Source organism: Atopobacter phocae ATCC BAA-285, from assembly GCF_000526675.1.
In the GTDB taxonomy this organism is placed as follows: Bacteria; Bacillota; Bacilli; order Lactobacillales; family Aerococcaceae; genus Atopobacter; species Atopobacter phocae.
This window is the reverse complement of the sequence record NZ_JAGN01000001.1, coordinates 1-57671: the sequence shown is the minus strand read 5'-3', so window position 1 is coordinate 57671 and position 57671 is coordinate 1. Positions and strand designations below refer to the sequence as shown.

At 33.0% G+C, this 57671-nt stretch carries 56 protein-coding genes and 1 other RNA gene; 10 read left to right on the top strand and 47 right to left on the bottom strand.

All coding sequences use genetic code 11. The features are described from left to right. The first annotated feature begins 147 nt into the window (after positions 1-147). A complete protein-coding gene (gene rpsT / locus L866_RS0100280) occupies positions 148-408 on the top strand; it encodes a 30S ribosomal protein S20 (RefSeq protein ID WP_025728007.1) in 261 nt (86 codons plus the stop codon). A gap of 46 nt (positions 409-454) precedes the next feature. Here the strand turns inward: rpsT and L866_RS0100275 are convergent, their stop codons facing one another. From L866_RS0100275 to L866_RS0100170, 22 genes are all read right to left on the bottom strand, one after another. After that, on the bottom strand, positions 455-1354 hold the full coding sequence (locus L866_RS0100275; RefSeq protein ID WP_169729057.1) for a CPBP family intramembrane glutamic endopeptidase: 900 nt from the start codon (positions 1352-1354) through the stop codon (positions 455-457). A gap of 149 nt (positions 1355-1503) precedes the next feature. Then, positions 1504-2538 carry a DNA polymerase III subunit delta gene (holA, locus tag L866_RS0100270; RefSeq protein WP_025728003.1) on the bottom strand — a complete coding sequence of 345 codons (1035 nt, stop codon included), beginning with the start codon at positions 2536-2538 and terminating at the stop codon, positions 1504-1506. A 71-nt stretch (positions 2539-2609) separates the two neighbouring features. Next, a complete protein-coding gene (locus tag L866_RS0100265) occupies positions 2610-4934 on the bottom strand; it encodes a DNA internalization-related competence protein ComEC/Rec2 (protein ID WP_025728001.1) in 2325 nt (774 codons plus the stop codon). Further along, positions 4927-5661, bottom strand: coding sequence for a helix-hairpin-helix domain-containing protein (locus L866_RS0100260; protein WP_025727999.1), 735 nt, complete (start codon positions 5659-5661; stop codon positions 4927-4929). Before L866_RS0100260 ends, L866_RS0100265 begins: the two co-directional genes overlap by 8 nt. Before the next feature lie 286 nt (positions 5662-5947). Beyond that, complete coding sequence (locus L866_RS0100255) at positions 5948-6403, bottom strand: hypothetical protein (protein ID WP_025727997.1); 456 nt, start codon at positions 6401-6403, stop codon at positions 5948-5950. A gap of 168 nt (positions 6404-6571) precedes the next feature. After that, a complete protein-coding gene (locus L866_RS0100250) occupies positions 6572-7273 on the bottom strand; it encodes an SDR family oxidoreductase (protein ID WP_051452825.1) in 702 nt (233 codons plus the stop codon). A 222-nt stretch (positions 7274-7495) separates the two neighbouring features. Beyond that, positions 7496-7978: a pantetheine-phosphate adenylyltransferase gene (gene coaD / locus L866_RS0100245; protein WP_025727993.1), complete on the bottom strand. Its 483-nt coding sequence runs from the start codon at positions 7976-7978 to the stop codon at positions 7496-7498. Continuing rightward, positions 7975-8532: a 16S rRNA (guanine(966)-N(2))-methyltransferase RsmD gene (rsmD, locus tag L866_RS0100240; protein ID WP_025727991.1), complete on the bottom strand. Its 558-nt coding sequence runs from the start codon at positions 8530-8532 to the stop codon at positions 7975-7977. The genes coaD and rsmD overlap by 4 nt, the downstream gene beginning before the upstream one ends. Continuing rightward, positions 8523-8843 (bottom strand): DUF2129 domain-containing protein, encoded by a 321-nt coding sequence (locus tag L866_RS08925; protein WP_025727989.1) that lies wholly within the window; start codon positions 8841-8843, stop codon positions 8523-8525. Before L866_RS08925 ends, rsmD begins: the two co-directional genes overlap by 10 nt. After that, a complete protein-coding gene (locus L866_RS0100230; RefSeq protein ID WP_025727987.1) occupies positions 8833-9906 on the bottom strand; it encodes a CAP-associated domain-containing protein in 1074 nt (357 codons plus the stop codon). The genes L866_RS08925 and L866_RS0100230 overlap by 11 nt, the downstream gene beginning before the upstream one ends. Further along, on the bottom strand, positions 9903-11210 hold the full coding sequence (locus L866_RS0100225) for an FtsW/RodA/SpoVE family cell cycle protein (RefSeq protein ID WP_035445757.1): 1308 nt from the start codon (positions 11208-11210) through the stop codon (positions 9903-9905). The genes L866_RS0100230 and L866_RS0100225 overlap by 4 nt, the downstream gene beginning before the upstream one ends. After that, complete coding sequence (locus L866_RS08260; protein WP_035445756.1) at positions 11182-11436, bottom strand: DUF1507 family protein; 255 nt, start codon at positions 11434-11436, stop codon at positions 11182-11184. Before L866_RS08260 ends, L866_RS0100225 begins: the two co-directional genes overlap by 29 nt. 242 nt (positions 11437-11678) lie before the next feature. Then, positions 11679-13520 carry a translational GTPase TypA gene (gene typA, locus L866_RS0100215; RefSeq protein ID WP_025727982.1) on the bottom strand — a complete coding sequence of 614 codons (1842 nt, stop codon included), beginning with the start codon at positions 13518-13520 and terminating at the stop codon, positions 11679-11681. 195 nt (positions 13521-13715) lie between these two features. Continuing rightward, positions 13716-14510, bottom strand: a complete 795-nt coding sequence (locus tag L866_RS0100210; RefSeq protein WP_025727980.1) for an inositol monophosphatase family protein — start codon at positions 14508-14510, stop codon at positions 13716-13718. Between the two features lie 12 nt (positions 14511-14522). After that, a complete protein-coding gene (locus tag L866_RS0100205; protein ID WP_025727979.1) occupies positions 14523-14837 on the bottom strand; it encodes a UPF0223 family protein in 315 nt (104 codons plus the stop codon). A 134-nt stretch (positions 14838-14971) separates the two neighbouring features. Then, positions 14972-16078, bottom strand: a complete 1107-nt coding sequence (msrB, locus tag L866_RS0100200) for a peptide-methionine (R)-S-oxide reductase MsrB (protein WP_025727977.1) — start codon at positions 16076-16078, stop codon at positions 14972-14974. Positions 16079-16114: 36 nt separating this feature from the next. Next, positions 16115-16696, bottom strand: coding sequence for a redoxin domain-containing protein (locus tag L866_RS0100195; RefSeq protein WP_035445754.1), 582 nt, complete (start codon positions 16694-16696; stop codon positions 16115-16117). A 47-nt stretch (positions 16697-16743) separates the two neighbouring features. After that, on the bottom strand, positions 16744-17448 hold the full coding sequence (locus tag L866_RS0100190; RefSeq protein ID WP_025727973.1) for a cytochrome c biogenesis CcdA family protein: 705 nt from the start codon (positions 17446-17448) through the stop codon (positions 16744-16746). Next, positions 17438-18508, bottom strand: a complete 1071-nt coding sequence (locus L866_RS0100185) for a sensor histidine kinase (RefSeq protein WP_025727971.1) — start codon at positions 18506-18508, stop codon at positions 17438-17440. The genes L866_RS0100190 and L866_RS0100185 overlap by 11 nt, the downstream gene beginning before the upstream one ends. Beyond that, positions 18499-19200, bottom strand: coding sequence for a response regulator transcription factor (locus tag L866_RS0100180; protein ID WP_025727969.1), 702 nt, complete (start codon positions 19198-19200; stop codon positions 18499-18501). Before L866_RS0100180 ends, L866_RS0100185 begins: the two co-directional genes overlap by 10 nt. Positions 19201-19472: 272 nt before the next feature. Continuing rightward, on the bottom strand, positions 19473-21230 hold the full coding sequence (locus L866_RS0100175) for an ABC transporter ATP-binding protein (protein WP_025727967.1): 1758 nt from the start codon (positions 21228-21230) through the stop codon (positions 19473-19475). A 2-nt stretch (positions 21231-21232) separates the two neighbouring features. Further along, positions 21233-22966 carry an ABC transporter ATP-binding protein gene (locus tag L866_RS0100170; protein ID WP_025727965.1) on the bottom strand — a complete coding sequence of 578 codons (1734 nt, stop codon included), beginning with the start codon at positions 22964-22966 and terminating at the stop codon, positions 21233-21235. Positions 22967-23568: 602 nt separating this feature from the next. Here L866_RS0100170 and L866_RS0100165 point away from each other — a divergent pair. Next, entirely contained in the window at positions 23569-23757 is a 189-nt protein-coding gene (locus L866_RS0100165) for a hypothetical protein (protein WP_025727963.1), read from the top strand. Between the two features lie 75 nt (positions 23758-23832). Here L866_RS0100165 and lpdA read toward each other — a convergent pair whose 3' ends face one another. From lpdA to pdhA, 4 genes are read right to left on the bottom strand one after another with little or no spacing between them, the layout of a single operon-like run. Further along, positions 23833-25239 (bottom strand): dihydrolipoyl dehydrogenase, encoded by a 1407-nt coding sequence (gene lpdA / locus L866_RS0100160; protein ID WP_025727961.1) that lies wholly within the window; start codon positions 25237-25239, stop codon positions 23833-23835. A 12-nt stretch (positions 25240-25251) separates the two neighbouring features. Beyond that, a complete protein-coding gene (locus L866_RS0100155) occupies positions 25252-26625 on the bottom strand; it encodes a 2-oxo acid dehydrogenase subunit E2 (protein WP_025727959.1) in 1374 nt (457 codons plus the stop codon). Between the two features lie 16 nt (positions 26626-26641). Continuing rightward, positions 26642-27619, bottom strand: coding sequence for an alpha-ketoacid dehydrogenase subunit beta (locus tag L866_RS0100150; protein ID WP_025727957.1), 978 nt, complete (start codon positions 27617-27619; stop codon positions 26642-26644). A 2-nt stretch (positions 27620-27621) separates the two neighbouring features. Continuing rightward, on the bottom strand, positions 27622-28728 hold the full coding sequence (pdhA, locus tag L866_RS0100145; RefSeq protein WP_025727955.1) for a pyruvate dehydrogenase (acetyl-transferring) E1 component subunit alpha: 1107 nt from the start codon (positions 28726-28728) through the stop codon (positions 27622-27624). 404 nt (positions 28729-29132) lie between these two features. Here pdhA and def point away from each other — a divergent pair, with 404 nt between their 5' ends. The 4 genes from def to rnjA all read left to right on the top strand — a co-directional run bounded on the left by def (position 29133) and on the right by rnjA (position 32505). Further along, positions 29133-29723: a peptide deformylase gene (gene def / locus L866_RS0100140; RefSeq protein WP_025727952.1), complete on the top strand. Its 591-nt coding sequence runs from the start codon at positions 29133-29135 to the stop codon at positions 29721-29723. A gap of 37 nt (positions 29724-29760) precedes the next feature. Continuing rightward, entirely contained in the window at positions 29761-30459 is a 699-nt protein-coding gene (locus L866_RS0100135) for an HAD family hydrolase (protein WP_025727950.1), read from the top strand. A gap of 137 nt (positions 30460-30596) precedes the next feature. Next, a complete protein-coding gene (locus L866_RS0100130) occupies positions 30597-30821 on the top strand; it encodes a DNA-directed RNA polymerase subunit epsilon (protein WP_025727948.1) in 225 nt (74 codons plus the stop codon). Continuing rightward, on the top strand, positions 30811-32505 hold the full coding sequence (gene rnjA / locus L866_RS0100125) for a ribonuclease J1 (RefSeq protein ID WP_025727946.1): 1695 nt from the start codon (positions 30811-30813) through the stop codon (positions 32503-32505). The genes L866_RS0100130 and rnjA overlap by 11 nt, the downstream gene beginning before the upstream one ends. A 259-nt stretch (positions 32506-32764) precedes the next feature. Here the strand turns inward: rnjA and L866_RS0100120 are convergent, their stop codons facing one another. The 19 genes from L866_RS0100120 to L866_RS0100030 all read right to left on the bottom strand — a co-directional run bounded on the left by L866_RS0100120 (position 32765) and on the right by L866_RS0100030 (position 52338). Beyond that, on the bottom strand, positions 32765-33397 hold the full coding sequence (locus L866_RS0100120) for a response regulator transcription factor (RefSeq protein WP_025727944.1): 633 nt from the start codon (positions 33395-33397) through the stop codon (positions 32765-32767). A 33-nt stretch (positions 33398-33430) separates the two neighbouring features. Then, positions 33431-34471: a sensor histidine kinase gene (locus tag L866_RS0100115; protein ID WP_035445752.1), complete on the bottom strand. Its 1041-nt coding sequence runs from the start codon at positions 34469-34471 to the stop codon at positions 33431-33433. Continuing rightward, on the bottom strand, positions 34468-35193 hold the full coding sequence (gene liaF / locus L866_RS0100110) for a cell wall-active antibiotics response protein LiaF (protein ID WP_025727940.1): 726 nt from the start codon (positions 35191-35193) through the stop codon (positions 34468-34470). Before liaF ends, L866_RS0100115 begins: the two co-directional genes overlap by 4 nt. Before the next feature lie 102 nt (positions 35194-35295). Next, positions 35296-35775 carry a transcription elongation factor GreA gene (gene greA, locus L866_RS0100105; RefSeq protein WP_025727938.1) on the bottom strand — a complete coding sequence of 160 codons (480 nt, stop codon included), beginning with the start codon at positions 35773-35775 and terminating at the stop codon, positions 35296-35298. Between the two features lie 125 nt (positions 35776-35900). Next, on the bottom strand, positions 35901-36527 hold the full coding sequence (gene udk, locus L866_RS0100100) for a uridine kinase (protein WP_025727936.1): 627 nt from the start codon (positions 36525-36527) through the stop codon (positions 35901-35903). A gap of 31 nt (positions 36528-36558) precedes the next feature. Next, positions 36559-37689 carry an endolytic transglycosylase MltG gene (gene mltG, locus L866_RS0100095; protein ID WP_025727934.1) on the bottom strand — a complete coding sequence of 377 codons (1131 nt, stop codon included), beginning with the start codon at positions 37687-37689 and terminating at the stop codon, positions 36559-36561. Positions 37690-37771: 82 nt separating this feature from the next. After that, the gene (locus L866_RS0100090) at positions 37772-38074 is read right to left on the bottom strand and encodes a DUF1292 domain-containing protein (RefSeq protein WP_025727932.1); all 303 of its coding nucleotides are present in this window, start codon (positions 38072-38074) and stop codon (positions 37772-37774) included. A gap of 40 nt (positions 38075-38114) precedes the next feature. Next, positions 38115-38531, bottom strand: coding sequence for a Holliday junction resolvase RuvX (ruvX, locus tag L866_RS0100085; RefSeq protein WP_025727930.1), 417 nt, complete (start codon positions 38529-38531; stop codon positions 38115-38117). Next, positions 38531-38797, bottom strand: coding sequence for an IreB family regulatory phosphoprotein (locus L866_RS0100080; RefSeq protein ID WP_025727929.1), 267 nt, complete (start codon positions 38795-38797; stop codon positions 38531-38533). Before L866_RS0100080 ends, ruvX begins: the two co-directional genes overlap by 1 nt. A gap of 123 nt (positions 38798-38920) precedes the next feature. Next, the gene (gene alaS, locus L866_RS0100075; protein WP_156919486.1) at positions 38921-41566 is read right to left on the bottom strand and encodes an alanine--tRNA ligase; all 2646 of its coding nucleotides are present in this window, start codon (positions 41564-41566) and stop codon (positions 38921-38923) included. A 106-nt stretch (positions 41567-41672) separates the two neighbouring features. Further along, positions 41673-42716: a hypothetical protein gene (locus L866_RS0100070; RefSeq protein ID WP_025727927.1), complete on the bottom strand. Its 1044-nt coding sequence runs from the start codon at positions 42714-42716 to the stop codon at positions 41673-41675. Continuing rightward, entirely contained in the window at positions 42697-45234 is a 2538-nt protein-coding gene (gene recD2 / locus L866_RS0100065; protein WP_025727926.1) for an SF1B family DNA helicase RecD2, read from the bottom strand. The genes L866_RS0100070 and recD2 overlap by 20 nt, the downstream gene beginning before the upstream one ends. A gap of 39 nt (positions 45235-45273) precedes the next feature. Then, positions 45274-46440: a tRNA 2-thiouridine(34) synthase MnmA gene (mnmA, locus tag L866_RS0100060; RefSeq protein WP_025727925.1), complete on the bottom strand. Its 1167-nt coding sequence runs from the start codon at positions 46438-46440 to the stop codon at positions 45274-45276. A gap of 166 nt (positions 46441-46606) precedes the next feature. Then, positions 46607-47830 carry an MFS transporter gene (locus L866_RS0100055; protein WP_035445750.1) on the bottom strand — a complete coding sequence of 408 codons (1224 nt, stop codon included), beginning with the start codon at positions 47828-47830 and terminating at the stop codon, positions 46607-46609. 59 nt (positions 47831-47889) lie between these two features. Next, positions 47890-48501, bottom strand: a complete 612-nt coding sequence (pyrE, locus tag L866_RS0100050; protein ID WP_025727921.1) for an orotate phosphoribosyltransferase — start codon at positions 48499-48501, stop codon at positions 47890-47892. Positions 48502-48503: 2 nt separating this feature from the next. Beyond that, on the bottom strand, positions 48504-49196 hold the full coding sequence (pyrF, locus tag L866_RS0100045) for an orotidine-5'-phosphate decarboxylase (protein ID WP_025727919.1): 693 nt from the start codon (positions 49194-49196) through the stop codon (positions 48504-48506). Between the two features lie 226 nt (positions 49197-49422). Continuing rightward, entirely contained in the window at positions 49423-50769 is a 1347-nt protein-coding gene (locus L866_RS0100040) for an MATE family efflux transporter (RefSeq protein WP_025727917.1), read from the bottom strand. Between the two features lie 30 nt (positions 50770-50799). Next, positions 50800-51144: a hypothetical protein gene (locus L866_RS0100035; RefSeq protein WP_025727915.1), complete on the bottom strand. Its 345-nt coding sequence runs from the start codon at positions 51142-51144 to the stop codon at positions 50800-50802. 30 nt (positions 51145-51174) lie between these two features. Beyond that, on the bottom strand, positions 51175-52338 hold the full coding sequence (locus L866_RS0100030; RefSeq protein WP_025727913.1) for a cysteine desulfurase family protein: 1164 nt from the start codon (positions 52336-52338) through the stop codon (positions 51175-51177). Between the two features lie 110 nt (positions 52339-52448). On the opposite strand from L866_RS0100030, the gene L866_RS0100025 reads away from it, so the two are divergent. Continuing rightward, positions 52449-53711: a replication-associated recombination protein A gene (locus L866_RS0100025; protein WP_025727912.1), complete on the top strand. Its 1263-nt coding sequence runs from the start codon at positions 52449-52451 to the stop codon at positions 53709-53711. Positions 53712-53757: 46 nt separating this feature from the next. Here L866_RS0100025 and L866_RS0100020 read toward each other — a convergent pair whose 3' ends face one another. Next, positions 53758-55173, bottom strand: a complete 1416-nt coding sequence (locus L866_RS0100020; RefSeq protein ID WP_025727910.1) for an alanine/glycine:cation symporter family protein — start codon at positions 55171-55173, stop codon at positions 53758-53760. Positions 55174-55311: 138 nt separating this feature from the next. Here L866_RS0100020 and ssrS point away from each other — a divergent pair. The 3 genes from ssrS (at position 55312) to L866_RS08255 (ending at position 56789) form a co-directional block, all read left to right on the top strand. Then, positions 55312-55501, top strand: a non-coding RNA gene (gene ssrS / locus L866_RS09180) — 6S RNA. A gap of 111 nt (positions 55502-55612) precedes the next feature. Next, the gene (locus L866_RS0100015) at positions 55613-56221 is read left to right on the top strand and encodes an SGNH/GDSL hydrolase family protein (protein ID WP_025727908.1); all 609 of its coding nucleotides are present in this window, start codon (positions 55613-55615) and stop codon (positions 56219-56221) included. Positions 56222-56336: 115 nt separating this feature from the next. Continuing rightward, the gene (locus L866_RS08255; RefSeq protein WP_035445744.1) at positions 56337-56789 is read left to right on the top strand and encodes a universal stress protein; all 453 of its coding nucleotides are present in this window, start codon (positions 56337-56339) and stop codon (positions 56787-56789) included. Positions 56790-57100: 311 nt separating this feature from the next. On the opposite strand, the gene L866_RS0100005 is transcribed toward L866_RS08255, so the two are convergent. Then, positions 57101-57592, bottom strand: a complete 492-nt coding sequence (locus L866_RS0100005; RefSeq protein ID WP_169729056.1) for a hypothetical protein — start codon at positions 57590-57592, stop codon at positions 57101-57103. Between the last annotated feature and the right edge of the window lie 79 nt (positions 57593-57671).

The following is a 57671-nucleotide window of genomic DNA, read 5'->3' as shown; positions in this document are numbered from 1 at the left end:
ACACAACACGCTAACTATAAAAACTTCTCAGTAATTTCTAGATTGTATTTGCAATTTGCTATAATATTCGCTATAATTTTAATGTTCGAATTTTAATCGAAATGTATATTCATTAAGAATAATTTTATGGAAAGAGAGGTGTAACACATGCCAAATATTGAATCAGCAATCAAGCGTGTTAAAACTTCTGAAAAAGCTAAATTAGCAAACAGCGCTAAAAAATCAACATTGCGTTCAGCAATTAAGAAATTTGAAGCAGCTATTGAAGCTGGCGATAGCAATGCAGCTGAATTATTAAAAGAAGCTCAAAAAAATATCGACATTGCCGCATCAAAAGGAATTATCCATACGAACAAAGCTCGTCGTGATAAAAGCCGTTTAGCTTCAAAATTAAAAGTTGCTAAATAATGAATTCAAAAAACACCATTCCAACGAATGGTGTTTTTTATTCGGTCTATTCTAGTAGGTTTAAACTGAATAACATATCAAGCCAGTACAAACTAAATATGATATAAGTAGATATTAAAGTAAAATAAATATAAAAATAATGAAGCAATTTATATTCTTTATTATTATTTTTACTCCATTGACTTTTAATTAATTTTTCCCAAGTCAGATGATAATCTCGTTTCATGTAAAAAATCATTCGATCAATAGCTATGCAAGCAATCAATAACAGTAGCGTATAGAAAAATAACTCTTCAAATACACTCCATAATCCTCCTAAACTAAAACGAAACATATCAATGGGCCAATAATCCATCAATGTTACCCATAAATTATTAGCCATATGAAGACAAATTGGTAACAATAAATTTCCCGTTACATAATACACTAAACCTAAAACTAATCCGATTAAGAAAGTAGAACTCATTTGACTTAAATTTGCATGCATCCCACTAAATAATAATGCGGATAATATAATTCCAAATGCCGGCGAAATCTTAATTGATTGACGTGCAATGACTCCACGATAGATTATTTCCTCAATGACTGGAGCCCCAACCACTGTATAAAGAATAGAAAACATTTGAATGATCCAATTCATCTGAGTGAAATCTGTCTCATTGGTTTCCATCGTATATCCCACTTCATTAATAATTCCTTCAAAACCAGACACAAAAATATAAGTCAAATAATTTAACGATAAGATTCCTATAAAACTAACAATGAATAATTTTAAATCAAAAGTTTGTTTCACTTCAATTCGCTCAAATTTCACTTTTTCAACATATTGAAATAAAAGGACTCCTAAAAATTGACAACCAATTATAATGAGCATGAAGAAATCTCCGTATTGTTCACTAAATACTTCTATACTTAATGGATTTGATGAAAATAATGAATATAACATATAAACAAATGGCAGAACAATTGGATAAGTGATAAAAATAATCAAAAACATTAAAATTGCAAATATATTAATTTTAAAAAGATGCGAACGTATTTTTTTATTATTTCCCATAAATCACCTTGAATAAAGTTTCTTTTTTAATAAATGTTTTATGAACGTGATATTTTTTGACAAAATTGGATGAAGAAAAGCTCTAACATGAGTAAAGCATTGCCTTGTCCACTTTTTAGTTGATATTCTAATTCAATCAATGCAATTAGTAAATTTTCCAAATAAGATTGCTCATATAAACGGGCTTGTTGGCCTGCTAATTTAATTCGATATGGATGAACTTTTAATCGTTGATTCATATCTGGTTCATTCAATCCATACCCTTGAAAATACTTTACTTGTAGAATTAAACGGAACTGTGTAATAAGCAGACCTAATATCGCTAATGGCTGTTCTTTTTGTTCAATCAAACGTTCTAAAATATCTAATACTTCTGGTAGAGAACGTTTAAGTAACGATTCCATTAAATCGAAAACATGCTGTTCTTGTGACCTTGGGACTAATTGTTCAATGAGTTCCTGAGATAATATTTGACCACTTTTAACAGCTAATTCTAATTTTTCTAACTCATTCATTACGACTAATAAATTTAGACCTGTTCGTCGTATAACTTGTTGAATAAGAGTAATATTAAAAGATAATCCTCTTTTCTTCCCTTCATTAGCGATGAGTTGTTGAAATTGTTGCTCAGAAAGCGTCGAACAGTCAACACTTCCTGGCTGCTGCAACAATTGTTTAGTGATCTTTTTTCGTTTATCTAATTTATTATAAGGTGCTGTCAAAATGAAAATTGTTTCAATTGCCGGATGACTTAAATATTTAATCAACGCATCTGTTTGATGTTCTAATTTTAATTTACTTTTTTGCCCTGTTAAGAAATACGCATTTTTGGCAATAACTACTTTTCGATCACCAAAAAAAGGAAGAGTTTCAGCTTCTTGAATTGCCTGCTGAATAGTATTTTGTTCTAAATCATAAACCATAATATTCATTATCGCTTCTTCTTCCGACATTGTTTGAGTTTGAAAAGATTGTAATAATTTTTCAATTAAAAAAAGTTCTTCTCCCCAGATGAAGTAAATAGATTCTAATTGATTCGATTCAATTTGTTTTAATGTTGTTTGATAATTCATTTTGCCTCTCACCTCTAAAATGAATTGTAACAAAATATATGTCAAACGTCACCACAATAAATTAATGAGAACTATCGAGAAGTTTGCCACTTTGGTTTGAAGTAAAGTAAAAATGATTCATCGTAGCGAATGGCTCCATGAATTCTAGTGTCATATATTTGAATATCTTTATCATTTAAACGATCGACGACTTCTTGGTGAGGATGCTTATAACGATTATTTCTGCCAGCAGATATAATTGCTTGTTTTGGTTGTAAAAAGTCCAAAAATTCTTCACTGGTAGAAGTCAAACTACCATGATGTCCAACTTTCAGTACATTAATTGATTTAAATTCATCGACCGTTTCATATGCTTTAATAATTGCTTCTTCGACATGTACACTGGCATCACCCGTTAACATAAATTCATTACTTTTAGTCGACATCCACCATACAAGAGAATCATCATTCTTATCATCTGTTGCATAAGGCGCGAGAGGGCCTAACAATCTCAGATTAAGTGAGTTCTTGTTAATTTGATAATTTGGCTTAATTCCTTCTATTGGGAGCTGATGATTTTTTTGACGCCAATCATTAATGACTTGATAACTCGAATGATTTATACTTTGTTCCGAGACTAATACGTGTTTTACAGGTATTTTTTTTAATAACTCTAAAGCATTTCCCATATGATCAAAATCGGGATGCGATAACATTAAGTAGTCTAATTGAGAGACTCCTTCTCTTTTTAAAGCAGGTAATACAACACGTTCAACATGCTCTATGTCTTTTTTTATTTTTCCTTTTTCATATGTTATTCTCCCACCGGTATCAATCAAAGCTGTAAACTTTTTAAATGGAGTATAAACTAACATTGCATCTCCTTGCCCTACGTTAATAAAAATGACACTCTGTTTTGAAGAAAATTTTGGTGACAAAATTAAAAGAAAAAGAATTCCTAATATTCCAATAAATTTTTTATTCCAAACAAAGGGACTATTAATTTTTTGAATTAAATAAATTAATAGTAAAATACTTATTATGACCATGAATGGAGAAAGCTGGCCCACAATTACTGACAATTTATTGTGATTCGAAAAATAAATAAAATATTGATTAAAATGATTTAAGAACGAATCCACCATCTCGTACCATTTATCAAATACAGTTAAATATGGGTATGCTAAAAATGTAAGTAAAACAGGCAATAGCAACCATTCTAAGAAGATACCCATTAGTGCATTCCATAAAATTAATCCCAGATTAATTTCAAAAAAATAGTATGATGTACCAATAAAAGCAGCCATTAAATAGCATATATGTGCTGCTATTCGATGCTGCCATTTAACTTGATTAATCAGCTGAAGTTTCTTTAAACTTTCATTAACTAATAAAATCACTAAGGTCATACCAAAACTTAATTGGTAACTAATCGAATAAATATAAAATGGTCGCACGATTAGTAATATTATCCCTATTAAACTCAAATAATCTAATTTTGTATAGTTTTTACTCCCCCACTCACTACAAAAAAACAAAGCAATCGCTCGAATCAAACTAATTGGCCAATCAGTTATCAAACCATAACTGATCAAAACTACTGATATTATTTTTCGGTTCGTTTCTATCGTCATGCTTGTGCGATATAATAGTCCTTTTAAATATTTAACAATTAATTGAATGTGAAACCCAGATAACGCTAAAAAAGGCATTAATCCGAGTTTCTTAAAAGAATTTTTAATGTTTGTATCCAGATTATTTGTTTCATTAAACAAAAAAGCTTGCAAATAATTTCTAGCATGTATATAAGGCATTTGGTTTAAATAGCCATACCATTGATTACGCCAACGATTATAAAAGATTGATTTCCCTTTTTTTAAACGTTCAATTTTTTTAAAAGAAACTTTCTTTGTAATTTGTTGAGATAGATAATAATTTTTAGCATGAAACGCCCCGAAATTATCTGGTCCTAAAAATGTTTCGATGTTGGCTTCTCCATTAATTTCAATTTGCTCGTTTTCAAGTAATACATATTCAAGGGCTTCATCCATTGGTAAATGGACTAAAACTTTCTGAGGACTAGCTTGCTTAGTGTAGCCTATTCCAGTATACCCCCAATCCTTTTTCTTTAATTGATAAGGTTCAATTGTGACAATATAATGTTGGATTGATTGATCATTAGTCTTTTGTGCTAATAAATATTGATTAAAATAATACGTACTTGCTGTTAATCCAAAACTTATAATGACATAAAACATTAAATATTTGATGCGTGAACTATAAATACGTAAACATAATAATAGTAAGCACCCCCAAATTATCCATCGATTAGGTTGAATACAGCCCAAAATAAAAATTATTTGAGCAATCCAAATAATAAAAAATTGTCCTTTCATTGCTTTCGATTTTTTAATCAAGTTGAACGCCTTCCTTTAATCGCTCAAATGTTTTGGGGCCAATTCCAGAAATATTTTTTAAATCATCAATTGATTTAAATAATCCATTCGCTTCTCGATAATTGATAATTTCTTCAGCTCTTTTAGGTCCTATACCAGGTAAGGTTTGTAATTCTGCTACCGTTGCTTGATTTAATCGAACTTTAGAACTTGTATTTGAATTTTCTTGTGAATTCATACTATACATTGAATTATTGCGTTCACTTTTTTCTTCATTTTCTTCGAGATGAACAGTCACCACATGAGGAACGTATAGAACTGATTGATCAGCTAACATTTGCGCTAAATTAATTTGATCTTGATCAGCAGTTGGTAAAAATCCGCCCGCTAATACAATCGCATCAGAAACACGTTGACCACTTTCTAATTCATACACTCCAGGCCGTTTGATCGCACCTTTCACATCAACCATTATTCGCTTATCATCATTTATAAGCGATTGATTCTCTAAGTCAGACTCCTTCTCTGCTTCCCTTGATACAATTGACTCTGGTGCATTTACAATCACCTCTGAATGATCTCTGGATGGATTAAATATTTGATACGTTCCCCATCCACTAAAAACACATAAAACAAAGACACAGACTAATAAGATCATCACTTTATACTTAACCGATTGATTGTTCCACCAATCGGTTATCATATTTTTTAATTTATTTACTTCATTAACTAATCGTTCTTTTAACATCTTTATCACCTCAAATACTTAGACGCTAAATTTTAAGGTATATTTTTAATTAATTTAAATTTATTAAACTTTTGGAATTAGTCGCATAAATAATTGTCATTCTATTTTTATGTACAACATATAAATTATTCAAAAATGAATATCCCATTCTTCATCCCCTATACTATAAATGCATATTTATAGTATGTTTATTTCTCATACTGTTCGTTCATTCCAATTTCAAATAACAATTATTTGATAACAAAAAAAGAGAGAAGCTTTTGCTTCCCTCCCTCAAACGATATGACTATTTTAAAATTTCATATCTTACATTATTTTCATCTTTTGCTATTCGATCACTTTCTTTTTTGAAAGTCCATGTCTTATCAGATGCAGTAATTGTAATTTCTTTATCTGTTTCTGTTACCTTTACCTTTTCAAATGTTGATTCCATTGGGGTTTCTACCATGTCTTTTTCTGACTCAAAACCATTCTTTTCCATATCTTGCTTAACTAGTTCTTTTTCTTCATCATTAAAATCCGAAATATCTTCAGGCGAACTTGACGATTTTATTAATTTACCGTATTGTTTTTTTATCGTCAATTGACCATCCTTAACTACAAATGTTCCACTATTTTGTGGGATTTGACCATTATCCGTTTGTTGTAAAATAATACTACTTACTGTTTTTCCTGAACATCCAGAAATGACTAAGGTTAAAAATAATAAGACGCTCAACGCTACATAATTTAATTTTTTCATAATCTTTTCCTTTCTAAAAACGTGACGTATTTATAACATGATTATAAAACAACGGAAAATAACAGTCAATACTAATTAAATTTTAATAATTTAAATTTTGATTTTTTATTGCACCTGTCATTAATCCATCAATGAAAATAAGCGCTAAGAAAATAGTCTAAGTATTTTTTAAGATGAATGATTTTTAATGATAACTTCTGGTACATTGATATTTCTTCTCAACTGAGTATTTGCAAGAATAATATCGGCTACATCGTCCGGATGCATCAAACCTGTTTCCTCTTCATTTTGAAGTTCATCACCCCAAAAATGGGTATTCATACCTCCCATATATATGCCGTGAACGTGAAGATTCGTATCTTTTAATTCTTTCCAGATACTTTCTGTGAATCCTCTTACTCCAAATTTACTTGCACAATAAACGGATTCTTCAACTTTCCCTTCAACACCCGCTGTTGAAACAATATTAATAATCGATCCCAAATTTCTTTCTTTCATTGCTGTTAAAACTTGTTGTGTACAAAATATTGTACCTTTTAAATTAATATCAATCATTTGTTGAACTTGATTAACAGATATATTTTCAGCTTGATCAAAGTAACCTACTCCAGCATTATTCACTAAAATATCAATAGGCATCGATTGATCAGTAATCTTTTTAAATACTTCCTCAACATCATCTGGTTGTGAAACATCAAGTGTAAATATGTCATAATTTGATGTAGGAAATCTTTTCGCTACTTTCTCTAGTTTTTCTTTTGTACGACCTATCAATGTTACAAAATAGCCTAATTCATTATACTTATATGCTAAAGACGCTCCCAATCCACTTCCTGCTCCAATAATTACTACATGCTTCAATTGATTCATGTGTATACACTCCTTTTTTATTTTAATTTTAAAGTCCTAACTTTTATCTGTTGAAAGGACGTGAACAGTCTAATATTGAACTGACTATTAAACTGACTTTATATTCATCATAACATATAGTCGCCACGTTTACTTAATTCTTAAATGTAATCTATTTTTATGCATCATATTACTTAGCAAAAAACTCTCAAACATTAAATGTAAGAGAGTTTTTAAATAATTTCATTGATTACGCATTTGTTTGACCAATTGCACAATATTTTTAGGTAATAATAATGATAAATCGCCATCATATTTATCAATTTCACGCGCCATAGAAGAACTGACATGTTGATAAACTGGGTCTGTAATTAAGTAAACTGTTTCTAATTCTGGTGCTAATGCTCTATTCATTTGTCCAATTTGCTGTTCATAAGTAAAATCAGAACTAGTTCGTAAGCCTCTAATCAAGACGTCTACTCCGTGTTTTTTCGCAAAATGCACTGTCAATTCATTGTCAAACCGAACAACTTTTATACGTTCTTCATGTTGATACAATTGTTCTAGTAATGACATGCGTTGGTCAATTGACAACCATCCTTTTTTTTCTGAGTTCACACTCACTGCAATCAATAATTTATCTACACATTTTAAACTGCGTTCAATAATATTTGCATGCCCTAAAGTTACTGGATCAAAACTACCAACAAATAACCCTATTGTCATAATGATTCTCCTTTTGATAAATCAAAACGATAAAAAACAAGCTGGGTTCGTTTGTATTTTTTAGTAGTTAACCACTCAAACTGTGGGACTTCAGTTGGAAATTCTGTGTGCAAATCTGTTTCACAACAAATTAAAGCATCTTCCTTTAAAAGCTTATGATAACTCAGCAACATTAAATCTTTTTTGATATCAACTAAGTCATATGGTGGATCAATAAATACAAAATTAAATGTTCCATCTACTTTATTCAGTTGATAGCGTGCATCACCTTTAATAAGTGAGACATTAGCTTTTAATAATTCTTGATTATTTGAAATAATCTGTTGCGCTTTTCTATTTTTTTCAATAATTACAACTTCGTCCATCCCACGAGATAATGCTTCAAATGCTACAGCACCACTTCCACCAAACATATCCAACATACGTCCACCTTCAAAAAATGGGCCAATCATTTGAAATAAAGACTCTTTCACTTTCGCACTAGTTGGACGTGTTTGTTGCCCCTCTAATGTTTGGATTTTTCTGTTTTTATACATTCCCGCAATTATTTGCATGAGCTATTCTCCTCTATATTATAGGGATTGTCTTTTAAACTTAATGTTTCAGCTTGTACGACTTCCTCTAATACATTAGAATAATCCTTTGTAATAATTTCAGGAATTTCCTCTTCAATCGAGCGAACAAAATGCAATTTATTCAACTTTTGTCGAGTTTGTTGTGCATAATGATCATCTACGTAAAGCACTACATATTTCATACGTTGTGAAACGTAATGTACAAAACCAAACCGTTTCAATTGATTAATTTTTTTCAATGTATACAAATGAATAACTAATTTTTTTCTGAGATTTTTTTTAAAGGTCATCAACTTCCTCCTTTATTAATTCATCACTAAGATGATTACTAAATATCCACAATGCATGTGGTCCACACTGAACAAGTGCACTTTGATTATATAAACCTTTTTCAAAAAAAGTTTGTTGACGATTTTGGTCTTTTAAAACAAAATGCAGCCAAGAACCAAAACTTTCAAATTGATTGGTTAACATCAAATGATAAGATGATGAATTAATATTCTGATTGAACACTTTACGTATTTCTGTTTCTGTTAATAATTTGTCACTATGCTCTTTAATATGACCATTTAATGTTTCTAAACCATGTTGAGCTAACCATTGATTATCTATTAATAGATTTTGCTGTACATTATCCTCTGGCTTCATTTCAAACGTCCTTGATACATTAACAATTTGATTCCACAACAATGTCCAGTCTCTACTATCTTTCGTTTTGAAATATTCTTTATGAACATACGTTGGAGCACCTTCATATAAATTTGAGTGGTACAATTGCTCTTTATTTAAGTAATATACACCGATTAATTGTTTCGATTGATTAAACCAAGTAATTGCAAATGTCTCATTATCAAATTCAAATAATGGTGCATATTTACTTTCATGTTTTCTTAGCTTAAAGACTCGAGAATCAGATTCATTTAAATCAAATACTTTAAAAGATGACTGAACTTTTAATTCATCTTTTAAATGATCGGTAGTCATATGACCAGTAAAATAACCCGAGTTAATTTGATGTCCCAAATCAATAATACTACTTACATTATTTTGGTCAATTTGTACAATCAATTGATCTGATTCCTCTATTTGATAATACCAAATTTTCCGTTTATCGTTTACCTCAATTTTTAAATTTGGCTCTCCAAACTTTCCCAAAAAACTATCCGATGATTGATTTATCCACTGCGAAAAACCTAGCGCTGGAGGCAACGCAGTAATTTCTTCATGCTTTTGTTCAATTGAACTATCTTTAATTTCTGTATCGCTGCTATTATGCAAAGATAATGGCATCCAATAAACAACGAGAAGACCTACTATGACAATGATGAAATAGGTACTAATATATCGTTTCACAGTTCTTCCTTTCTACTCAGCCTTGAACGAGTTAGCTGCTTTGTCTTCATTTGTCGGCCGATACGCAATTGTTCTTTTTCATACTCTATACTTCCCAAAGCTAATCCTAAAGCTAAACTGGACGATAATGAACTTGAACCACCATAACTAATAAACGGTAAAGTCACGCCTGTTAATGGTATTAATCCAATCATCCCACCTAAATTAATAAAACTTTGTAAGAAGAATAAAGCACCTACTCCAAATAAGATATATTTATTTAAAATAGTATTGGCTGTTAAAGCTTGATAAAACAAATAATTAATTAGAAATACTAGAATACTTAAAACAACAGTAACTCCTATTAAACCATATTCTTCAGCGACAATCGCCATAATAAAATCCGTCGATGCTTCTGGAAGATAACCTGTTTTAAATAGACTAGCTCCTGGCCCAACACCTATTAATCCACCACGTGACACTGCCATGATACCTCGAATCACTTGAAAACTAGGTCCATTCGTATGAAGAAAAGGCTCTCTAAAAGCTAAAAACCGCGAAAAGATATGGGGTGGCATAAATTTTAAAATAGATAGAGGCACAAACCAAATAACACCAATTCCAAGTAATAGAAATCCAATGGTAAAATGTAAGTCATATTTGAAGCGATTGGAAATAAAGAATAATAACCAACATAATGTCACGATGATGGCAAATGTTCCTATGTCGGGTTGACCGATTATAAAGATTAGAAACATGAGCGGTACACTATAAACAAACCATCGTTGGTGCGATTCTTTTTTGGGTAACTTTTCAAAGAAAAATGAAAGACCATCACTCATAGCAAATTTATTTTTTTTCAAATCTACAAAAGAAACGGATAGCCACCAAATAAGAAAAGGTTTTACAAATTCTGACGGTTGAAGTTGAAAACCTCCTATCATTAGCCAACTTTTAGCTCCATTTACTTTTTGACCAACTATTAATACTAATAATAATAAGGCCATTAAAATGACAAAGCCAATCCACATTAGCGCATGATTCTTTATGAAGTACGGTACAAATAATTGTACCGAAAATGTTACTACTAATGAAATTGCTATAATAACAAGTTGCTTAATCATTACAGCAGAATACCATGTTTGGACTATATCTGTTGGTTGACCTTTTGCACTCATTATAGCCAAAAATCCAATCACCAAAAGAGCTATATATGATAACCAAATCGGTCGATTTAAATTTTCAATGCGCTCTTTTAACGATAGATTTAAACGCAGGGGATGCCGTTTCATTACTCTACTTGTAAGTCTCTTGATAAATTTCATCCAATAACCCCTCAAGTTGATTAATCATTTGTTGACTTTCTTTTTGTGATAACTCGCCAATTGCAACAGCAAACTCAAGCTGTTTTGATAATCCAAATAATTGAGTATCCACTACTTCTTCAAACGCAGGGCATTCAGACAAACACAAATGATTTTTTTGACTCATAATTAATTGATAAATTGCATCCGCATTTTCTTTCAAAACTGTTCTAGCCTTATCGTTCATCCTATACCTCCTCAGATATTTTCTACACCATTATAACATGTTTTAATTTGAAGAAAAATTTATCTCACTAAATTGGTGAATTAAAATCATTATAAAGAATTCAAAGATGATCAAACAATCTATTAAAAAACTATCTATTGTCAAATTGATATAAAAAAAGAAGACAAAGAATACCTAAAAGGAAACTTCATCTTCTTTAACCTACAAATTAAGTTATGCTTAATATTCTATAGTTTAATTAATTAAATTTGATTTTTCTTTGCGCGTTTTGCATTCTTTTCACGTTCGTTTTTGTTTAAGATTTGTTTACGCAAACGAATACTTTCAGGTGTTACTTCACAGTACTCATCATCTGCTAGAAATTCTAACGACTCTTCTAAAGATAAAGTACGTGGCGTTTTAATCACATTAGTTTGGTCTTTCGTAGCACTACGAACATTAGTTTGTTGTTTAGCTTTTGTAATATTGACTGATAAGTCATTTTCACGAGAATGCTCTCCAACAATCATTCCTTCGTATATATCGACACCTGGAGCGATGAAAATCACACCACGGTCTTCAACCCCCATAATTCCATACGTAGTAGTTTTTCCTGTTTCAGTTGCAACAAGAGCCCCATTGCGACGACCACCAAGGTTTTCGTTTAGCATTGGCATATAGGCCTCAAACGTGTGGTTAATAATACCATATCCATGAGTCATAGATAAGAATTCTGTAGTATATCCAATCAAACCACGAGCTGGCACAAGGAATACTAAGCGAACTTGTCCATTATCTGAATGGACCATGTCTTGCATTTCACCCTTACGCTGTCCCATTGTTTCAATAATACTTCCAGCATATTCTTCTGGCGTATCAATTTGTACTCGTTCATATGGCTCACAAATTACACCATCAATTTCTTTTTTAATTACTTTTGGACGAGACACTTGTAATTCATAACCTTCTCGACGCATTGTTTCAACTAATATCGCTAAATGCAACTCGCCACGACCTGATACAACCCATGCATCTGGTGAATCTGTATTTTCAATCTTTAAAGAAACATCTGTATGTAATTCACGCATTAAACGTTCTTCAAGTTTACGAGACGTTACAAATTTACCTTCTCGACCTGCAAATGGTGAATTATTAGTTAAGAAAGTCATTTGTAAAGTTGGTTCGTCTATACGTAGTACAGGTAAAGCTTCTTGAACATCCACTGGTGTAATCGTTTCACCAACGAAAATATCTTCCATACCTGACACCGCGATTAAATCTCCAGCAAATGCCTCTTCAATTTCTACACGATCTAATCCTAAATAACCAAACAATTTGGTTACACGGAAGTTCTTAGATGAACCATCTAATTTCATAACAGAAACTTGATCTCCAACTTTAATTGAACCACGGAATACACGACCTACTCCGATACGGCCAACATAATCATTATAATCCAATAAAGCCACTTGGAACTGTAAAGGCTCTTCACGATTATCTACTGGTGCTGGAATATATTCTAATATTGTTTCAAAAATCGGATCCATCGTTTCTAATTGCTCACTTGGATCATCAGAACGGCTACTTGTTCCGTTTAAAGCCGAAGCAAATAAAACAGGGAATTCTAATTGATCTTCATCTGCACCTAATTCAATAAATAAATCAAGAACTTCATCAATAACTTCCATTGGTCGAGCTGATGGTTTATCTATTTTGTTCACAACAACAATTGGCACTAACCCTTGATCTAAAGCTTTCTTTAAAACAAATCGAGTTTGTGGCATTGTGCCTTCATAAGCATCAACAACTAATAACACTCCATCAACCATTTTCATGATACGTTCCACTTCTCCACCGAAATCGGCATGTCCTGGTGTATCCATAATATTAATTCGAGTACCTTGATAATTAACTGCTGTATTTTTAGCTAAAATTGTAATTCCACGTTCTTTTTCTAAATCATTACGGTCCATCGCACGCTCTGCTAATTCCTTGTGAGCATCTAATGTATCCGATTGTTTTAACAATTCATTCACTAAACTTGTTTTCCCATGATCGACATGGGCAATTATTGCTACATTTCGTATATCTTGACGTTGTTGCATTTATCTTCCTCCTACGTATCTGGCAAAATGAGGGGTTTTATCAATCATTTCTACCATAAAGAAAAGACCTCACATAGAGGCCTTTAAGCATCATAACTAATGTTATTTTACCATGAATCACCAGTGATAAAAACAATTTTATCGATAAAAACGCTACCATTTGTAATAAAAACGTTTACTTTATAAATTAGTTGGCTATTCTACATCACAATCGAATATTTCAAGGGCGTTTAAGAGTGTTGGATAAGCTGCTGAGCTCGCCATTAAGACTGGCCCATAATTCATTAATGGTAGTTCTTCACCTGTCCATGTTGTTAAATGGAAACCAAATTCCTTAAATATTATACGTGCAACTGCTGTATCCCATGGTGCTAATACAGAAGAAATATAACTGCTTCGTGTTCCCAATACAATGGCAATTGTACATAAAGAGGCTGCTCCCGTAATTCTAATTCCTAATGATTCTTCAATTAAATATCGCGTGAGTTGAGGACGATGAATCGGTACACGAGCACTCATTTCAACTAGACTATTTTCAACAGATAAATCCGTTGGAGTAATACGGCGATCATTCCAATAAACGCCTTCTCCTTTAATCGCTACTAAAATATTCCCAGTTCCACCTTCAACAATCATTCCAAATTGTCCAATACCTTCTTGATAAAATGCTAACATCATACCAAATTGTCGTTGTCCTTGAACAAAATTCATTGTGCCATCAATTGGATCTAATATCCATTCATTTCCTTGTCCAATAATTTCACTTTCTGCTGTTTGTTCTTCTCCTAAAATGCGATCATTAGGAAAATACTGGCGGATATTACTAACAATCCGTTCCTCTACTTCTTTATCTAACTGCGTAACTACATCCGTCCGATCTTTCTTTTCTTCAACTACTAATGGATCGTTTAAATGATTCATTAAAAAATCATGGGCGGAAAGAATCCATTCTTTCCCTAACTCTAAACGTTTTATTATTTCATTATTCATTTTTACTACCCCTTATAATTTTAGTCTTTTTTTAGATTTCTTAATTGGTGTTTTTATTTCGAGAAATTGTTGTTTTAATTCTTTTGCAGAAGTAACTACTCGATAAATTGAATAACCACTCACTTCTTCAAAATCGCGTGAAATTTGCCTTTCTTCACTTTTACTAGGAACAACGTTTTTAAACGTTTTATAACTCATTAAGACATTTTCATAATCGACGCCTTGCTCGTACACGTCTTCGACCACTGTAAAAAAATTAATCACATCTTTTATTTCTTGATGGTTCCAACTTAAATCAATTGGATAATGATAGTTTTGTTTAGTCATTCCATCCCCTCTTTTCTGTTTCTCTATTATATGAAAATTAAATGTAAAAATCCACCTAGCAATAATTGTTCCACCATAAAAAAAACAGTAGCATCATTGCTACTGTTCACTAAAAAATATTTGTCATTCGACGTTTATATTTCACTTAATAAATAACCATATCCTTTTTCCGTCATTTTATCTTTTGGAATAAACTGAATCGATGAACTATTAATACAAAATCGCAATCCACCTTGGTCTTTCGGCCCATCTTCAAATACATGACCTAAATGTGAATGACCAGATCGACTACGTACTTCGATACGATTCATATGGAATGAATGATCATCGTGATAAGTAACAACTTCTGAACTAATCGGACGTGTGAAACTAGGCCAACCACAACCTGATTCAAATTTATCTCGGGATGAAAAAAGTGGTTCACCTGTTGCGACATCAACATATAATCCTGCTTCTGTATTGTCCCAATATTCATTTGAAAAGGCTCGTTCGGTATCATTAGTTTGCGTAACTGCATACTGTTCTGCTGTCAAACGTTCTTTCAGTTCACGATCTGACGGTTTTGGGTATTTTTTTAAATCGATAATTGGATCGTTTGCTTTACTGACATCAATATGACAATATCCTGATGGATTCTTTTGTAAGTAATCCTGATGATAATCTTCTGCCAAAACATAATGTTTAAGAGGTGCTACTTCCACTACTAATGGTTGACTATACTTTTGCGATTCTTCTGCCATTAATTGGTTAATTGTTGATAAGTCTCCTTCATCAGTATAATAAATACCTGTTCGATATTGTTTTCCTTTATCATTTCCTTGCTGATTCAAACTTGTAGGATCCACGACTCTAAAATAATACAGTAATAAATCGCGTAAACTGACCACTGCTGGATCATATTTAATATGTACCGTTTCAGCATGACCCGTTCGTCCAATCAGCTGGTATGATGTAGATTCAGTTTGACCATTGCCATATCCTACCGTAACATCCTCTACACCATTAATTTGTTCGTAATAGGCCTCTAATCCCCAAAAACATCCACCCGCTAAATAGATTTCTTTTGTACGACCACTTGACTTTATGTTTTTTTGATTGATTACTTTATTGGGTTTGTTAGTCACTATTTTTTCAACTTTTGCTTCCATTGAATCAGATGCCTTTGCATTGACCTGATATATTGTCCAGGCAATTAAAAGGCTACTAAGCGTGATAATAGCTACTGCTATAATACGTTTCATCTACTTCCTCCTTCATTCGTACAATAAGATATTTAATTATTTATTTTGAATGAGTCGTTCAATTCCCTTTTGATCCAAATGACCTGGTAAAACTTGTTCAATTTCACCTCTTTCATTTAAAATAATCATTGTTGGATATCCACGAACATTAAATTGTTCAATTAAATCACCTTGTTCATCCATCAAAACAGGTAGATGCTTATAATCAAATTTTTTATACCATTTAACAAAATCTGCTTTACTTTTTTCATTATTATGTCCAGGTGAAACTATTGAAATGAATTTATAATCGGTATCTTTTTCAGCTAATTTATCACTATCTTCCAAAGTTGCTAAACAGATAGGACACCATGATGCCCATAGTTTTAGTACGACTTTTTGTCCTTCAAAATCTGAACGTTTGACTAGATTGCCATCAATATCTTTTAGTTCAAAATTTACTACTTGTGAAACATCTTTATCTTCATCTGTCATATTCATAGAGGTATCTTCCATCGTCGTCTTTTCTTTTTCTTCCATCTTCATTTCATCTTTTTTTTGTTGGTTCATTGGCATTGAACATGCTCCTAATAAGAAACAACTACTTAATAACATCCAATTTTTTATCCATTTATTCATACATTCCACGTCCTTTTTTATTTTCACTTTAAAACATTCAAAAATTTTTAATTCATAAAAAGTGTTGTCAATAAATTAACTTGTCCTAACATCACTAAAACACCCATGACGATAATTAAAATACCACCTATTTTTTTGATTAATCCCATATGTTTTTTTAATTTATTAAGATGCTTAATTAACCAACTGGAAACAATCGCTAACATTAAAAATGGAACAGATACTCCTAAAGAATAAACTGCAGTTAGTAATGCCCCTGTAAATACATTTCCTGAAAGTGATAACACAAGAATCGCACTAAGTACTGGCCCAATACAAGGGGTCCATCCGAAACTAAAACTTAATCCTAATAAAAACGCACTCCAATAATTACCTTTCCCACTTGACGAAAATTGGACTGATTTCTGCCGTTGTAACAAATCTAATTGAATAAAACCTGCTTGATGCGCACCTAATACAATCATTAAAGCACCCATTACTAAATGTAAATACGGTTGATTAAGCAATTGTCCAAAGAGTCCTGCACCTATCCCTAAAGAGATAAAAACTATAGATAATCCTAGTACAAAACAAATGGTTTTAATTAATGGTTTTCGATAGATGGTTAAATTAAAGAACTTAAAACTTGCTGTCCCTGTATCATCTACTAAAATACCTAAATATACAGGTAACAATGGTAAGATACACGGTGATAAAAATGATAATATACCTGCAATAAAAGCTGAACCAATATAAAATAAATTAAACTCCATCTTGTGCCTCTTTTCTATTTTCGTTTTTTAAAGGTAAACGTAATTCAAATTCACTTCCTTTACCCACTTGACTTTTTACTGATAAATTTCCACCTAATTGATGTGCTAAATTTTGACTAATATACAAGCCTATTCCTGACCCGCCTGTTTTCGAATTACGTGATTTTTCTACACGATACATAAATTCAAAAATATACGGTAGTTCTTCAGATGGGATTCCTTCTCCTTGATCAACAACTTGAATAATTAAATCTTTATTCGTATGAAAGACAATTAATTGAATCGTAGTTTTATGTGGCGAATATTTAATGGCATTTTCAATTAAATTCATCAAAATTCTTGTGATGTGCAATTCATTGGTCCAAATTACCGGCACTTCTTTTGGTAAATCTACTTTTATCTCTTGTTGTTTTTCTTTTAGTGAAAATTGAAAAGACGATAATACTTGGACGATTAATTGATCTATCCAAATTTCTTTTAATTGCCCTTCTAATACAGTGGTATCTTTACTATCCATTACACTAATTTCCATTAACTGATTAATCAAAGTTGTGAGACGATACACTTGATGGGCCATACTATGATACATATCTTGTAATTCTTCAACCTCGACCATTTCATCTTCTAAAGCTTCTATTTGACTTCGTAGTGCGGTTAAAGGAGTTTTTAAATCATGTCCCAATTGTGCTACTAATTGCTTCTTTTCTTTTTCACTCACTTCAAGCGCTTGAAACGTCTGCGCTAATGTATTAGACATGTGATTAAAATCTTTGGCAAGTTCTTTTATTTCATACGGTGCATGAACTAAGTTAACTGAATCAAATGATTTTTGACTAATTTGTTTTGTTTGTTCACTCAATTGATTCAAGGAATTAAATGTTCCTTTGAGTAAATACATGCCGATGAGTGAACCAAGTATATTAGCAATAAAAGTAATACTCATTAATATATAACCATCATTTGAATGTAAATACATTTGATTAATACTAAATCCGATAATGATGCATACAACTAAGCTTGAAGTAATAAATGATAATATAAATAAATTTCTTAATCGCATTCTTCTTGCTCCATTCGATAACCTAAGCCCCAAACAGTTTTTATTTGTGGATAAGCTTGACCATTCGCAGCTACCTCCAGTTTATTTCTTAATTCATGAATATGAACATTCAAAGTATTGGCACTTTCAAAATATTCTGTTTCCCATACTAGTTCGTACAGTTCTGATTTTGAAAATACTCTCCCTAAATTTGTTAAAAATAATTTTAAAAGATGAAATTCTTTAATTGAAAGATTGAGCATACTATTATATAGCGATACTTGATGCCTTAACTCATCTAGTGCAAATGGGCCTACCTCTATTAATCCTTGAACTTTTTCATTTTCTGGGTGAATTCGTCTTAAAATATTTTTAACGCGCAAAGTTAGCTCTCTTGGACTAAAAGGTTTTGTTATAAAATCATCAGCACCAATCATTAATGAATATAATTTATCTTGTTCTTGATTCTTAGCTGTTACAAAAATAAATGGCGCACGTTCCTTAATTTGTAGAACTTCATCAATAAACTCATAACCATCCATTTCTGGCATCATAATATCCGTAATAATCAAATCAATCAGGTGTTGCTTGTATAATTTCAAGGCTTCTTTACCATTTTTAGCGATTAAAACTTCATATCCCTCTCGTTTTAAATAACGTCGAATAACATCTGTGATGGCTTCTTCGTCATCTACTAGTAATATCGTTCGCATCTTATCCCTCCTAATATATCTGTTTATGAATATTAATTAATTCTATTAAAATATTTGTTCGTTCCATATGTTAACCTAATAGTATCGTCTGCCTCTTAACCTCCACTAAACCTTTTCTTAAGTAATTCTTAACTGCAAGCTAATTTTACCTTAATTTGTGCATTTTCACATCTATTCTTACTCACATCTGCTTTTTAAGACAAAATGTTCAGTAAATTCAAAAAGCCTCTAGTTCATCCAAAGAACTAGAGGCAATTATTATACTTAATAAATTAACAGGAACTACTTTTCTCTTTTTGGTTCATGTACATTGTGTAATAGATCCCACGATTATTTAAAAGATCTTCGTGTTTTCCAATCTCAACAATTTCTCCATTCGATATAACAACAATTCGATCAGCGTTTTGAATAGTAGATAGTCGATGAGCAATAATAAATGTAGTGCGTCCTTCTTTTAATACGTCCATTGCTTGTTGAATAATTTGTTCTGTTTCTGTATCAACATGCGAAGTCGCTTCGTCTAGCATCAATATTTTAGGCTTTGCGGCTAAAGCACGTGCAAAACTTATTAATTGTCTTTCACCGCTTGAAAAATCTGCACCGTGTTCACGAACTTCATGATAAATACCTTCTTTATAATTTTCAATTAAATAACCAGCTCCAACTTGCTCTAACACTTTACGAACGTCGTCATCAGATAAATCTGTTTGATTCATTCGAATATTAGAGGCAATAGTTCCAGTGAACAAATAAGGATCTTGCAAAACAATCGCCATATCTTGTCGCATTTGATGACGATTAACTTCACTAATTGGAATATCATCGATATAAATCTGTCCTGAATCAGGCTCATAATATCGAAACAGTAAATTTAGTAAGGTTGATTTGCCAGAGCCAGTGGTCCCCACTAATCCAATTGTTTCACCCGATTGCACATTCAAATTAATTCGTTTTAGTATGGGCTCGCCTTCTTTATAAGAAAACATAATGTCTTCAAAACGGACTTTGCCTTCTTTTATTTCAAAACGATTAGTTTCAAATGATTCAACTGGCTCATCCATAAATTCAAAAACTCGTTTACCTGTTGCTAACGATTGCTGAATATTTGAAATACCATTTACAAACATTTGAACCGGTGCAAATAAACGGTTAATATAGTCAATAAATACATACAGCATGCCTGCAGTAATTGCCATTTGACCCGTTATGTACCCTTGAGAGATATATAATAGAAAAATTAAAATGGTTCCATCGCGTAAAATATCTCCAAATCCCCAAACAAAAAGTGATTGGGCAAAAATTGACCGACGATTCAAATCGAAAATTTCTTTCGAATTTTTTTTGAATAAATATAGAAAATGCTGCTCTTTTTGAAACATCTGAATCAAAGTGACTCCGGTCAAATACTCGTTAATTTTTGAATTTAATTCAGAAATTTTTTCCCTAACACTAATTTGAATGGGCGTCATATATTTAGTATAGAGATGTTGCCAAATAAAAATAATTGGTAATATAAGTAACAACGCTGTAGCTAATCTAAAATCTAAATAAAATAGCATCACGTATGTTCCAATAATTGAAATGCAACTAATTAATAAATCAGCAATTACACGAACGTAAAAGTCTTTTCTCAAAACTTCTGTATCATTGATAAGTCTTGATACTATACTCCCTGCAGGATGTTCGTCAAAGTATTTAACAGGCAATTGATTCATTTTTTCTAATAGTTGATTTCTCATTTGTTTAACAATGTCATTCGATACGTACTGTAATTTTAAACGACTTGCATAACTTAAAATAGTTGAAATAATATTAACTCCCACATACATCGCAAGCAATTTAACTAATAAAGATGTATTAATTGGACGTCCCAAACTAACAGGTGTCAATACATCGTCTATCATACGTCTCCCAATTAATGGTATCCATAAATTTAATGCTGTAAGAAGGATTACTCCAAGTATTCCTAATATAAAGCCTATTCTAAAATCATATATACTCTTAATTAACCGTTTTAATACTTGTTTCACTATTACACCTCTTTCGTTTGCTGGTGTATATATTGTTCGTTATACCATCCATTAATATTCATTAAATCATTATGGTTTCCTTGTTCAACAATACAACCATCATCCAACACTAAAATCCAATCCGCTTGCTCTAATGCTGAGAGTCGATGAGTCACAATTATTTTAGTTTGCTCATCAAAATGTTGATTCAAATATTGCATAATTTGACGCTCTGTTGTCGCATCTACAGCGGATAAAGCATCATCTAAAATAAGAACGCTGGATGATCTTAAGAAAGCACGTGCTAAGGCTAAACGCTGCTTCTGTCCACCTGATAATGACATTCCTTTCTCTCCGACTAACGTATCTAATCCTCTATTAAAAGCTAGGACATCCTTTTTAAAATCTGCCCATTCTAACACTTTGTAGAGATCCTCATCGCTATATGATTCGTCTCCGAATACTAAATTATCTCTAATGGTTCCAGAAAATAAAGTATGCTCTTGTGGAACAAATGTAAACAATTGTCGGACATTTGATCGACGATAGTCGTTGAGAGGAATATCATTAATAAAGGGAGCCTGATTAGTATAAGGATACGTATAAAAAAGCTGTTGAATTAAAGTTGTTTTTCCACTTCCAGTACGTCCCACAATTCCTATTGTTTGGCCTTTTTTTATTTCAAAATTAATATGTTTTAAAGCAGTTGATTCGCTATTTGGATATTGAAATGAAAAGTCTTTAAAGGCAATAGAATCAAAATGTTTTAACTGACGATTTCCGTTATAAAGATTGGTCTCCTTTTGCTCTAATACTTCATCAATTCTGCGCCATGCCGATTTTCCCTGTTGAGCCACACTTATTAAATCGCCTAACATAATCATTGGCCATATTAACATTGTAATATACACTTGAAAACCAACAAGCATACCCACTGTAATTTTTCCTTGTTGAATCAATAGCACACCACAAATAAAAGAAATAACATAGCTTAATCGCATGCCTAATTCAAATAGTGGTTCAAAACGTGCTGACATTTCAGCAATTTGATTATTTTTCACAACCGTCTCAGTTGTTTTTAGATTGAATGACTGATTAGTTGATTTCTCCATATTAAAAGCACGAACGACTCGAACACCGTCAATTAATTCTAAAAGTTCGGAATTCATTTGCGAAATAGCTTGTTGAGCTTTTGTGTAATATTGATCGACTAATGTTCCCCATTTATATGTAAAATAAGAAACAAATGGTAATGGTAGCAATGACACAATGGTTAATAATGGTGAAATCGTAAAAATCATCATTCCTACCACAAAAATGATCATAATACTTGCATTAAAAGCAGTCATTAATCCATATCCTATTGTCATTTGCATCACACCAACATCTTCACTCGTCCGAGTAAACAGATCACCTTTTTTAAACAGACTATAAAAATTCCCATTACGACTTAGATATTGTTTCATTAAATTATTTTTTAGTTCCATTCCCAAATCTTCTGAGCCTAAAAAAATTAAATAAGACCAAATAAAATCAGCAATGTAAACTAAAATAATAGATCCTAAAAAATACATTGCATATAAAATCTGATCGTTTTTAGTTAGCGTACGAGAAATTATACCATCTACAAATAAACGAATAATTTGTGGCGGTACCATCCAAAAAATCGTCATCAAAATTAAAAAAAGTGCAATTACTACATACCTCAATTTATGTTTGCTTATATAAGGCAATAAAGCTTGAAATAAATCTTTCATTTTATCCTCCATAATCACTCGTTTTTAAACAAAAAAAGAACTTTCCCTAAATGTTCAAAAGGAAAGTTCTTTAAATAAATGACACTATTATTATGTAGGTCAGATAAACTATCTTATGATTCAAATTTAGGGGGATGCATCATTACAACTTGTTCATTTAATGTAATCATCATAATCCCCCCCTTCTAGTAATATTAAGATTATTCTAATCTAATATACGAAAAAAGTCAATAAAACTAACAAAAAAATGCACAACGAAAAAGAACACTTTTTATACAATAATTTGATTGAGTTTTACTTTAGAATTTGTTTAAATAAAACTTATCCGTTACTATTTCACAAAGTGAAACAAAAGTGCTCGTTTTCAAAAAATGTATAATAATCATTATAAAGTAGAAATTATTCGGTTTTTAATAAAATTAAAGGCCTATATATTATATTTTCTTAATTTTTTAATGTTTTAAGAAAAAATTAATTTTTTATACATAAATGATAAGAAATCTTAAACACTTTGTGATTGTATTTCTTATTATACTCAACTATAATAAGAAGTGTTCTCTCTCAGGAATTATTTTTTAGCATGAAAGAAGGAGTTGTAAAAAGTGAAAGAAATTAGAGAAAAACTACAAGAATTAATTGATAGTGAAGTTTCAAGTTATCGTATTCAAATTGACACAGGATTGAGTACATCAATTATAACAGGTTTACGTCGTGGTGAACGTAAAATCGATAATTTAAGTTTCAAAACTGCAGAACGATTATACGATTATGCAATGAAAAAATTAGTTTAGAAGACGAGCATTTTACAGCTCGTTTTTTTATATGCTAAAAAAATCTCATCTTTTTAAGATGAGATTTTTTATTTATTAAATATGAATTGGTAATCCTAAAGCTAATTCTGAAGCGTCCATTACAGTTTCAGCTAATGAAGGATGAGAATGAATTGTTAAAGCAATATCTTCCGCATTCATACCTGCTTCAATTGCTAATCCTAATTCAGCGATTACATCACTTGCACTAACTCCTGCTACCTGAGCTCCAACTAAAACGTTATCTTCTTTAGTCGTTACTAAACGAACGAATCCTTCAGTTTGGTTTAATGAAAGTGCACGTCCATTTCCTGCAAGAGGGAATTTTGATGCTTTAACATCTAAACCTTGCTCTTTAGCCTCTTTAACAGTTAAACCTACAGAAGCCAATTCTGGATCTGTAAAGGCAACTGCTGGCATCCCAATATAATCAATAGCCGCTGGTTTACCTGAAATAGCTTCGGCAGCAATTTTTCCTTCATAGCTTGCTTTGTGAGCTAACCATGCACCCGGCGTAATATCTCCAATAGCATAAATGTGGTCAAAGTTAGTTTGCCCTTTTTCATTTACTTGAACAACACCACGTTCGTTCATTTCTACTCCAATAACATCTAGACCTAATTCATCAGTGTTTGGACGGCGACCAACAGCAACCATCACATAATCTGCTTCAATAGTTTCTGCTTTACCATCTACTTCATAAGTAACTGTCACTGAATCCCCATTGTCAACAGCTGATTTAGCCATTGCTTTAGTAATAATGGAAATACCACGTTCTTTAAAGGAATCTTCAACTAATTTTACCATATCTTTTTCAAATGTTGGTAAAATTTGTGGTGACCCTTCAAGAATTGTTACTTGACTACCTAAATTAGCATACGCCCCACCTAATTCAGATCCAATAACTCCTCCACCAACGATAACTAGTTTTTCAGGAACTTCAGTCACATTTAATAAGCCAGTAGAGTCGATAATTCTTCCACCAAATTTGAAACCAGGAATTTCGATTGGACGGCTTCCTGTAGCAACAATCGCATTATTAAATGAATATGTTTGTGCTGATTCTTCTTGGATAACACGTAATGTGTTTTCATCAACAAAGAAAGCTTCACCGCGCAATATTTCAATTTTATTTTTCTTTAACAGAAACTCCACACCACTTGTCAATTTTTTAACAACTTGGTTGTCTTTCCAATCTTGTGTCTTAGAAAAATCTAATTCAACTTTATCCGTTGTAATACCAAATAACTCTGATGATTTTGCATCATGGTATTTGTGTCCTGCAGTAATTAAAGCTTTTGATGGAATACATCCGACGTTTAAACAAACGCCGCCAATGTATTCACGTTCAATAATAGCTACTTTTTGACCTAATTGAGCTGCACGAATAGCAGCTACATATCCTCCAGGTCCAGAGCCAATGACTACTGTATCTAATTCTATTGCGAAATCTCCTACAACCATATATTTAGCACCTTACCCTTCCATCAATAGCAATTCTGGATCTGCTAATAAGCGTTTAATTTCGTTCATTGCATTTTGAGCTGTTGCACCATCTACAATACGGTGGTCAAATGACAATGATAATTTCAAATTACGTCCTACTACAATTTCGCCTTCTGCATTCACAACTGGCTCTGTAGCAATTGTACCCATTCCTAAAATAGCTACTTCTGGATGATTAATAATTGGAGTGAACCAACTTCCACGAGCTGAACCAATATTAGAAATAGTTACTGTACCGTTACTCATTTCATCGCGTGATAGTTGACCTTCATGTGCTTTACCAGCTAATTCACTAATTTCACTTGCGATTTTAAACATACTTTTCGCATTAGCATCTTTAATATTTGGAACGAATAAGCCTGCTTCAGTATCTGTAGCAATACCAATATTATAGTAATCTTTAAATACGATTTCTTGAGTTGCATCATCGATTGAAGCATTTAATACAGGATATTTCTTAACTGTAGCTACTAAAGCTTTTACAACATATGGCAAGAATGTTAATTTTACATCTTGAACAGCTGCAATTTCTTTGAATTTCTTACGATGATCCCAAAGTTTAGAAACTTCTACTTGATCAAATAATGTCACATGCGGTGCAGTATGCTTGCTGTTAACCATAGCTTTAGAAATTGCACGGCGCATTGGTGTTAATTTTTCACGACGTTCCCGATTTTCCATTGTTGATGTGTATGGCTGTGCAGGAGCTGCTGGTACAGCTGGTGTTGTTGATGTTTCAACTGTTTGATTTTGTGCTTCTTCTGCTACAGGTGCTGCAACTGTTGCTACTTCACCTGAACCAAAACGATCAATATCTTCTCGAAGAACACGTCCACCTTTTCCAGTTGGTGTTACTTGAGTAATATCTACACCTTTTTCACGTGCATATTGACGAACGCTAGGCATAGCTAACACACGTTTTCCACTTTCTGCACTTGAAGTTCCTGTTGGTTCAGCTGGAGCAACTGGCTCTGCTTTAGTTTCAGTCACTGGGTCAACTGCCTTGATCTCAGCGGCTGGACTAGCTGGAGTTTGTTCTTCAGCCGGAGCTGGTGTTGATGGACTTTCAGCTGATGAAGATGCACTAGCTCCATCTAATTCTGGATCACCTGTTTCAATTTCAACAATTACGTCGCCAACACGTGAAACGGTTCCTTCTTCAACATTTACTTTTACAACTTTTCCAGTTACTGGACTTGGAATCTCTTCAACGGATTTATCATTTTGAACTTCAATTAAAGTATCATCTTCCGCAATCGTATCGCCAACTTTTACGTCAATTTTAACGATTTCACCTTCAGCAATTCCTTCACCAATATCTGGTAATTTAAATTGATATGCCATGAATTAAAGCCTCCTCTTAAAATTCTACAGTTTCTTTAATTTTTGCTTCGATGTCTTTTGCATTTGGTAACCAATCGTTTTCAGCTTGACCGAATGGGAAAACTGTATCTGGTGCTGCTACACGACCAATTGGTGCTTCTAATGAAAGAATAGCACGTTCGCTAATTTCAGCCATAACCATTGCTCCAACACCTGCTTGACGTTGTGCTTCTTGGACTACAACTGCTCGACCTGTTTTTTCAACACTCTTAACGATTGTTTCTATATCTAAAGGTGCAACTGTTCGTAAGTCAACAACTTCTACAGAGATGCCTTCTTTTTCTAGTTTTTCAGCAGCTTTCAATGATTCGCGAACCATTGCTCCATAAGTAATTACTGAAACATCTGATCCTTCGCGTGAAATAGCCGCTTTGTCTAAAGGTACTGTATATTCACCTTCTGGAACTTCTTCACGGAAAGAACGGTATAATTTCATATGTTCTAAATATACAACTGGATCATTTGAACGAAGTGCTGAAATTAACAATCCTTTTGCATCATAAGGGTTACTTGGAATAACTACACGAATACCTGGTGATTGAGCCATCAAGCCTTCTAAGTTATCTGAATGAAGCTCAGGTGTGTGAACCCCACCACCGAATGGCGAACGAATTGTAATTGGTAGATTACGCGTTCCACCCATACGGTAACGTGTACGAGCTGCTTGTCCTACGATTGAATCCATTACTTCAAAAACAAATCCGAAGAATTGAATTTCAGGTACTGGACGATATCCTTCTAATGCTAAACCAATTGCTAAACCACCAATACCTGATTCAGCTAACGGTGTATCGAACACACGGTCTTCACCAAACTGTTCTTGTAAACCTTGTGTTGCACGGAATACTCCACCGTTCTTACCAACATCTTCACCAAAAACTAAAATATTCTCGTCGTTTTTCATTTCAATTTCAAGCGCATTAGTAATCGCTTGGATTAAAGTCATTTGAGCCATTATTATTTACCCTCCTTAGCTTCGAAAGTCGCAATTTGTTCTTTCAATAGTTCAGGTGTTTCTTCGAACATATTTTTCAAGAATGTTGAAACTTTTTGTTTAGGTGCGCTATCCGCAACCTTTAAAGCCGCCTTGATTTCTTCTTTTACTTCTTCAATATGAGCGTTTTCGATTTCTTCAGACCATAGTCCTTTATCTTCTAAGAATTTACGGAAACGAATTAATGGGTCACGTTTCAACCATGGATCCATTGATCCTTCTTGTTGATAACGTTTTGGATCATCTCCTGATAAAGTATGTGGACCAAAGCGATATGTAATAGACTCGATTAACACAGGACCATTTCCAGCAACTGCAAATTCACGAGCTTTTTTAGATACAGCATAAACTGCTAAAGGATCCATACCATCTACTTGTATACCAGGAATTCCAACAGCAACAGCTTTTTGAGCTAATGTTGTCGCAGCTGTTTGAACACTACGTGGTGTAGAAATAGCCCATCCGTTATTTTGGATATAAAACACTGCTGGAGCTTTGTACGCACCCGCAAAGTTAATCCCTTCGTAGAAATCTCCTTGTGAAGATCCGCCGTCACCTGTATAAGTGATTGCCACATTTTTTGCTCCACGCTTTTTAAGACCTAAAGCAACACCTGCTGTTTGAACATATTGTGCTCCGATAATAATTTGTGGTGGTAAAGCTTTTAGAGATTCTTCATAATGATTACCCATTTCATGTCCACGTGACCATAAAAATGCTTGTGAAAGTGGTAAACCATGTTTAACTAATTGAGGAACATCACGGTAGCCAGGTAATAAATAGTCTTCTGCTTCAAAAGCTTTTATACTTGCTAATTGGCTTGCTTCTTGACCAGCTGTAGGTGCATAGAAACCTAAGCGTCCTTGACGGTTTAAAGCAGTTGAACGTTCGTGTAAAATACGACTCCAAACCATGTCTTTCATTAATTCTACTAATTCTTCATCAGAAATTTCAGGCATTAAATCTGGATTAACTACTACTCCATCTTCATTTAATATTTGAACCATTTCAAAATTGCGATTTTCTGGTGTTAATAAATCGTCAATGGTTACTTGTTTTTTCTTAGCCATCGTGCAAACATCCTCTCTTTTTTTAATTATTAATAAAAAAACAGTTGTAAAAACTGTTATATTTAATTCATTTATCTAATACCAAGTTACCACGCTTGTCACATTATTGCAAGTATATTAGCTTTGTGAACAAAAAAACTAATGGGATAGTTGTGATAACGCTTTATTTGTCATGTTTTCAGAAAATGAACGCGTTTTTTTACATGTGAAATTCTCTGTTATAATTTTATAAAAATGCTGTTTCTAACTATAAATTTAATTAGTACAGATTTTTGATAAGTGTACTATAGATAATTTGTTATATCCTTATTTTAAGCCATAAATATTATGATTTTTTATCTGAAATTGATTTTATTTTCTGTTATAATTAATAGCGATTTAATGTAAAAAAAAGGAGGAATATTGTGATAACAATGGACCATATTATAAAAGAAGGACATCCTACTTTAAGAGAAAAAGCAAAAAAAGTTGAATTCCCTCTTACAAGTGATACAAAAGAAATGGCTGAAGAAATGTTAACTTTTTTAAAAAACAGTCAAAATCCTGAAATAGCCGAAAAATATAAATTACGTGCTGGTGTAGGTTTAGCCGCTCCACAAATAAATAAAAATTTGCAAATTATAGCTGTTCATATTCCTTATCTCTTTGAAGATGAAGATAATGAAGAAATAAACCACGATATAGACACTTTAGATAGTTTTACTCATATTATGATTAATCCACGTATTTTAAGTGAATCAGTTCAGCAAATAGCATTGTCTAGTGGTGAAGGTTGCTTATCTGTTGATCGTACGGTAGAAGGCTATGTTCCTCGAGCAAAAAAAATAAAATTGCGTTTTCAAGATATAGAAGGTCAAACTCATCAATTAACCCTTCATGATTATGAAGCCATTGTTGTTCAACATGAAATAGATCATTTAAATGGTATTATGTTTTATGACCGCATTCATACGGAAGATCCGTTCCACCAACCGAAACAGCTTGAGCTATTATAATAATTACTACGGACAACTATAAGGAGACTATTGAATAATGACTCACAAAGTGATTGTATTTGATTTAGATGACACGCTTTATGCTAAATCTGATCCTTTCTTAGAAACGGTAAAACAGTATACAGAAAAATCTTACGACGCCTATCAACTTTATACAGATTTCTTAAAATACTCAGAACATTATTTCAATGAATACACTAGTAATGTCATTACACTAGAACAAAGCTACATTAAGCGAATGCAAAAAACGTTACAAACCATCGATATTCATTTATCCGATTCGGAAGCTTTAATTTTTAATACAAAATATCAATTAGCTCAAAAAGCAATTGGTTTAAAAGAGTCATTTAAAGATTTGTTAGAATTTTATAGTCAACAAGGAATTGAATTAGCTATTTTAACAAATGGTCCTACTCATACACAAATAAAAAAATGTGAATGTTTGAAACTAGAGCAATTTATTCCTAGAAAAAATTGGTTTGTCTCAGACCAAATTGGCTATAAAAAACCTGACCCGAGAGTTTTTGAATATGTTTGTCAACAAATGAATACTCAACCTAATCAAATGATTATGATTGGAGATACGATTCAGTCTGATGTAGCAGGAGCGATGTTAAGCGGCTGGCACTATATATGGACCAGACCACATAGTTTAAAGCATAACACAAGCAATCCTCATGTCGTATACTCAATTAGTACCTTAAAAAATCGTTTAGATGATTTCATAAATAGCTAAATTGACCTAAGTATGATAAAATTAAACCAGTTTGATACTGGTTTATTTTTATTTATGCACGTAAATTGAATAACAACATCAACTTTTAACTATTTAAAATAAAATTTAATAATAATTAATTAAAGGAGATTATATATATGATATATAAAGTAATTTATCAACCAGACCAAAAACAAGTACCGCAAAGAGAAACTAGCGAATCACTATACGTGGAAGCAGAATCCATTGTTGAAGTGCGCCGCATGGTTACTCAACATACAGACTATGTCATCGAGTTTATTCAGGAATTAACTGGTAAACATCTTGAATATGAGCAACAACAAGAAGATTTTGAATTAACGGAGTTTTCAAATGAAGATTAATTTAAAAAATAACGAAACAGGCATATTTGGCGTCGGTGGACTTCATGAAATCGGAAAAAATATGTACGGTGTCCAATTCCAAGATGAAATCATCATAATGGATGCAGGTATTCGTTTTCCTGAAGATGAACTTCTTGGTATTGATTATGTTATTCCGGACTATTCATACCTTGTTCAAAATCAAAACAAAATAAAGGGATTGGTCATTTCTCACGGTCACGAAGACCATATAGGTGGTATTCCTTTCTTATTAAAAGAAATTAATATTCCAATTTACGCTTCGAAGTTGAGCTTAGCTTTGATTCGAAACAAATTAGAAGAACATGGCTTACTAAGAGATGCTATTCTTCACGAAATCGATGAAGATAGCGTCATTAAATTCAGAAAAACGACTGTATCATTTTATCGCACAACACATAGTATTCCTGATGCACTGGGAATTGTAGTTAAAACTCCTTCAGGAAATATTGTGTTTACAGGCGATTATAAATTTGATTTTACGCCAATCGGAAAACCAGCTGATTTACATAAAATGGCGCGGATTGGTGAAGAAGGGGTACTAGTCATGTTAGGTGACAGTACAAACTCTGAAGTCAGCGGATTTACTCAATCCGAAAAAGTCGTCGAACAATCTATTAGAAATATTATTCAAAAAGTTGATGGCCGAATCATTTTTGCAACATTCGCTTCTAATATTTCAAGGTTAGCTATGGTAACAGAAGTAGCTAAAGAAGTTGATCGCAAAATTGCTGTTTTTGGCCGTAGTATGGAATCAGCTATACGTAACGCACGTCAGCTCGGATATATTCAAGCAAAAGATAGTTTGTTTATAAAAGGAAATGAAATTAATAATTATCAAGCAAATGAAGTTATTATTCTGTGTACAGGTTCTCAAGGTGAACAAATGGCCGCATTAAGCCGAATTGCTAACGGAACACATCGCCAAGTATCAATACAACCAGGCGATACCGTTATTTTCTCAAGTTCACCTATTCCTGGTAATACAATTAGTGTGAATCGGGTGATTAACCTACTATCCGAAGCTGGAGCTCACGTGATTCACGGTAAAGTAAATAATATTCATACATCTGGTCATGGTAGCCAAGAAGAACAAAAATTAATGTTACGTTTAATGCAACCAAAATATTTTGTTCCCGTTCATGGTGAGTATCGCATGTTAAAAATCCAAACAAAAATCGCTCAAGAAGTTGGCGTACCTAAAGACAATTGTTTCATCTTAAAAAATGGTGAAGTGCTTGCTGTTAAAGAAAACTCAGCAAGACGTGCTGGACAATTTCCAGCTGATGAAGTTTATGTAGACGGTAAAGGAATTGGTGATATTGGACATATTGTTTTAAAAGATCGTAAAATTTTATCCCAACATGGTTTAGTTATTGTTGTTGCAACAATTGACTATGATACAAATACTTTAGTAGCAGGTCCAGATATTTTATCTCGTGGTTTTATATACATGCGTGAATCTGGTGATTTACTAAATGAAGCACAACAAATGTTACGACGTGATATATTAAATGTATTAAATGAAGAAGATGATCTTCAAGAACGTCATATTCGTCAAAGAATTATTGATACATTACAACCGTATTTGTATGACCAAACTGAACGTCGTCCAATTATTTTACCAGTTATTTTGGATGTTAATTTTAATCAAACACATCATTAAAAAGGATCGTATAATGTATAGGGTTGCTGGCTAACGCCGCAACTCTATTTTTATTTAAGAACACAAAAAAGAACAGGTCTATTTCTATTATAAATGTTTCACATCTTTATAAATAAGAGCTGTTCTATAAATAAAATTGTTGCCTATACATTCAGATCATAGAATAAAAATACAATATCAATAATTAAAAGTTATCAAAAATGAAAAGTAGTCCTCTAAGATAGGTCATAAATTGACTCATCTTAAAGGACTACTCTTTTTATTGAACGAGTTGGTGTTTAAACGCATAAATTGTAGCTTGTGTACGATCTGCTACATCTAATTTTGAAAGAATATTCGATACATGCGTTTTAACCGTTTTCAGCGTGATGAACAATTCATCAGCAATTTCTTGATTACTTCTACCTTTAGCGATTAATAGAAGAACTTCTTTTTCTCGATTGGTCAAATCATCATGTGGCATATGTTGCGTTCTTTTACGATAATGGTTTAACATTTTTTCCGTAACTTCAGATTCATAAATCTTTTTTCCCGCATTTGTCTGACGAATTGCTTCAGCAATTTCCGCTGCTTGCGACGTTTTCAAAATATAACTTTGTGCACCAGCCTCAATCGCCGGGAAAACTTTTTCATCATCTAAAAAACTTGTTAGAATAATTATTTTAGCTTCTGGCCATTCTGACATGATCATTTTAGTGGATTCAATTCCATCAACTGGCTCCATTACCAAGTCCATAAGAATAACATCAGGTTTTAAGCTAATAGCCTTCTCATAACCTTTTTGACCGTCACTTGCTTCTCCAACAACTTCAATATCTGATTGAATCGCCAAATAAGTCGAAACACCCATTCGAACCATTTCGTGATCATCTACTAACAGAACCTTTATCATTCTAACACCTCTACTCTTTCTTCAAATTGAATTTTAAATTTTAGGTATACGCACATCAATTGTTGTTCCTTGTCCTTTGAAAGAAACGATATTCAATTGTCCTCCCATACTATCGACTCTTTCTTTTATATTAATTAAACCATAATTTCCATGCTTTTCAAGTTCAGGCTCAAAGCCGACACCATCATCTGCTATTCTTAGTGAAATATTATTATCTGTTTCTTTTAAATAAAGTTCAAGATGATCCGCATGAGCATGCCTTAAAGTGTTTGATAAAATTTCTTGTGTCATTCGAAAGAGATTGTCTTCATTACCTGGAATAAGACTTACATCATCTAATTCCCAGTGAATATTTAGAGATATTTTCGAATCCAATTCCTTTAATAAATTTAAAATTCCTTCTTTTAAAGAACGTCCTTCTAAATTAACTGGTCTTAAATGTAACAGCAGTGCACGCATTTCTACTTGAGCTTCATTGATTACTTTTTCAATTGTTTTTAATTGCTTTATAATTACATCTCGTTCTACATTGCTATTTTCGGTCAAAGCGGCCAACATCATCATTGATGCAAACAATTGTTGACTAACAGAATCATGAAGTTCCCTTGCAATACGATGGCGTTCTGCTTCTAAAATTTCTTCCTTTGTTTCATCATTATCAACTACTCTTCTTAATGCTGACATCTCTTGAACTTCTTGATTTAATAGAACAATTTTTTGACGTATTGTATCTATAGCGTGTCGATAACCATCCACAGAAAATTTCATTTCTAAAATATTCAATGTATCTACTTCAAAAATTGGATGACGATAATTTCCCACAGCAATCCATTGCAAACGTTCAGAAATGTTTTTTTCAATCATTCGATCTATATAAGCATATAAAACTGAAAAAATCGCAATTAATATTAATACAAATCCAATCAAAATAAAAAATGTTTTTAAATTTGATAAAACTAATATTTGATTATAATTAATTAGTTCAGATAGAAAATAAGTAATCCCAAATAATAATAAGCCCGTATAGATTAATAAAATGACACCGTATTTAACCATTCGCTCCAAACGAATCATAAAACAATCACCTCAAAATCTCCAAATAAATTATTTGAAATGATTTTTACTCGTTTTGTTGCTGTATCAAAATTAAAACTGTAATATTGTCCGATTTCATTTCTTAAATGATCCGTTTGTTCTAAAAATTGCACATCGCTTAGTACGGAATGATGTTTTAAAGATACTCCCATGCCAGGTGGTACAATAACTTTTGTATCACCAAAAGCTTTGTTGATGACAATATAGTTATCACCATTTGGAAGAATAGTATGTCCTAAATCAATTATCATATCTCCTGCTAAAGAATTAAATGTCATATCATCCCACTCAAAGCGTTTATTAATGAGGATACGATCACCAATCCACTTTTGTTTAAAATTCGTACGATTAGACTCAGGAAATTTTGTTTTTAAACTGACTAATTGTGCCAATTTATTACGGCGTCCACTAAGATTACTAAAGCTTAAAAATACATACGTTGCAGTAAGGACTAATATAAACCATGAGTAAATATTAGCTAAACTTGCACTGAAAATTAAAAACACGCCTAGAATAATCAATAAATTAATACCTTTTTTATTAAATCGTGAACGACGCCACCATCCTAAAATAATTAGAAAAAAGCCTCCGATAACTAGATTGAATAAAACGGAATCTTGACAAATAGAGTATCCTAATAAAGCAAATAAAATTATCTCTAATATTATAAAGACTTTAAACATATTTTTTTGCTTAAACATTTTTTGTCCTCCTAAATATAAAGCTTTTATTTCATTATAAAAGAGACTTGCTATTTAGCAAGTCTCTTTAGACTTAAACATTTCTCATACTAAAGTCTTAGTTTAGATCTGTTCAATTTTAGTTATCATAACACGCATTTTTCCACCTGGTGTATCGATTGAAACTTCTTCATTTAATTTTCGACCAATTAATGCTTTAGCGATTGGTGAATCATTTGAAATTTTCCCCTCTAATGGATCAGACTCAGCTGAACCTACAATCGTATAGCTTTCTTCTTCATTAAAGTCAAGATCTTTAAATGTTACACGACGTCCTAAACTTACTTCGTCTTTAGCGATATTTTGATCATCAATAATTACAGCATAACGAATCATTTTTTCTAAAGTTGAAATTCTTCCTTCTACAAAAGCTTGTTCATCTTTTGCTGATTCATATTCTGAATTTTCTGATAAATCGCCATAACTACGAGCAATTTTAATTCGTTCAACAATTTCTTTTCGTTTATTCATAATTAAATCTTCTAATTCTTTTTCTAACTTTTCTTTTCCTTCAAGAGTCATAGGAAATGTTTTTTCTTCCATCAGTTGCATTCTCTCCTTCTTCGACTATTATATTTATTAATATATAAAAATCTTATTATGGTATATATATAGCACATACGATACCAAATTTTTAATTATATTTCAATTAATTTTTTATCATATTATTAGATATTTAAGATCGTTCTAATTTTCGTTGTTAATAAATCAATAGCCACTTGATTCTTTCCACCTTCAGGAACAATGACATCTGCAAATTTTTTAGTTGGCTCAATAAATTGTTCATGCATAGGTTTGACTACACTTAAATATTGTTGAATAACCGATTCTAACGTACGGCCTCTTTCACTAATATCACGTTGTATTCTTCTTATAATACGAATATCGTCATCTGTATCAACATACACTTTTATATCCATTAATTCTCTTAATTCTTGATTTTCTAAGATTAAAATCCCCTCGACAATAATAACATCTCGTGGCTCTTGATGAATTACTTCAGAACTACGTGTATGGCGTTCATAATCATATACGGGTTTTTCAATCGATTCTCCTCGAATTAATTTCTTCAAATCATTGATTAACAATGGTGTGTCAAAGGCTAATGGATGATCATAATTTGTTTTTAAGCGTTCTTCAAATGGAAGATGCGATTGATCTTTATAATAAAAGTCTTGTTCTAACAACATCACTGAAAGTCCTTCAAATTGCTTTAAAATTGAACGACTAACACTCGTTTTCCCACTTCCTGAACCGCCAGTCACACCGATAACTATCGGACATCTACTTTCCATAACTACATCCTCCACTATTCTTATGTCTAAATCATTTGTTAACATATTTTTCTACAAGTTCCATATGCTCTTCATACGATTGAGCGTAATACACTTTTCCTGTTTTAATATCAGCAACAAAATAATAATCTTCAGTTGGCATTGGATTTAAGGCAGCCTGAATAGCTGCTTCACTTGGATTATTAAATGGTCCGACACCTAACCCTGTATGCTTATATAGGTTATATGGAGAATCCACTTCAATATCTTTTAAAGTAACCACTTCTTTATGTTCTCCCAATGCATACAATACTGAAATATCTGATTGTATCATCATATCACTATTTAGACGATTATAAAACACACCAGAAATATGTTTACGATCTTCAATTGTACTTCCCTCTTTTTCAATAAGTGAAGCCAACGTTAAAATTTCGTGGATATTGTATGGCGATTGTTCGACTTGACTGTAATATGGCGTTAAAATCTCATCAGTTTTTTGAAGCATTTTAGTCACAATTCCTTTTAAATCTTCTCCTGGAACAACATCATATGTCGCTGGGAATAAATAACCTTCTAACATATAACGCGTATCTTTAACATTTTTAGTATCCATTAAAAGTTTCGGAAATTGAGCAACTAATTCATCCATAAATGATGAATCTTTCATTAAATTAATAAATTCTTTTTTCTTATAATGCGTAGCATCTTCAATCACGTCCGCAATTTGATCGATACTGTCACCTTCTCGAACTAATAATTTTTTCTGATTCTTAGATGCAGATGAAGCATTTTGTCCGAGAACTTCAATAATTTGATCTAATGTCATTGATGGTGATAAATCATAAAATCCAGCTTGAATATCACCAACATTTTTTGTTTTCATGTATACACTAAAAATTTTAGCATTTCTAATAACGTGTTTATCTTCTAATATTGAAGCGATTTGTCGTTTACCTGTACCATATGGAATCTCTATTTCAATTTGTTTATTTTCAGTACTTACTGGCTTTAAGGCACTTGAAACATAACGATAGCCTAATATCCCTGAAATAAGCAATAAGATAGCAAACACTGTTAAAATAGTTGTTGAAATCCGACGAACAATATACTGTTCTTTTGCTTCTTTTTCTCGTTTCTCAGCCATTTGTTTTTCTAATCGTGTCTGATTATTTTCTTTCATAGATTCTCCTTTTGACTTTAAAAATTCTGTAATTCACAAAAATGGGCGAGGAAATAACTCTCACCCTTTTTAAACGTTATTTTTAAAGTAAATCTTTTTCATCCATAAATGTATTTAATACTTCATCAATCATATCCCATTCTTCTTCTGACTCAATAGGGAATAATTCACCTTGTTTGCCATTTTCATCTTCTACAAATGAGAATGCATGTAATTCGATTGATTCATCGTCTGCTTCTGAAGCTGGATAAACAATGACATAACTTTTTTCAAAGTCTTCTGATTCAAAGCTAAAAAGAATTTGATATAAAACTTCTTGCCCTTCTTCATCAATTATTGTTAAAAAATTATCTTCACTTGATGCTTCAAAAATTTCATCTGCCATGTTTTAATCTCCTCTATTTAAATGTTGATATTATATCAGTTTATTTTTGATCTAAATAATTTTGTAATAGTAAGACAGCAGCTAATTTATCAATAACACCTTTGCGCTTTTGTCTCGAAACATTCCCTTGCTCAATCAACATCCGTTCTGCTTCCATCGTTGTTAATCGTTCATCTTGATAGACAATAGGAAGGTCAATTATTTGACTTAATGCTTCTCCATAAGCTCGGGAGGCATCTGAACGGAATCCTTCTGAATTGTTCATATTTTTCGGTAATCCAATCACAATAGTATCCACTTCATACGCTTCAATTAACTCTAAAACCCGATCTATTCCTAGCTGATTTTTATTTTCATTAATTCGTATCGTTTCGATTCCTTGAGCAGTCCAACCGAATGGATCACTTATTGCAACGCCAACTGTTTTACTTCCAACGTCTAATCCCATTACCCGCATCAGCTATTACGACCCAATTCTCGCATATATGCTTTTACTAATTCTTCTAATATCTCATCGCGTTCATGACGGCGAATCAAGTTACGCGCATCATTGTGACGTGGTATATAAGCAGGATCTCCTGATAACAAGTAACCTACAATTTGATTGACGGATTGATACCCTTTTTCTTCTAATGCATCATAAACAATTTTCAGCGTATCTTCAACAGATTGTTTATGTAAATCATCGAAGTGAAACTGTACTGTTTCATCATTTGAATGCATAAAAACACCTCCACACATTCTTTATAGTCTTTCATTCATTTTACACTGATTACTAGTAAAGGACAAGTTAGAGCAGAGAAACTATCACTTATTTATATTACGTTTGTATGACAAACGTATAGATTAAGCATTTTCTGATAAATATTGTCGTGCTAAATCGAAAGCTTCTGTAATACCTGCAGGGTTTTTTCCACCGGCTTGGCTTAATCGGTCTTTACCACCACCGCCACCTTGAATTGCTTTTGAAATAGCTTTAATCATTTTGTTAGCTGAAAGACCAGCTGATACTTTTTCATCACTCACAGCAACAATTAAGTTAGCTTTGTCTTCAACTTGTAGACCTAGAACTAAAATATCTGAGCTCTTTTGATTACGCCACTCATCAGCTAATTGCATTAAATCTTGCATACTACCTTCATTTCGTTTTAAAGCAATAAAACGAACACCGTTAATTTCTTCAACTTGGTTAAATAATTCTGCAGCCGCTTGATTAATTTGTTTCGCTACAAGAGACTCATATTTCGATGTTAATGCTTTATGTTCAGCTTGCAATTGTTCAATACGTTCTGGTAACTCCACTACTTTTTGAGCTTTTACTAAATGACTTGCTTGATCTAAAATAGTTAATCGTTCACTTAAATATTTAAATGCTTCTTTACTTGTCACTGCTTCAATTCGACGAACTCCTGCACCAATACCTGACTCACTCTTAATTTTGAAAAGTCCAATTTCTGATGTATTAGCTACATGCGTCCCCCCACAAAGTTCATTTGAGTAACCCGCAATATTTACAACTCGAACAACATCCCCATACTTTTCACCAAACAATGCCATTGCTCCTAATTCTTTTGCATTATCTAACGACATTTCTGCTGTATTTACATTTAATGATGCCCAAATTCTTTCATTGACAATTTCTTCCATGCGTTTTAATTCTTCAATTGTTACTTGGCCAAAATGGCTAAAATCAAAACGTAGACCAAATTCATTTACTAATGAACCAGCTTGGTTAGCGTGTTTACCTAATACATCTTTTAAAGCACGATGTAATAAGTGTGTTGCCGTATGGTTTCTTTTAATTAATTGTCGACGGTCAACATCTATAGCTAAGTCATATTCTTCACCCGTTTGCATAAGTGATTGCAATTCAACAATATGTATAGGCTGACCATTTGGTGCTTTTTTAACATCAATTACTCGACCAATTTTTTCGCCGTTTTTATAAATATAACCGGTATCAGCTACTTGTCCACCTTGTTCAGCATAGAATGGCGTTTGTTCAAATATCACTTCAACTTTATTTAATGAAGCATCAGCTGTCTCAATTATTTCACCTTGGTTTAGTATCACTTGTACTTTAGAAATATTTGATACAAAATCATAGCCAACAAATTCACTAGCTACTTTTATATCTCTTAAAATACCATCTTGAACTTTCATGGAGTCATCTGTATGTCGTGCTGAACGTGCACGTTCTTTTTGCGCTTCCATTTCTCTTTCAAAACCTGCTTCATCAACTTTCAAACCTGCTTCAGAAGCATATTCTAATGTCAATTCTAATGGGAAACCATATGTATCATATAAAGTAAATGCAGCTTTCCCATCAATTTCGTTAGCATTGTCTTGTTTTACTTGCTCGATATGTTGATTTAATAATGCTAATCCTTCAGTTAAAGTTTCATGGAAACGAATTTCTTCCGTTTCAATTACTTGTTCGATAAATGAACGATTTTCCACAATTTCAGGATAGAATCCACCCATAATTTGCTCAACAACTGAAACGATTGATTTTAAGAAGACATGGTTAATACCTAATTTATTACCATGCATAACACTTCGACGAATTAAACGACGAATAATATAGCCTCGTCCTTCGTTACTTGGTAATGCTCCATCTCCAATAGCAAAACTCACTGCACGAATATGATCTGCAATAACTTTAAATGAAACATCTGTTACTGGGCTATCACCATATCGAACCGTTGTTAATTTTTGAATCGATTCAATAATCGGCATGAATAGATCTGTTTCAAAGTTTGTTTCTGTATTTTGAATAACACTAACAACACGTTCTAATCCCATTCCCGTATCGACGTTTTTATGTGGTAGTGGTTGATACGTATCATCTGGCATATGATTAAATTCAGAAAATACTAAATTCCAAATTTCTAACCAACGTTCGTTTTCACCACTAGGATAATTTTCTGGATCATCTGGTGCTAAATCAGAGTGTTCTTCTCCACGATCATAAAAAATTTCAGTACATGGGCCACATGGACCGGCACCGATATCCCAAAAGTTATCATCAGTTGGAATAAGGCGTTCAGCTGGAAAGCCAACATCTTTTGTCCAAATATCAAATGTTTCTTGATCTTCTGGATAATACGTAATGTATAATTTTTCAGGCTCGAAATTTAATCCTTCTTCTGACGTTAAAAATTCATACGCCCATGGAATAACATCTTTTTTAAAGTAATCACCAATTGAAAAATTGCCTAACATTTCAAATAGAGTGTGATGGCGAGCTGTTCTACCAACATTCTCAATGTCATTCGTACGAATACTTTTTTGAGAGTTTGTCATTCTTGGGTTTTTAGGTGTTTCTGACCCATCAAAATATTTTTTTAACGTTGCTACACCTGAGTTAATCCATAATAATGTCGGATCATTTACAGGGATAAGTGATGCACTTGGTCTGATTTCATGACCACGGGCCTTGAAAAAATTTAAATAACGTTGTCTTATTTCTGAACTAGTTAACATGAGAATCCTCCACTCGAGTTGTTTAAAATTAATTAATCATAGATTAGTTATAATTGCACTTCATTTTATCGAAATTTCAGCCATTTTTCAATCATTCTTAAGAATGTTTACATTATTCTGGTAATGTCAGTCGAATTATTGGTCGATACGTATGCGAACCTGGTTGCAAAAGATAAGAATCCAGTTCGTCTGCCATTTGCATATCTATATACCGATAATAGTTCATTTGTTTCATATATTTGACGAATACATCGCTACTTTCGTAATCAATCATTCCCCCTTTTAATACACCCGGTTGATCTGTCAATTCAAAAGGCAAAGCGGGATCATTCATTTTTAATCCAAACATATTACGTTGTTGTAGTAATTGATCAAATAGTTCATCATTCAATGGCCAATTTGTTCGATTGCGAAACAAATAGCGTAATCCTGCACTTAAAGCATATTCCCACTCATCTTCACTCATTAATTCCATTCCGAGATAATCCACTTTTCTTCTTATTTCTTTAAATAAAGTGGGTTGAGCCAAATATAAATGATAGTTATCTCCATCTTCTTGGAGTTTAGCCATAATTCGTTGGCCTTTACGAATGTTTGAATCATGTGAAGATAAAGCTTTCATACTATATAGTGAATGCATTTGTTCTTCGCATACTTGACGTATCTCTGACTTTAAATCGTCATGGTTGGAATCAATATCGATTCGACCCGTTACAACATTCATCTGACCGATTAATTGATAACCAATCAATTCTGCTTCCACTTGGACAAACATAGGATCGATATCTACTTGTCTTAATTTACTTAGATTTTTGTGTAATAAGTAATCACGCTTAAGCTTCTCCTCAGCAGTCATTTGCTTTGAAGATTGTGTTAAAAACTCGGAAGGGGTAGATTGTATATTGTCATTAACATCCCATCCTAAAATAACTTGGCGCTGCCCCGGCACAAAAACAAATTCTCGTTGATTAATATAAGCTGAAATCGTTTCAGTTTTAATTCCGCCCATTGAAAATTGTTTAAGCTCAATTTTTTCAACTGCTAATAGAGGGTTGACATATACACGAAGTAGCTGTGTAATCATTAACATTTTTTGTTGTGCAGAAAGTTGACGCCACTTCGGATGATATAATGATTCAAACAGTTCCATACTCATTTTCATTTCCTCCTAAAAAATCACTCGGTTTTAATGAAGCCATGCCAATCATTGGATCAATTTGATTACTTTGAATTAAGTCAATTGTTAAATGATAGTCCATACATTCATCTTTACTTCTTAATTTTTCAGCAGATGAGTCAATCAAATCAAGTGCCTTCACATTTTTATTATTGTTTAATGGCACATGAGTCGTGCTTATGGAATCAGGCTGTTTCTCTTTTTCTTTATCAGAGTCTTGAACCGATTGTTGCGTTTCAATTGTGTTTACAATTTCTCCATACATTAGTCGCAACATAGTTTGTCTTGTTTGCCCTTGCTCACGAATAGCTAGTTGGAAAGCTGAGATGTCTCCTACCAGAATTAATTTTTTTCGACTACGCGTCATCGCTGTATAAAGCAAATGACGCTGTAACATCCGTTGAAACGACATCACTAACGGTATAATTACTACTTCAAATTCACTACCTTGCGCTTTATGAATTGAAGAACAATAGGCCAATGTAATCATTGACCATTCATTACGTGATAAAGTTACTTCAATTTCATCAAATAAAATGGTCAGTTCATCTGATTTCGATTCAGTATCTTTCCCAAGTTGGATTGCTGTTATTTCACCTACATCACCGTTATATATCCCACGTTCTGGATCATTAACTAAGTTGAGAACTTTATCTCGGACTCTAAATACTTGATCCATATATTTTACTTCTCGACGATTATCAGTTAATGGATTTAAATCATTTTGCAACTGCTTATTTAACTGATTAATTCCTGCTGGTGTTTTGTACATTGGCGCAAGTACTTGAACTTGTTGGATCGAATATCCTTGCTTTAATGTCCGTTGAACAATAGTAGAGACAACGTCTTTGACTTGAAACAAATTACTTGGAATAAACGCATGATCTTTCGATTTAACTGTCAATTCATTTGGTAATACACCTTTTCTTACCGCGTGAGACAACTCAACAATCGTTGAATCATCTGCTTGTCGATAAATATGAGTTAATTGCTTTTGTGGTAAAGGTGAAGCATTTAATAAATCTGCAAAGACTTGGCCCGGACTAACGGAAGGTAGTTGATCCTGATCACCTACTAAAATGATTTGGCATCCTAATGGTAAAGATTGAACTAATCGATTCATTAACCACGAATCAACCATGGACATCTCATCAATAATAACCAATTCTACTTCCTCTAAGTTTTGATTCTCTGAAAAAGATTCATTTGTTTCTGAAACATCACTTTCCGAACCGGATAATCCAAGTAATCGATGAATTGTAGTTGCTGGTATATTAACGCTTTCTTGCATTCGTTTAGCCGCCCTTCCAGTCGGTGCAGCTAAACGAATAGGTGAACGCGTAAATTTTTGATCTTTACGTGGCAGCTCAACCTCGTACAATCGTGCATAAGTTTGGACAATTCCATTGATTAAAGTTGTTTTTCCCGTACCCGGTCCCCCAGTAATTAAAAAGACCGGCGAATTTAATGCCGAGAGAAGGGTTTCTTTTTGATGCTTATCGTATGTCACATGATCTTCTTCTTCATGTTGTTTCAATACTTTTTCAGCTCGTTTTTTTTCTTTTTCAGTCAACAATGTTTTTCTTTGACTAAATCGCTCTAACTGATTGAAAATTCCAAGTTCAGCGTAATACAAACTTGGAATAGTTAGATTGCCGTTAAAGATGACAATCGTTCCTTGACGAACAGCTGTTTCAAGGGCATGAATAATTGGCTCATCTTCGATAATAAATCGTTGAGAGTCTTCTAACAAACGAATAGTCGCATCAAACACCACAAGTCGATCTAATAAAGTGTGACCATTTTGATAACAGCCTAACTGAATAGAATAGAATAAAGCACCAATTAAACGACGCTCATCATCGGGCGGAATATTCAAATTTTCACCCATTTGATCACATTTTCTAAAACCAAATCCATCTACTTCTTCTAAAATTTGATATGGATTATTTTGAATGACATTCAACGTATCATCTTTATAGCGTTGCCATAATTTTTGAGCTTCATGCGGTTTTAATCCGATTTTAGCTAATTCAATCATAATATAATCCGTACCGATTGCTTCTTTTAACTCTTCTAAAAAAATCTGTTGTTTTTTTAATGGGAAATTTTTGATTCCTTGAATTCTTTCCGGTTCTGATAAAAGAATATCTAAATCATTGTCCCCGATTGCTTCTACTATTCGCTCAGCTGTAACTTCTCCTACTCCTTTAAAACGAGAGCTACTTAAAAATGATACTAATCCTTCTGAACCAATGCTTTCTTGTTCATATTGTTCCACCTTAACTTGTTCGCCATATTTAGGATGGTGCACCAATTGCCCAACAATTCTATAGCGACTTTCTACGTGCAACTGGCCAAAGTATCCTGTAATCGTTAATTCTTCGGGTAACTCTTGATCAGGTGAGTCAATCACATCAACTAAAGCTACTTTATAAAGTGAATCTGGACTTTCGAAAAATATTGCCTTAATTTCTCCTGTAAAAGTAATTGCCACTGACTCACCTCTTTCTATTTATTATATTAAATCAGGTATCTATTGATATGGTAAAACTACTTCATCTTTGAAGGCGCGATCAATTAATCCGCCACCTAAGCATTCTCGGTCATTATAAAAAACGACGGCTTGTCCTGGTGTGATCGCTCGAACAGGTTGGTGAAATACTACTTTTACCTTAGTTGGATCATCTTGATTTGGATAGACTGTAACGGGTGTATCCTCTTGACGATATCTGAACTTTGCAGTACATTCAAACGGCTCTGTTTTTGTTTCATTAGTATAAGAAACTTGACTAGCTGTTAACTTATCAGCATACAGTTGCTCATGATGGTACCCTTGTCCTACATAAAGAATTTTTTTATTAAAATCTTTACCTATAACAAACCATGGCTCATTTGATTGACCCCCACCGCCAATTCCTAATCCATGACGTTGCCCAATGGTATAATACATAAGTCCTTGATGTGTACCTTTTTTCTCTCCATCAATCGTTAGCATATCACCTGGCTGGTTAGGCAGGTAATTACTTAGAAATTGATTAAAGTTCTTTTCACCAATAAAACATATACCGGTAGAATCTTTTTTCTTAGCGGTAGCTAGTTGAGCACGTTCTGCAATTTTACGAACTTCTGTTTTTTCAATCTCTCCTAATGGAAAAATTGCTCGTTGCAGTTGTTCTTGATTCAACTGACTTAAGAAATACGTTTGATCTTTATTTCCATCATGTCCTCTTAAAAGATGTGTATGCCCTTCTTGATCACAGACTGCCTTGGCATAGTGCCCCATAGCTATATAATCCGCACCTAATGTTAAAGCATAATCAAGAAAAGCTTTAAATTTAACTTCCTTATTACACATAATATCAGGGTTAGGCGTACGTCCAGCTTTATATTCTGCTAAAAAATACTCAAATACACGATCCCAATATTCCTTTTCAAAATTAACTGAATAATAAGGAATACCTATTTGTTCAGCTACTGCTTCTACATCTTTATAATCTTCAGTTGCCGTACAACGGCCAAACTCGTCAGTATCATCCCAGTTTTTCATAAATAATCCGATGACATCATAACCAGCTTCTTTCAGCAATAAGGCTGCAACCGAAGAGTCGACTCCCCCACTCATACCTAAAACCACTCGAATATTTTTATTCTCTGGTCTAGGTGTCAGTAGTTCGTCACTTTGTACAATTTGACGTTCCATTCTATCACCATCATTTCTTCAATTATTATCGATTCGATTTGAAGGTCGAATGACTTACTTATTATACCATGTTCTATTCATTTTCAACAAAAATGCTTATAACGTGTATCATATTCTTTTAAATAAAATAAAGACAGTCTAAATGACTGTCTTATATGCTTCAATATTAATGTTCATAACTTACTTTCAACTTCATATAGGCATCTTGATTCATATTTGGGATAGTTTGTAACGCGATAAAACTCATAATATACAAAGCGGATAAAAAAATCATAACTGCTTGAACACTATATCCATCCATTAACCAGCCAATAATGAGTGATGAAAACCCACCAACTGCTCGTCCTACATTTAAAATAACATTATTTGCTATTGTTTGAATGGATTGATCATATAACCGCGCTACAATCGCACCATAACCTGGAAACATCCCATTTACAAAAAATCCCATCGTTGCTCCTGCAATCAATAACGCGTTATCAGAATGAACCCAGCTAAATAAATACACGCTAATCGCTGAGATGATTAGAAACACACTAAAACTGATACGTGGTCCAAATGTATCCAACAGTCTGCCAAAGGTTAACATGCCTAAAGACATACCTAGAATAGTTGCAATCATCCATAACGAAGAATTTTTTACACTTAATCCACTTTGTGCTTGCATGATGGTTGGTAACCAATTCATCATACCAAAATATCCTGCAATTTGAACGGTTGTCATAATCATTAGCATTATAGTTTGATGGGCTAAACGTTTTGTTTTAAAGAGATCGCTTATTTTTGGTTTAGAATGACCATTTAATAACTTTTCTGAGGGATTCAATTCTTTCTCATCAGTAATCAGAAAATGAAGCATACTAACGATAACTAAAGGAAATAGTCCGAATAAGAACAGTCCACGCCAACCTAATGAAGTTAAAAACACACCTGCTATAAGGGCTGAAACAATCGATCCCACTTGTCCAGCTATTCCATTCCAAGCAGCAATCCTCCCCATACGATCGACTGGAACAAAACGAGACATGATTGCTAAAGCCAAACCATACTCACCACCTACTCCGATTCCTGCAATAAATCGGAATAAATATAATGTGTAAATATTTTGGACAAAGAAGATTCCAGCTGTAGCTAAACTAAAGATGATTAGTGTTATTTTGAAGACCTTCAATTTATTATGTCGATCGCCTAATACACCAAAGAATAGTCCACCTAACAACATGCCTAAATTTGTAATGGTTGCTATTAATCCTGCTTGAGCGCCATTTAAACTTAAATCTGCCATAATACTTGATAACGAGAAAGCTAAAAACATAACGTTTAGATCGTCTGTTCCTGATGCGATGATACTTAAAATGACAAGTCGCCATTGATTTTTTGTTATTTTCATTATTATTCTCCTTAAATGAGTACTCTCTGTTACTCGTTATTTAATAAGTGATTGAATTGTTATTGGTAGTTTTTATACCATTCTAAAAAAAGTTCGACTTCGTTTTCATTCAAAAAACCATTTTTCTTAGCTATATGAATAAGTGAGTTAATGTTTGACAAGGAATGATAAGTCATGTGTGCTTGATCAAATTGTTCACGGGCTTGTTTAAATTCATAAGAAAAAATTGAGACAACACCAACCACTTTATTTGTTTGACTTACGATTTTAGCAGCATCTAGTACACTTTTTCCAGTTGAAATCAAATCCTCAACTAATACCACTTGGTCATCAGGATTTAAATGTCCTTCAATTGCTTGCTTTCGTCCATGTTTTTTAGCGCTACTACGAACATAAATCATAGGCAGATTTAATCGTTCACTAACCCACGCAGCATGAGGAATACCAGCAGTAGCTGTTCCTGCAACTACATTTGCTATTGGATACTTGATTCGAATTAAATCAGCAAGTGCATCGGCCACTATATTTCTTTCGTTTGGATAACTTAATATTTGGCGATTATCGCAATATATTGGACTTAGTATACCACTTGCCCATTGAAATGGTGTTGTTAGATTTAAAAGTACAGCTTGCTTCTCCAATAAAATTTGAGCAATTATTTCTGACGTCACAACTAATCTCTCCAATCTTTCAAATATTTGCGATACATTTCAACTGGCTCTTTGGCCTTTATAATAGGGCGTCCGACAACAATTAAATCGCTTTGATGAACTTTAGCCTGTTTAGGCGTTGCAATACGATGCTGATCGTCATGAATCGATTGCTCCATTCTTATACCAGGAGTTAAAACGATAAATGAATCATCTGTTGCTTGTTTAATGGCTTCTACTTCGTGAACTGAAGCAACTACTCCGTCAACACCCGCATCATAGGCCATTTTTGCTAATTGAATTGTTGAATCCGTCATACTAACTTCTTTGAATCCTAATTGTTGTAACATATCTTCTGAAGTTGAAGTAAGTTGAGTTACTGCTAAAATCTTAGGATGAAATCGTCCTTTATTTCGTCCATTAATAGCTGCTTTTAACATTGTCATTCCACCCAAGGCATGAACAGTCAAATACTTTATAGGCAAGTTACTCAGTTGTTCAACCGCCAATTCTACCGTGTTTGGAATATCATGACATTTCAAATCAAGAAAAATGTGATGCCCCCTTTGAGCAAGGTTCTCAATCATATCAGCACCACTTCTAAAATATTCTGCCATACCGATTTTCACACTAATAGATTGTCCTTTAAATTGATTTAAAAAATCAAAACATTCTTCTGTTGAATCGAAATCTAATGCGACAAACAATGTTTCCATATTTCCCTCCTCTTCATCTTCAAACAAAAAAACATCTGAGCCATTCTGCCCAGATGCTTGAAAGTTTATTAATTCATTTGAAAAATAAGTTGAGTCATACAAAAATATTGCTCAACCGTTACAATCCATAAGAATAATACTTTTCATGCCTCACTGGACAGAATTAAAGTGTGGAGTCTCGCTCCTTTAAAGAGAATACTGAAAATAATAAATAATGTCAATCTTTTTATGAATATTGTTGGCGATTTCGATTAATTCGTTTTTTAGTTAAATAAAACGTATAGATTAATGGAATATTCGCACCAAACCATGCTAAAGGACTTGATAAAGCAACTCCTTTAAATCCGATATAACGAACTAATACAAATGCAGCTAATATGCGCATCGCCAGCTCCATAAAACCCGCCAATGTTGGCACAAAAGTTTGTCCCAATCCTTGCAACGTACTTCGATAAATAAACAATAGCGATAATAGTGAGTAAAAACCTGCAACACAATAAAAGTATTCACGTCCAAAGTGAATTACTTCGACTGCAGCATTACCCACAAATAATAAAATTAATTGCTCGGCTAACAAAATAAAGATAATTCCCATAATGATTGATATGGAGACCGATATTTTAATACAACTTGTAACACCTTCCCACATACGTTCATATCGATGTGCACCATAGTTTTGTCCAATATAGGTTGCCATGGTTATACCAAAGCTCATTAAAATCATAATACCAACTTGATCAATTTTTTGAGCAGCAGTATAAGCTGCGATTGCATTAGGTCCTAAACCATTTAAAGCAATCTGAACACTAACTGACCCAACGGCTATAATTGATGTTTGAATCCCCATTGGTAATCCAATCCGAACGTGTTCTTTAAGTTCTTTGTGGGTTAATTTCCAATCTTCTCGTCGTGGAAGTAAAATAGGTACACTTCTAAAAATATAAATAAAGTTTGCAATCGTTGCTACTAAAATCGAAGCAATTGTCGCATACGCTGCACCTACTACTCCCATGTTAAAATGAACAATTAGTACAATATCTAAAATAATATTTAAGAGAGAAGTAATCATTAAAAATATAAGTGGTTTTTTACTATCACCTAAAGATCTTAAGGTGTTCATTCCTACGTTAAATAATAAAATAATCGGAATGCCCGCAAAAATAACTTGAATATAAGCAATCGATTGTTCAATGATTTCCGGTGGTGTTTTCATAATGTGTAATAATTGTTTTACAATCATTAATGAAAAAATTGTTAATCCAATTGAAACTAATATGCCTACAATAATATTCGCTGCAAAGCTACGTCTTAATCCTCGGTAATCTTTTGCACCAAACTTTTGAGCAATAGGAATAGCTAAACCACTCGTAGTCCCTTGAACAAATCCTAATATTAAAAACATCAAACTACCTGTTGCTCCTAAAGAAGCTAAGGCATTAACTCCTAGGGTTCGACCAACAATAAATGTGTCGACCATATTGTATACTTGTTGAAAGACATTGCCAATCAATAAAGGAATGGCAAAAGAAATTATCAATTTCGCCGGCTTCCCTTTGGTCATGTCTTGCGCCATCTCTTTCACCTCTTCCTTTACTAAAAAAGATTATTCGGAAACTTTTTCTAATATATGTGCTGCTTCAAAGTTTTCTAATGTGTATTGAATACGCTCTAGAGCCATTTCATGATGATCTAATTTTAATAAATCAACTGGTAAAAAACGATTAGCTCCTACTACTTGTATGGATAATAATTCTTTTTCTAAATGGATGAATACGCGCAATTCTAGTCCACGTTTTGGTTCACTAGGAACATCCAAACTTCTTAAATATTCAAACCGTCCACCATTTCCCGGCATAAAGCCATTATCTCTTAATGTGTATTTTTTACATTCTGGATGAATTCGATAGACTGGACTAATTCCTTTTAATTGTGCTGTTTGACTTGCCATATAATCGCCTCTTTCTATGTTTTATATAGTTTACCATTTTTTAATTCGTTTGTATTCAGACGCAAGAAAATCAACTAAATATTTGACTTCTTCTTGTGTTGTTTCACGACCAAAAGAAATACGAATCGCTTCATTGACACGTGGATTGTTTTCTCCAAACATAGCCAATAAAACTGGACTATTTTGCAGACTACCCGCACTACATGCTGATCCAGCAGAAATAGCAATGTGCTTTAAGTCAGATAAAATCATCCACTGACTTGCTTGTATCCCATTAAAAGATATATTCCAAATATGCGGGCTATGATGTCCTTGATGTCCATTTAAAAGAAAATCAATTTCTTGCTTTAATCCATGATCTTCTAATCCATTAATTAAAATATCACCTAACTCTTTATAATGTGCTAAGCTCTTAGACACTGTTGATTGAACAGTATGTAATGCCTGAGCTAATCCCACAATATATGGAAGATTCTCTGTTCCAGCTCTTCTCCCCTGTTGTTGGCTTCCCCCACGCATAATAGGTATAAATCGATGAGGCTCTTTCACATACAGTATCCCAATTCCCTTTGGCGCATTAAATTTGTGCCCTGAAAAAGAAGCAAAATCAACGCCCCATTCACTCAAATCAATCGCCATTGTATTAATAGCTTGTACACTATCTGTATGAAATAGAATAGGTTCACCTTGATCGTTAATTTTATTTTTTAAAACACTATGAATCGATTTTATCGGAAATCGAACGCCAGTTTCATTGTTTACAGTCATTATACTTACGAGACGTGTATCAGGACGTAATGCTTTAATGACATCTTCAGCAGTAATTAATCCTGATGAATCAACTTTTAAAAATGTGACATCGAATCCGTGATCTTTCAAAATGGAAACACCGTTTAATACAGAAGGATGTTCTACACTGGATATAATAACGTGTCCAGTTTTATAACGTTCTAAAATATAATGAAATACACTATTATTACTTTCTGTCGCTCCACTCGTTATAATAATTTGCTCGGGAGCTACATTTAAATCAAGTGCCATTTGTGCAATCGCTTCTTGCATAATTCTCTTAGTTGATTTAGCCCCCTGATAAATTGCAGAAGGATTCAACCAACTATTTTTAAGATGAGAGGATATCGTATCTGCTACATCTTCTGACACTGGCGTGGTTGCTGCATGATCAAAGTAGTACATCGTATGTTCACTCCTTCTTTTTGTGATAAGATATTATCAACTCATTAATTATACTAAAATTTGAAATGAAATGAAATGAAACGAATCTACTACATACAAAGGAGTTTAATATGAATCAGCCTTTAGCTCATCGCATGCGTCCACAAAAATTAGAACATGTAATCGGTCAAACTCATCTAGTGGCCCCTGGAAAAATTATTCATCGAATGGTGGAAGCTAAACGACTCCAATCGATGATTTTATATGGTCCACCCGGAATAGGAAAAACAAGCATTGCTAGTGCCATTGCAGGAGCTACTCACTTTTCTTTTCGTCGCTTAAATGCAGCAACTGACACGAAAAAAGATTTAGAACAAGTTATTATAGAGGCTAAAATGAGTGGAAGCATCATTTTATTACTGGATGAAATTCATCGACTTGATCGAGTAAAACAAGATTACTTATTACCACACCTTGAAAGTGGAAAAGTTATTTTAATTGGTGCCACTACAGAAAATCCTTATTTAACCATTCATCCAGCTATTCGAAGTCGAACACAAATTTTTGAACTACATCCATTAACGATTGACGATGTAAAACTCGCTATTGAACGTGCTCTAGAAGATTCAGAAAATGGTCTAGGAGAATTAAATATTCAAATAGATGAAATAGCCTTAAAACATTTTTCAGAAGGAACGCATGGCGATTTACGTCAAGCACTTAATGCTTTAGAATTAGCTGCTTTAAGTACTTTGCCTGATAAACATGGAGTTATTCATTTAACGCTAGAGGTTGCTGAAGAAAGTCTTCAAAAAAAAGCAATTAGTCACGATGCAAAAGGAGACTCGCATTACGACGTGATTTCTGCTTTTCAAAAGTCCATTCGTGGTTCTGATGTAGATGCCGCTTTACACTATTTAGCACGCTTAATTGATGCGGGCGAACTAGCAACAATTGCTCGTCGCTTATTAGTTATTGCTTATGAAGATATAAATTTTGGCAATCCGAGTGCGTGCGAAAGAACCGTTTCAGCTGTCAACGCTGCATTACAACTCGGCTTTCCAGAAGCACGCATTCCTCTTGCACATGCTGTTATAGATTTAGCACTTTCACCTAAATCAAATTCCAGCTTAATCGCAATTGACAAAGCGTTAAATGATTTACATAACGGAAAAACAGGGTTTGTTCCTAAACATCTTCAAGATGCTCACTATAAAGGCGCTCGTGAACTTAATCGTGGAATCTCTTATCAATACCCTCATGATTTTCCTGATCATTTTGTCAAGCAACAATATTTACCAGATCATTTAGTTGGAACTAAATATTTTATACCTGATCCTACAAGTAAATATGAACAAGCCTTAAAACAACAATTAAATCGTTTCACACCATAACAAAAACCGGACAAACTTAACGTTTGTCCGGTTTTTGTTATGAATTTTATTTCCAAAAGTCTAATAACGAATCGTCTAATCCAATATTTCGCGCAATAAATACTGGTTCTTTATTCGCACGCCGCTGTTTAGTGTAATCATTTAAAACTTTAATTGCAATTGGACTTAATATTAAAATTGAAGGTAAATTGATTAATGCTAATAGAGCCATCAATAAATCTGCTACGTGCCAAACAAATCCTTGTTCTTGTAGCGCTCCAACAAAAATGAGAACGACTGCAATTAAATGATAAATAATCATAATCGACTTTCTTGGAACTTTTCCTAAAATATACGTTAAGTTTGAATCAACATAAAACAAATTACCGATTAAAGTGGTGAAACCAAATAATGATAAAGACATAGTGATAAAATAATTGCCCCAACTTCCCATAAATGTACCTAGTGCCATTTGAATATATAAAGCACCTGATAATTCTGGTGCAGGTACAATACCTGAACTTAAACACATAAAAGCCGTGGCCGAACAAATAATAATAGTATCTATAAACACTGAAATCATCTGAACTAAACCTTGTTTAACTGGGTGTGATACTTGTGCAACAGCCGCAGCATTAGGGGCAGAACCAATCCCAGCCTCATTTGAGTACAACCCTCGTTTAATTCCATACATCATACTAGATCCGGCAATCCCACCAAAAATGGCTTTAAAATCAAATGCATCTTGCATAATTAGACGTAAAACAGTTGGCATATATGAAAGGTTGGTAGCAACCATGATCAACGACATTGTCACAAAGACAATTCCCATCATTGGAACTAAAAATGAAGTGAATTTAATAATTCGTTGTCCACCGCCAAATAAGCAGTATCCTGTTACAAGTGATAAAAATCCACCAACTAATATTGGCGTAACACTTGCGTCATAAAATTCATATACGCGAAAACTATCTTGCATATTGTATGCTGCTAACATATTAAAACCAACTGCATAAGTCAAAATAAGAAAGACAGCAAAGATCACGCCAAGTTTTCTATTTTTTAATGCAATTTCAATATAATAAGCTGGTCCACCGTAACTTTGGTTGTATAAATTTTTTCGTTTATATATTTGCGCCAATGTAGATTCAATGAATGCACTAGCTCCACCGATAACAGCCACTAGCCACATCCAAAATACTGCGCCATACCCTCCTAAACAAAGTGCAGTTGACACACCTACAATATTACCTGTTCCCACGCGTGAAGCGGTAGAGACCATCAATGCTTGAAACGATGAAACACCATTTCCCTCACTTGGACGTTCCATAATTACGCGAAGTCCTTCTTTTAACAATCGGACTTGAATCAATCGTGTTCGAAATGTGAAAAATAACCCCGTCCCCAGCAATAGGATAATTAAGATAGGAAAATAAAGCACATCAGTTACAGGTTGTATAATTTTATCGATATATTCGATCATTCCACCACTCCTTTTAAAAGTTAATCAATTTCTAATGTAACAGATTTTTTTTATATCAACAAGTTTTTTTAACAATCAATCTAATAAAAAAGATTCATAAATTGATAAATTGTTTAAAATATGATATATTGTTTTTGTAGAAATCTGAGATGTTCGTGGCATTCTTAAAGTGTTGACCGAACATTTACTATTTTTTTGGGATTTGTGTATGTGTTACTAATAACAAGCCATTTCACATGGAAGTTAGCTGTTACACGCGACAGAACCCACCTGCTTATACGCGGGTTCAAACTCTACGGATGCATTACACGGCATCATCGGAAATCTACCTTTTATAGTACTTAAAAAGCACGGCGCTTGCCGTGCTTTTATTATTTGAAAATTATTCTTTTTTTGTTAAAGTATGAGTAAGACCACTAAATAAGGATTGGAGATTATCATGTTAAGTTGGCTGAAAGACTTTTTATCACCTAATGACCTTACTATCATAAATTTTGGAGATAGTTTAACCTATCGTTTTGAAAATGCATCTTCTCATTTATTAACACTTAAACTAAAGCAAATGCTGCCTGAAATTAATTGGATTAATTCAGGAGTAAATGGGAACACAATATTACAGGCTAAAGAACGATTTGAACGGGATGTACTTAGTCATCATCCTGATATAGTTACTTTTATGTTTGGCAGCAATGATGCCAGTATGGACCGAAATGTTCCGGTGGAGGCATATCGACGTACTTTAAATGAAATGATTGAAATATTAGGTAAAGAGCGAGTTATTTTAATTACGCCCCCACCTGTTGATGAATCTAAACAAATGGGGAAACGCACAAATGAACGAATTAACTGGTATCGTCAAGTGGTTTTAGAAATTGGACGAGAACAAAAAATTCCCGTGATCGATCTATATAATGTTTTCTATGAGCATTCTGATTTTCCAAATATTTTAAAAGGAAAGAAAGATGATGGACTACATTTTGGAGAATCCGGTTATAATTTATATGCTGCTTCGATTGTCAAAATGCTGAAAACTCAATTTTTAAAATAAAGAGAAGCGACTTCGCTCCTGTTCATTAAATATAAATTGTGATATAATTATCTTATAAAAGGCATACATGATTTGACTTTAAGTCGAATAATTAAAAAATAGAGGAGTGGTTCACATGTTACCTCAATACAAAAAAATATTAGTACCCATCGACGGATCAGATGAAGCATTTTTAGCTTTTAAAAAGGCTGTAACTGCAGCTCGGGACAATGATTTGCGTAAATTAGTATTAGCACATATTATTGATACAAGAACCCTTCAGACACCTACAGGATTTGATGGTGATTTCACTGATGAAATTATTCAACAAACTCAAAACATTTTTAACGAGTACACTCAATATGCCAAAGAACATGGTGTTGATCAAATTGAAACTGTTATTGAATATGGTTCACCTAAGACCATTATTTCCAAAGACTTACCCAAACGATACAACGCTGATTTAATTATGATGGGTGCAACTGGTTTAAATGCAGTTGAGCGCCTATTAATCGGATCAGTTTCATCGTACGTTATTTGCCACGCTATATGCGATGTATTAATTGTTCGAACAAACGAAGAAAATTAAATAAAATATATAAAAAGAAGACTATTCTATTTAGTCTTCTTTTATTTTTAAAAAAAAGATTGAAGCAATATTATTTATCGCTTCAATCTTTTATATCATCGCTGTTTATTTTACACTATGCACTACTCCTGGATCTAGCCCCTGAGACTCTTGAATGAAATTTGGCGAACCTTTTACAATAATCAATAATCAATAAAAAATAGAGTTGAGGCCTTCGGTCATCAACCCTATAAATTATAAAACTTCTAAAACAAGGGTATCTATAGCTCATGTCAAATATGGAAAATTATTACTTCTCACAATAATAACTTTTAAAAATTAGTCTTTATATAATTTTTTAATGAGAGCGACATTTTCTCATTACCTACAAGGTGATAGAGATATAAAGAATGTAAAAAATATTTTTTTACTTCTTCTTTTTCCGAAAAGCTTTCACTAACATTTCCGAGTAAACAATACAAGTCTGGCAATAAGTAGTAATGATTATGCTTCTTACAAATATCAATTGTTTCCAAAATTTCTAAAATCGTTTCATCTAATTTATTTTCTAACCACAAATGATGACAATGATTATATCTTACTTTTATCAATAGCTCTAAATCGTCAATATGATTTATGTTAGAATTGCTTAGTTGAAAAATAATGGTACGATACATATTTTCACTACTTTCTTTATTGCCAGAAAGAGAATAAAAGTTTAATAAACTATTTGAAAATTTATAATAATCACGTTCTACATATGTCAACTTACTAATTATAGACTCTAATTTTTTTATATTCTTCCTTTTTTTAGTCAAGTCCATAATCTTGTGTAAAAGTTTCTAGTACAATGTTCTATACTCTCTTACTGGTTAAACTTGATATACTTTCTTTTAGAACTGA

Coding starts and splice junctions, on each gene's coding strand:
- L866_RS0100025 (WP_025727912.1), top strand. CDS start 52,449: ATGAATCAGCCTTTAGCTCATCGCATGCGTCCACAAAAATTAGAACAT.
- coaD (WP_025727993.1), bottom strand. CDS start 7,978: ATGACAATAGGGTTATTTGTTGGTAGTTTTGATCCAGTAACTTTAGGG.
- L866_RS0100035 (WP_025727915.1), bottom strand. CDS start 51,144: ATGGCAAGTCAAACAGCACAATTAAAAGGAATTAGTCCAGTCTATCGA.
- L866_RS0100135 (WP_025727950.1), top strand. CDS start 29,761: ATGACTCACAAAGTGATTGTATTTGATTTAGATGACACGCTTTATGCT.
- L866_RS0100190 (WP_025727973.1), bottom strand. CDS start 17,448: ATGGAGTTTAATTTATTTTATATTGGTTCAGCTTTTATTGCAGGTATA.
- L866_RS0100040 (WP_025727917.1), bottom strand. CDS start 50,769: ATGGCGCAAGACATGACCAAAGGGAAGCCGGCGAAATTGATAATTTCT.
- L866_RS0100170 (WP_025727965.1), bottom strand. CDS start 22,966: ATGAAAGATTTATTTCAAGCTTTATTGCCTTATATAAGCAAACATAAA.
- L866_RS0100210 (WP_025727980.1), bottom strand. CDS start 14,510: ATGAATAATGAAATAATAAAACGTTTAGAGTTAGGGAAAGAATGGATT.
- L866_RS08925 (WP_025727989.1), bottom strand. CDS start 8,843: ATGACCTTTAAAAAAAATCTCAGAAAAAAATTAGTTATTCATTTGTAT.
- holA (WP_025728003.1), bottom strand. CDS start 2,538: ATGAATTATCAAACAACATTAAAACAAATTGAATCGAATCAATTAGAA.
- L866_RS08260 (WP_035445756.1), bottom strand. CDS start 11,436: ATGAACGATAAGGCTAGAACAGTTTTGAAAGAAAATGCGGATGCAATT.
- typA (WP_025727982.1), bottom strand. CDS start 13,520: ATGCAACAACGTCAAGATATACGAAATGTAGCAATAATTGCCCATGTC.
- L866_RS0100030 (WP_025727913.1), bottom strand. CDS start 52,338: ATGTACTACTTTGATCATGCAGCAACCACGCCAGTGTCAGAAGATGTA.
- L866_RS0100130 (WP_025727948.1), top strand. CDS start 30,597: ATGATATATAAAGTAATTTATCAACCAGACCAAAAACAAGTACCGCAA.
- L866_RS0100080 (WP_025727929.1), bottom strand. CDS start 38,797: ATGCATTCAAATGATGAAACAGTACAGTTTCACTTCGATGATTTACAT.
- mltG (WP_025727934.1), bottom strand. CDS start 37,689: ATGAAAGAAAATAATCAGACACGATTAGAAAAACAAATGGCTGAGAAA.
- L866_RS0100155 (WP_025727959.1), bottom strand. CDS start 26,625: ATGGCATATCAATTTAAATTACCAGATATTGGTGAAGGAATTGCTGAA.
- L866_RS0100195 (WP_035445754.1), bottom strand. CDS start 16,696: ATGAATAAATGGATAAAAAATTGGATGTTATTAAGTAGTTGTTTCTTA.
- L866_RS0100005 (WP_169729056.1), bottom strand. CDS start 57,592: ATGGACTTGACTAAAAAAAGGAAGAATATAAAAAAATTAGAGTCTATA.
- L866_RS0100015 (WP_025727908.1), top strand. CDS start 55,613: ATGTTAAGTTGGCTGAAAGACTTTTTATCACCTAATGACCTTACTATC.
- L866_RS0100115 (WP_035445752.1), bottom strand. CDS start 34,471: ATGATTCGTTTGGAGCGAATGGTTAAATACGGTGTCATTTTATTAATC.
- L866_RS0100150 (WP_025727957.1), bottom strand. CDS start 27,619: ATGGCTCAAATGACTTTAATCCAAGCGATTACTAATGCGCTTGAAATT.
- ruvX (WP_025727930.1), bottom strand. CDS start 38,531: ATGCGGGTAATGGGATTAGACGTTGGAAGTAAAACAGTTGGCGTTGCA.
- pyrF (WP_025727919.1), bottom strand. CDS start 49,196: ATGGAAACATTGTTTGTCGCATTAGATTTCGATTCAACAGAAGAATGT.
- L866_RS0100070 (WP_025727927.1), bottom strand. CDS start 42,716: ATGAGTATGGAACTGTTTGAATCATTATATCATCCGAAGTGGCGTCAA.
- L866_RS0100090 (WP_025727932.1), bottom strand. CDS start 38,074: ATGGCAGATGAAATTTTTGAAGCATCAAGTGAAGATAATTTTTTAACA.
- rpsT (WP_025728007.1), top strand. CDS start 148: ATGCCAAATATTGAATCAGCAATCAAGCGTGTTAAAACTTCTGAAAAA.
- L866_RS0100225 (WP_035445757.1), bottom strand. CDS start 11,210: ATGAAATTTATCAAGAGACTTACAAGTAGAGTAATGAAACGGCATCCC.
- udk (WP_025727936.1), bottom strand. CDS start 36,527: ATGGAAAGTAGATGTCCGATAGTTATCGGTGTGACTGGCGGTTCAGGA.
- lpdA (WP_025727961.1), bottom strand. CDS start 25,239: ATGGTTGTAGGAGATTTCGCAATAGAATTAGATACAGTAGTCATTGGC.
- L866_RS0100055 (WP_035445750.1), bottom strand. CDS start 47,830: ATGAAAATAACAAAAAATCAATGGCGACTTGTCATTTTAAGTATCATC.
- L866_RS0100205 (WP_025727979.1), bottom strand. CDS start 14,837: ATGACTAAACAAAACTATCATTATCCAATTGATTTAAGTTGGAACCAT.
- greA (WP_025727938.1), bottom strand. CDS start 35,775: ATGGAAGAAAAAACATTTCCTATGACTCTTGAAGGAAAAGAAAAGTTA.
- rnjA (WP_025727946.1), top strand. CDS start 30,811: ATGAAGATTAATTTAAAAAATAACGAAACAGGCATATTTGGCGTCGGT.
- L866_RS0100120 (WP_025727944.1), bottom strand. CDS start 33,397: ATGATAAAGGTTCTGTTAGTAGATGATCACGAAATGGTTCGAATGGGT.
- L866_RS0100185 (WP_025727971.1), bottom strand. CDS start 18,508: ATGCGATTAAGAAATTTATTTATATTATCATTTATTACTTCAAGCTTA.
- L866_RS08255 (WP_035445744.1), top strand. CDS start 56,337: ATGTTACCTCAATACAAAAAAATATTAGTACCCATCGACGGATCAGAT.
- mnmA (WP_025727925.1), bottom strand. CDS start 46,440: ATGGAACGTCAAATTGTACAAAGTGACGAACTACTGACACCTAGACCA.
- L866_RS0100275 (WP_169729057.1), bottom strand. CDS start 1,354: ATGTTATATTCATTATTTTCATCAAATCCATTAAGTATAGAAGTATTT.
- L866_RS0100260 (WP_025727999.1), bottom strand. CDS start 5,661: ATGTTAAAAGAACGATTAGTTAATGAAGTAAATAAATTAAAAAATATG.
- msrB (WP_025727977.1), bottom strand. CDS start 16,078: ATGAAACGTATTATAGCAGTAGCTATTATCACGCTTAGTAGCCTTTTA.
- rsmD (WP_025727991.1), bottom strand. CDS start 8,532: ATGCAAATAATTGCGGGAATGTATAAAAACAGAAAAATCCAAACATTA.
- pdhA (WP_025727955.1), bottom strand. CDS start 28,728: ATGGCTAAGAAAAAACAAGTAACCATTGACGATTTATTAACACCAGAA.
- liaF (WP_025727940.1), bottom strand. CDS start 35,193: ATGTTTAAGCAAAAAAATATGTTTAAAGTCTTTATAATATTAGAGATA.
- L866_RS0100180 (WP_025727969.1), bottom strand. CDS start 19,200: ATGCGAACGATATTACTAGTAGATGACGAAGAAGCCATCACAGATGTT.
- L866_RS0100250 (WP_051452825.1), bottom strand. CDS start 7,273: ATGAATCAATTGAAGCATGTAGTAATTATTGGAGCAGGAAGTGGATTG.
- L866_RS0100020 (WP_025727910.1), bottom strand. CDS start 55,173: ATGATCGAATATATCGATAAAATTATACAACCTGTAACTGATGTGCTT.
- L866_RS0100255 (WP_025727997.1), bottom strand. CDS start 6,403: ATGAAAAAATTAAATTATGTAGCGTTGAGCGTCTTATTATTTTTAACC.